64 protein-coding genes and 1 other RNA gene (2 of these 65 only partly in view) are annotated in these 57671 nt (G+C 42.6%); 6 read left to right on the top strand and 59 right to left on the bottom strand.

Features of this window, described 5'->3' with window-relative positions; all coding sequences use genetic code 11:
• From HUS26_RS06370 to HUS26_RS06315, 12 genes are all read right to left on the bottom strand, one after another.
• On the bottom strand, positions 1-539 hold the start of the coding sequence (locus tag HUS26_RS06370) for an SbcC/MukB-like Walker B domain-containing protein (protein WP_173916355.1). 2572 nt of this gene lie to the left of the window's left edge; 539 of the gene's 3111 nt are visible here — the first part of the coding sequence; its start codon is at positions 537-539; the stop codon falls past the left edge of the window.
• A gap of 4 nt (positions 540-543) precedes the next feature.
• Positions 544-1698 carry an exonuclease SbcCD subunit D gene (locus tag HUS26_RS06365; RefSeq protein ID WP_173918763.1) on the bottom strand — a complete coding sequence of 385 codons (1155 nt, stop codon included), beginning with the start codon at positions 1696-1698 and terminating at the stop codon, positions 544-546.
• Positions 1699-2057: 359 nt separating this feature from the next.
• On the bottom strand, positions 2058-2276 hold the full coding sequence (locus tag HUS26_RS06360) for a YozE family protein (RefSeq protein WP_173918762.1): 219 nt from the start codon (positions 2274-2276) through the stop codon (positions 2058-2060).
• Between the two features lie 14 nt (positions 2277-2290).
• Positions 2291-3055, bottom strand: coding sequence for a twin-arginine translocase subunit TatC (tatC, locus tag HUS26_RS06355; RefSeq protein WP_173916354.1), 765 nt, complete (start codon positions 3053-3055; stop codon positions 2291-2293).
• A gap of 71 nt (positions 3056-3126) precedes the next feature.
• The gene (locus tag HUS26_RS06350; protein WP_173916353.1) at positions 3127-3312 is read right to left on the bottom strand and encodes a twin-arginine translocase TatA/TatE family subunit; all 186 of its coding nucleotides are present in this window, start codon (positions 3310-3312) and stop codon (positions 3127-3129) included.
• A 24-nt stretch (positions 3313-3336) separates the two neighbouring features.
• Entirely contained in the window at positions 3337-3543 is a 207-nt protein-coding gene (locus HUS26_RS06345) for a twin-arginine translocase TatA/TatE family subunit (RefSeq protein WP_173916352.1), read from the bottom strand.
• Between the two features lie 134 nt (positions 3544-3677).
• Complete coding sequence (locus tag HUS26_RS06340) at positions 3678-4265, bottom strand: molybdenum cofactor guanylyltransferase (RefSeq protein WP_173916351.1); 588 nt, start codon at positions 4263-4265, stop codon at positions 3678-3680.
• Positions 4262-4759 (bottom strand): dihydrofolate reductase, encoded by a 498-nt coding sequence (locus HUS26_RS06335; RefSeq protein ID WP_173916350.1) that lies wholly within the window; start codon positions 4757-4759, stop codon positions 4262-4264. Before HUS26_RS06335 ends, HUS26_RS06340 begins: the two co-directional genes overlap by 4 nt.
• Before the next feature lie 104 nt (positions 4760-4863).
• Positions 4864-5820: a thymidylate synthase gene (locus HUS26_RS06330; RefSeq protein WP_173916349.1), complete on the bottom strand. Its 957-nt coding sequence runs from the start codon at positions 5818-5820 to the stop codon at positions 4864-4866.
• Complete coding sequence (locus tag HUS26_RS06325; protein ID WP_173916348.1) at positions 5810-6433, bottom strand: HD domain-containing protein; 624 nt, start codon at positions 6431-6433, stop codon at positions 5810-5812. Before HUS26_RS06325 ends, HUS26_RS06330 begins: the two co-directional genes overlap by 11 nt.
• Before the next feature lie 9 nt (positions 6434-6442).
• Positions 6443-7297 carry a DUF72 domain-containing protein gene (locus HUS26_RS06320; RefSeq protein ID WP_173916347.1) on the bottom strand — a complete coding sequence of 285 codons (855 nt, stop codon included), beginning with the start codon at positions 7295-7297 and terminating at the stop codon, positions 6443-6445.
• 55 nt (positions 7298-7352) lie between these two features.
• Positions 7353-9023 carry a formate--tetrahydrofolate ligase gene (locus HUS26_RS06315; RefSeq protein ID WP_173918761.1) on the bottom strand — a complete coding sequence of 557 codons (1671 nt, stop codon included), beginning with the start codon at positions 9021-9023 and terminating at the stop codon, positions 7353-7355.
• A 179-nt stretch (positions 9024-9202) separates the two neighbouring features.
• Here HUS26_RS06315 and HUS26_RS06310 point away from each other — a divergent pair, with 179 nt between their 5' ends.
• Positions 9203-9895 (top strand): queuosine precursor transporter, encoded by a 693-nt coding sequence (locus HUS26_RS06310; protein ID WP_173916346.1) that lies wholly within the window; start codon positions 9203-9205, stop codon positions 9893-9895.
• On the top strand, positions 9888-10286 hold the full coding sequence (locus HUS26_RS06305; protein WP_173916345.1) for a ribonuclease HI family protein: 399 nt from the start codon (positions 9888-9890) through the stop codon (positions 10284-10286). Before HUS26_RS06310 ends, HUS26_RS06305 begins: the two co-directional genes overlap by 8 nt.
• Before the next feature lie 16 nt (positions 10287-10302).
• On the opposite strand, the gene HUS26_RS06300 is transcribed toward HUS26_RS06305, so the two are convergent.
• The 11 genes from HUS26_RS06300 to cdd form a co-directional block, all read right to left on the bottom strand.
• Positions 10303-10584 carry a DUF6123 family protein gene (locus HUS26_RS06300; RefSeq protein WP_173916344.1) on the bottom strand — a complete coding sequence of 94 codons (282 nt, stop codon included), beginning with the start codon at positions 10582-10584 and terminating at the stop codon, positions 10303-10305.
• 91 nt (positions 10585-10675) lie between these two features.
• Positions 10676-10849 (bottom strand): hypothetical protein, encoded by a 174-nt coding sequence (locus tag HUS26_RS06295; RefSeq protein ID WP_173916343.1) that lies wholly within the window; start codon positions 10847-10849, stop codon positions 10676-10678.
• A gap of 79 nt (positions 10850-10928) precedes the next feature.
• A complete protein-coding gene (locus HUS26_RS06290) occupies positions 10929-11435 on the bottom strand; it encodes an isoprenylcysteine carboxyl methyltransferase family protein (protein ID WP_254434146.1) in 507 nt (168 codons plus the stop codon).
• Entirely contained in the window at positions 11426-12508 is a 1083-nt protein-coding gene (locus HUS26_RS06285; RefSeq protein WP_173916342.1) for a type III polyketide synthase, read from the bottom strand. The genes HUS26_RS06290 and HUS26_RS06285 overlap by 10 nt, the downstream gene beginning before the upstream one ends.
• Positions 12509-12565: 57 nt before the next feature.
• Entirely contained in the window at positions 12566-13333 is a 768-nt protein-coding gene (locus tag HUS26_RS06280) for an SDR family NAD(P)-dependent oxidoreductase (RefSeq protein ID WP_173916341.1), read from the bottom strand.
• Between the two features lie 267 nt (positions 13334-13600).
• Positions 13601-15094: a carboxypeptidase M32 gene (locus tag HUS26_RS06275; protein ID WP_173916340.1), complete on the bottom strand. Its 1494-nt coding sequence runs from the start codon at positions 15092-15094 to the stop codon at positions 13601-13603.
• A gap of 15 nt (positions 15095-15109) precedes the next feature.
• Positions 15110-16246, bottom strand: coding sequence for a class I SAM-dependent RNA methyltransferase (locus tag HUS26_RS06270; RefSeq protein WP_173916339.1), 1137 nt, complete (start codon positions 16244-16246; stop codon positions 15110-15112).
• Positions 16247-16344: 98 nt separating this feature from the next.
• Positions 16345-16725, bottom strand: an RNA gene (gene rnpB / locus HUS26_RS06265) — RNase P RNA component class B.
• 78 nt (positions 16726-16803) lie between these two features.
• On the bottom strand, positions 16804-17133 hold the full coding sequence (gene gpsB / locus HUS26_RS06260) for a cell division regulator GpsB (protein WP_173916338.1): 330 nt from the start codon (positions 17131-17133) through the stop codon (positions 16804-16806).
• Positions 17134-17178: 45 nt separating this feature from the next.
• Complete coding sequence (locus tag HUS26_RS06255) at positions 17179-17742, bottom strand: SLOG family protein (protein ID WP_173916337.1); 564 nt, start codon at positions 17740-17742, stop codon at positions 17179-17181.
• A gap of 81 nt (positions 17743-17823) precedes the next feature.
• Positions 17824-18228, bottom strand: a complete 405-nt coding sequence (cdd, locus tag HUS26_RS06250; RefSeq protein ID WP_173916336.1) for a cytidine deaminase — start codon at positions 18226-18228, stop codon at positions 17824-17826.
• Positions 18229-18392: 164 nt separating this feature from the next.
• On the opposite strand from cdd, the gene HUS26_RS06245 reads away from it, so the two are divergent.
• Positions 18393-21455, top strand: a complete 3063-nt coding sequence (locus HUS26_RS06245) for an efflux RND transporter permease subunit (protein ID WP_254434145.1) — start codon at positions 18393-18395, stop codon at positions 21453-21455.
• A gap of 206 nt (positions 21456-21661) precedes the next feature.
• On the opposite strand, the gene HUS26_RS06240 is transcribed toward HUS26_RS06245, so the two are convergent.
• Both HUS26_RS06240 and HUS26_RS06235 read right to left on the bottom strand, forming a co-directional pair.
• A complete protein-coding gene (locus HUS26_RS06240; protein WP_173916334.1) occupies positions 21662-22012 on the bottom strand; it encodes a DUF1798 family protein in 351 nt (116 codons plus the stop codon).
• 57 nt (positions 22013-22069) lie between these two features.
• Positions 22070-22327 (bottom strand): hypothetical protein, encoded by a 258-nt coding sequence (locus HUS26_RS06235; protein WP_173916333.1) that lies wholly within the window; start codon positions 22325-22327, stop codon positions 22070-22072.
• A 409-nt stretch (positions 22328-22736) separates the two neighbouring features.
• Here HUS26_RS06235 and recU point away from each other — a divergent pair, with 409 nt between their 5' ends.
• Together recU and HUS26_RS06225 are read left to right on the top strand one after the other, a co-directional pair.
• Positions 22737-23321, top strand: coding sequence for a Holliday junction resolvase RecU (gene recU, locus HUS26_RS06230; protein ID WP_173916332.1), 585 nt, complete (start codon positions 22737-22739; stop codon positions 23319-23321).
• A gap of 16 nt (positions 23322-23337) precedes the next feature.
• The gene (locus HUS26_RS06225) at positions 23338-26016 is read left to right on the top strand and encodes a PBP1A family penicillin-binding protein (protein WP_173916331.1); all 2679 of its coding nucleotides are present in this window, start codon (positions 23338-23340) and stop codon (positions 26014-26016) included.
• Between the two features lie 25 nt (positions 26017-26041).
• Here HUS26_RS06225 and nth read toward each other — a convergent pair whose 3' ends face one another.
• From nth to HUS26_RS06145, 16 genes are all read right to left on the bottom strand, one after another.
• Positions 26042-26713 (bottom strand): endonuclease III, encoded by a 672-nt coding sequence (gene nth / locus HUS26_RS06220; protein WP_173916330.1) that lies wholly within the window; start codon positions 26711-26713, stop codon positions 26042-26044.
• A 10-nt stretch (positions 26714-26723) separates the two neighbouring features.
• Positions 26724-27416, bottom strand: a complete 693-nt coding sequence (locus tag HUS26_RS06215; protein ID WP_173916329.1) for a DnaD domain-containing protein — start codon at positions 27414-27416, stop codon at positions 26724-26726.
• Between the two features lie 90 nt (positions 27417-27506).
• Positions 27507-28799 (bottom strand): asparagine--tRNA ligase, encoded by a 1293-nt coding sequence (gene asnS / locus HUS26_RS06210; protein WP_173916328.1) that lies wholly within the window; start codon positions 28797-28799, stop codon positions 27507-27509.
• Positions 28800-28822: 23 nt separating this feature from the next.
• Complete coding sequence (locus HUS26_RS06205) at positions 28823-30007, bottom strand: pyridoxal phosphate-dependent aminotransferase (protein ID WP_173916327.1); 1185 nt, start codon at positions 30005-30007, stop codon at positions 28823-28825.
• 23 nt (positions 30008-30030) lie between these two features.
• Positions 30031-30564: a DUF5590 domain-containing protein gene (locus tag HUS26_RS06200; RefSeq protein ID WP_173916326.1), complete on the bottom strand. Its 534-nt coding sequence runs from the start codon at positions 30562-30564 to the stop codon at positions 30031-30033.
• Positions 30518-30688, bottom strand: a complete 171-nt coding sequence (locus HUS26_RS06195) for a YpmA family protein (protein WP_173916325.1) — start codon at positions 30686-30688, stop codon at positions 30518-30520. Before HUS26_RS06195 ends, HUS26_RS06200 begins: the two co-directional genes overlap by 47 nt.
• A gap of 90 nt (positions 30689-30778) precedes the next feature.
• Positions 30779-33571, bottom strand: a complete 2793-nt coding sequence (dinG, locus tag HUS26_RS06190; RefSeq protein WP_173916324.1) for an ATP-dependent DNA helicase DinG — start codon at positions 33569-33571, stop codon at positions 30779-30781.
• 85 nt (positions 33572-33656) lie between these two features.
• A complete protein-coding gene (gene panD, locus HUS26_RS06185) occupies positions 33657-34046 on the bottom strand; it encodes an aspartate 1-decarboxylase (RefSeq protein WP_173916323.1) in 390 nt (129 codons plus the stop codon).
• 20 nt (positions 34047-34066) lie between these two features.
• On the bottom strand, positions 34067-34927 hold the full coding sequence (gene panC, locus HUS26_RS06180; protein ID WP_173916322.1) for a pantoate--beta-alanine ligase: 861 nt from the start codon (positions 34925-34927) through the stop codon (positions 34067-34069).
• A gap of 12 nt (positions 34928-34939) precedes the next feature.
• Positions 34940-35761 (bottom strand): 3-methyl-2-oxobutanoate hydroxymethyltransferase, encoded by an 822-nt coding sequence (gene panB / locus HUS26_RS06175; protein WP_173916321.1) that lies wholly within the window; start codon positions 35759-35761, stop codon positions 34940-34942.
• On the bottom strand, positions 35754-36746 hold the full coding sequence (locus tag HUS26_RS06170) for a biotin--[acetyl-CoA-carboxylase] ligase (RefSeq protein WP_173916320.1): 993 nt from the start codon (positions 36744-36746) through the stop codon (positions 35754-35756). The genes panB and HUS26_RS06170 overlap by 8 nt, the downstream gene beginning before the upstream one ends.
• The gene (locus HUS26_RS06165; RefSeq protein WP_173916319.1) at positions 36722-37912 is read right to left on the bottom strand and encodes a CCA tRNA nucleotidyltransferase; all 1191 of its coding nucleotides are present in this window, start codon (positions 37910-37912) and stop codon (positions 36722-36724) included. The genes HUS26_RS06170 and HUS26_RS06165 overlap by 25 nt, the downstream gene beginning before the upstream one ends.
• Positions 37905-39029: an N-acetyl-alpha-D-glucosaminyl L-malate synthase BshA gene (gene bshA / locus HUS26_RS06160; RefSeq protein ID WP_173916318.1), complete on the bottom strand. Its 1125-nt coding sequence runs from the start codon at positions 39027-39029 to the stop codon at positions 37905-37907. The genes HUS26_RS06165 and bshA overlap by 8 nt, the downstream gene beginning before the upstream one ends.
• Positions 39030-39038: 9 nt before the next feature.
• A complete protein-coding gene (gene mgsA / locus HUS26_RS06155) occupies positions 39039-39446 on the bottom strand; it encodes a methylglyoxal synthase (RefSeq protein ID WP_173916317.1) in 408 nt (135 codons plus the stop codon).
• A gap of 12 nt (positions 39447-39458) precedes the next feature.
• Positions 39459-40259, bottom strand: a complete 801-nt coding sequence (gene dapB, locus HUS26_RS06150; RefSeq protein ID WP_173916316.1) for a 4-hydroxy-tetrahydrodipicolinate reductase — start codon at positions 40257-40259, stop codon at positions 39459-39461.
• Positions 40252-40593 (bottom strand): nucleotide pyrophosphohydrolase, encoded by a 342-nt coding sequence (locus HUS26_RS06145; RefSeq protein ID WP_173916315.1) that lies wholly within the window; start codon positions 40591-40593, stop codon positions 40252-40254. The genes dapB and HUS26_RS06145 overlap by 8 nt, the downstream gene beginning before the upstream one ends.
• A gap of 145 nt (positions 40594-40738) precedes the next feature.
• On the opposite strand from HUS26_RS06145, the gene HUS26_RS06140 reads away from it, so the two are divergent.
• Positions 40739-41614 (top strand): YitT family protein, encoded by an 876-nt coding sequence (locus HUS26_RS06140; protein ID WP_173916314.1) that lies wholly within the window; start codon positions 40739-40741, stop codon positions 41612-41614.
• 237 nt (positions 41615-41851) lie between these two features.
• On the opposite strand, the gene HUS26_RS06135 is transcribed toward HUS26_RS06140, so the two are convergent.
• The 18 genes from HUS26_RS06135 to hepT form a co-directional block, all read right to left on the bottom strand.
• A complete protein-coding gene (locus tag HUS26_RS06135) occupies positions 41852-42526 on the bottom strand; it encodes a zinc metallopeptidase (RefSeq protein ID WP_173916313.1) in 675 nt (224 codons plus the stop codon).
• Between the two features lie 66 nt (positions 42527-42592).
• Entirely contained in the window at positions 42593-43297 is a 705-nt protein-coding gene (locus tag HUS26_RS06130; RefSeq protein ID WP_173916312.1) for a sporulation protein YpjB, read from the bottom strand.
• 56 nt (positions 43298-43353) lie between these two features.
• Positions 43354-43938 (bottom strand): DUF1405 domain-containing protein, encoded by a 585-nt coding sequence (locus HUS26_RS06125; protein ID WP_254434144.1) that lies wholly within the window; start codon positions 43936-43938, stop codon positions 43354-43356.
• 65 nt (positions 43939-44003) lie between these two features.
• Positions 44004-44831, bottom strand: a complete 828-nt coding sequence (locus HUS26_RS06120) for a menaquinol-cytochrome c reductase cytochrome b/c subunit (protein ID WP_173916310.1) — start codon at positions 44829-44831, stop codon at positions 44004-44006.
• A 28-nt stretch (positions 44832-44859) separates the two neighbouring features.
• The gene (gene qcrB, locus HUS26_RS06115) at positions 44860-45534 is read right to left on the bottom strand and encodes a menaquinol-cytochrome c reductase cytochrome b subunit (RefSeq protein WP_173916309.1); all 675 of its coding nucleotides are present in this window, start codon (positions 45532-45534) and stop codon (positions 44860-44862) included.
• Between the two features lie 12 nt (positions 45535-45546).
• On the bottom strand, positions 45547-46044 hold the full coding sequence (locus tag HUS26_RS06110) for a ubiquinol-cytochrome c reductase iron-sulfur subunit (RefSeq protein WP_173916308.1): 498 nt from the start codon (positions 46042-46044) through the stop codon (positions 45547-45549).
• Between the two features lie 132 nt (positions 46045-46176).
• The gene (locus HUS26_RS06105; RefSeq protein ID WP_173916307.1) at positions 46177-46632 is read right to left on the bottom strand and encodes a DUF2487 family protein; all 456 of its coding nucleotides are present in this window, start codon (positions 46630-46632) and stop codon (positions 46177-46179) included.
• Between the two features lie 83 nt (positions 46633-46715).
• On the bottom strand, positions 46716-47282 hold the full coding sequence (locus HUS26_RS06100) for a ReoY family proteolytic degradation factor (RefSeq protein ID WP_173916306.1): 567 nt from the start codon (positions 47280-47282) through the stop codon (positions 46716-46718).
• A 27-nt stretch (positions 47283-47309) separates the two neighbouring features.
• Entirely contained in the window at positions 47310-48560 is a 1251-nt protein-coding gene (locus tag HUS26_RS06095) for a tetratricopeptide repeat protein (protein ID WP_173916305.1), read from the bottom strand.
• Between the two features lie 18 nt (positions 48561-48578).
• Positions 48579-49331, bottom strand: coding sequence for a hypothetical protein (locus tag HUS26_RS06090; protein ID WP_173916304.1), 753 nt, complete (start codon positions 49329-49331; stop codon positions 48579-48581).
• Positions 49332-49499: 168 nt separating this feature from the next.
• On the bottom strand, positions 49500-50798 hold the full coding sequence (gene aroA, locus HUS26_RS06085; RefSeq protein ID WP_173916303.1) for a 3-phosphoshikimate 1-carboxyvinyltransferase: 1299 nt from the start codon (positions 50796-50798) through the stop codon (positions 49500-49502).
• An 11-nt stretch (positions 50799-50809) separates the two neighbouring features.
• Positions 50810-51907: a prephenate dehydrogenase gene (locus HUS26_RS06080; RefSeq protein WP_371809559.1), complete on the bottom strand. Its 1098-nt coding sequence runs from the start codon at positions 51905-51907 to the stop codon at positions 50810-50812.
• Positions 51907-53001 carry a histidinol-phosphate transaminase gene (gene hisC, locus HUS26_RS06075; protein WP_173916301.1) on the bottom strand — a complete coding sequence of 365 codons (1095 nt, stop codon included), beginning with the start codon at positions 52999-53001 and terminating at the stop codon, positions 51907-51909. The genes HUS26_RS06080 and hisC overlap by 1 nt, the downstream gene beginning before the upstream one ends.
• Positions 53002-53017: 16 nt before the next feature.
• Positions 53018-53380 (bottom strand): chorismate mutase, encoded by a 363-nt coding sequence (gene aroH / locus HUS26_RS06070; protein WP_173916300.1) that lies wholly within the window; start codon positions 53378-53380, stop codon positions 53018-53020.
• On the bottom strand, positions 53364-54452 hold the full coding sequence (aroB, locus tag HUS26_RS06065; protein WP_173916299.1) for a 3-dehydroquinate synthase: 1089 nt from the start codon (positions 54450-54452) through the stop codon (positions 53364-53366). The genes aroH and aroB overlap by 17 nt, the downstream gene beginning before the upstream one ends.
• Positions 54453-55619: a chorismate synthase gene (gene aroC / locus HUS26_RS06060; protein ID WP_173916298.1), complete on the bottom strand. Its 1167-nt coding sequence runs from the start codon at positions 55617-55619 to the stop codon at positions 54453-54455.
• 561 nt (positions 55620-56180) lie between these two features.
• Entirely contained in the window at positions 56181-56627 is a 447-nt protein-coding gene (gene ndk, locus HUS26_RS06055; protein WP_173916297.1) for a nucleoside-diphosphate kinase, read from the bottom strand.
• A gap of 98 nt (positions 56628-56725) precedes the next feature.
• Positions 56726-57671 carry the 3' portion of a heptaprenyl diphosphate synthase component II gene (gene hepT, locus HUS26_RS06050; RefSeq protein ID WP_173916296.1) on the bottom strand. 26 nt of this gene lie beyond the right edge of the window, so the window shows 946 of its 972 coding nt (coding positions 27-972); its start codon lies off the right edge, out of view; it ends in the stop codon at positions 56726-56728.

Raw genomic sequence — 57671 nt, 5'->3', positions numbered from 1 at the left:
AAGATCTTTTGTAAAATCTCTTCCCGCTCTTTACTATTTTCAGAGATTAATCTTCTAAACTCTCCCTGGGGAATCATAATCATTTTTCTGAACTGCTCATAGTCAAGCCGTAATAATTCCTCAACCATCTCATTGACTTCCTTAATCTTAGAAGCCATCAGGCGTTTTTCCCCGTTTTGAAGTATATAGAAATCAGCCCGGGTCGGCTCTTCCTTAAAACCTTCTCCGCGCTCCTTTTTCTTCATCTGCTTCGGATGGCGCACGATACGATAATGCTTGCCTCGAAGCATAAATTCAAATTCCACGTACGTCGTTTCTTCGGGAGTGGCAAAGTGGCTCTTTAAGGTATCCTGATCGCGGTCCGTTCCGCTAGCTCTACCATATAACGCAAAACACATCGCATCAAAAATGGAAGTTTTTCCTGCTCCCGTCGGTCCCGTAATTAAAAAAATCGACTCTTCTCCAAGCTCTGTAAAGTCTACGTGCTGTTTATGTTTAAAAGGACCAAACGCATTCATAGTCAGTCGCAGTGCTCTCATATCGCTACCTCTCCCTGTCTTCTTTTCTCAGGCTTTCAATCGCTGTCTGAATAAGCTCCCGCCGATGTTCGGGGAGTTCTTCCCCTTTGATATCCTTATAAAATGAAGTAAAAAGGTCGACAGGCTCCATTTTCTGCCGCTGCTTTAGTTCCTCTCGGTTGCCTGCGTTTTTGTCCGGCGATAAACGGGCCCTCTCTAAATGAAGAATATTTGGATATACTTTCCTGAGCTTGCCCATCGGATCGAGAATCTGCCCGTCATCAAGAAGCCGGATATACAAATAATTCTCAGGGTTGGCCGCTTTATCCCCTTCAAGCAGCTCTGAAAAGTACCCTTCTACGATTTCAAAATCTCTTTTAGGGTAAAGCGGAAGTTTTTCAAGATGGTTAACGCCCTCTTCACCTAGATGAACCATCGTCACTGATTTTTTGTGATGAACCTCAGAAAACGAATACTTGAGAATCGAACCGGAATATCTGACTGCTTCTCTTTTTATTTTCTGTGCCTGGTGCAGGTGTCCTAGGGCTACATAAGAAAATTCGTCGAATAAGCCGGCATCTACATACGGTGACCCGCCTACCATTGATAATCGTTCTTCAGATTCTGATTCCATCCCCCCTGCGATGAAGGCGTGGCCAACCCACAAGTGTCGTTCGCTCATGTCATAGTGGGTGCTGATGTAATCAATGATTCTTTCTGTCGCTTGATGGTGGCTTTTAATCGCCGAATCTTCAAGCCAGTGCGCTACTTCTGCCGGTTCTACATAAGGGATTAAGTGAAAGTGAACAGGGCCGTGCTCATCTTCTAACGTGACAGGGTGATAAGGTTGAGACAATTTTGTATCCAAATAAAGACCCTGGGATCGAAAAATCTGGGCGCCAAATTCAAGACGGTCTGCACTGTCATGGTTACCTGATATCGCCAGAACAGGAATGTTAAACTCCTGGATAAGCTTCGTTAACGTCCGGTTAAGCAGATCCACTGCTTCTTTTGGAGGGATCGACCGATCGTATAAATCACCGGCGATAATAACCGCATCCGGCTGATAAGCACGCACAATTTCCATCAGCTTATGTAAAATATCTTCCTGGTCTACTGTCATATATACATTGTTTACAATTTTCCCTAAATGCCAATCCGCTGTATGCAATATTTTCATCACAAACCAACTTTCCTCGTTATGCTAGTTACATTATACTAGAAATACTTAATCAGAAAAAAACAAAGATACTTGGAAACAGATACCTTTGAGGTCTGTTGAAAAAGCATCAATAGTGCTCCTTTATCAAATTACCCATTAATAAAGATGAGAACAAAAGATAGTCACCAGAATAAGACTTCAACGGCTATTTATGCTATTGGAGTGGGAGGAGAATACCGTAAGACTCCTGCGGGAAAAAAAGCGGAGGCCCCTCAAGCTTTAGTTTTTCGCAGGAAGGCTACATGAAATAGTATTCTTCCCCACCGTTTTTTTCTACAATCTTAAAAAGGTACCTGTGCACAGGTACCTTTTGTCTGTTAATCTTCTTCTAATTGATAGGCTTCAAACAAGCGGTCAAATACAGACAAAGCATTTGTAAAAGGAATATTCCATTCCAGATAACGGCTGATTTCATCATAAGTAGTTGCCTGCTTTGGGAAATCATGATCCTCAAACATCCAATCAGCCAGCTGTTTCTCTTCATCTGCCTGCTGATTTCCCCGGTAACGCATCATATAGTGATAAAACGATCGGATATTAATCTCCCCCTTTACGACAAGTCATCTTTTTCCATAAACTCGCGGTGAGCTTTAAGTTTCTTTCTATACACGATCCGTGACAGCATAATACTGATTTCATACAAAAGAATAAGCGGGATCGCCACGACGATTTGCAGGATAAAATCAGGTGGTGTAATCATCGCACCGGTTATTATCAAAACGAAATATGCATATTTACGAATCCTAACCAGCAGTTCAGGATTAATGATGCCTAAGCTCGTCAAAAACATAACGATTATAGGAATTTCAAACAATATAGCAAACGGGATCGTAACCCTGAACACGAATCGAAAATAGCGTTCTACCGTAAACAGTTCATTAAACATACCGTCGTTTAACGATAGAAGAAACGGCAGTATCAGCTGAACGAAAATAATATAGCCAAAAGCCAGACCGCCTACAAACAGTAAAAAAATCGCCGGTATATATGCTAAAGAAGCCTTTCTTTCTTTAGATGTAAGGGCCGGTTTAATAAAGAGCCACAGCTGAAGGCATAAGAATGGCAATGAGCCGATAATCGCCACCAAACTGGCAATCGTAAAATAAATCCATACGATTTCTCCAGGACTTGTTACATTAAGTTTAATAGGGATATCGGTTTCCAGAAAGGAGTAGATATCCTGGATAAAGACAAACCCCAGAATGAAAAAGATTATAAATGCGGTAAGCGACCAGATGATCCGCCTGCGCAGCTCACTCAAGTGATCAGTTATATTCATTTCTATATCTTGAGTTGTATGATTTTGTTCTGACATCGGTATACCTCCAGGCAGGCAGATATATGCCTGACATAAAGAAGATGTAAGGGGTCTCCCTTACATCTTCTTTATTTATGTTTTTGATCTTCTTTGTTTTTATTATCGTCGGACATTAAATCTCCGGCTGCTTTTTTGAACTCCTTCAGCGAACTTCCGAAAGCCTTCCCGATTTCCGGCAGCTTTGCCGGGCCAAAGATAACTAATGCAATGACTAAAATAAGGATCAGACCGGGCACGCCAATATTGGATAGCATGCAGCAACACTCCTGATTAATAGTTTATTTTTGTGGGTTAGATTCTTTCGTATCTACCGTATTTTTTGCTTCAGAATCGTTATCTCCCGTTAAGTCACGAGCAGATTTTTTAAATTCTCTAAGCGTTTCTCCTGTAGCTTTCCCTATTTCAGGAAGTTTCTTAGGACCGAAAATGACTAGAGCAATGACTAGAATTAAGATCAGACCAGGGATGCCTATGTTTGTCAGCATGAATCTCACCGTCCTTTTAGGTTATGCCTAACTCTGATTATACTACCTGAAGATAGAGTTCGTAAACGTTTTATCAAAAATTCCATGACACTTCGTCATTTCCACTGTTAATCGATGGACTTACAGTACTCGATTTAACTTATATAAGAAAGTGCTCTTTCGTAATCTTCTTTTGTATTCATATTGAAGAAATGCCAGTAAACAGCATCCTTATTAAGACCTTTAAAATTATCTGCATATTTGACGTTTGCCTGCTCAAGCAGGCTCTGCATTTTTCTCTGGCCATCTCTTAACAGCTCTTCAGCCTTAAGGGCAAGGGTTTTATGATAAATTCCCAAAAGCGGCTGGTTTCGTCCTCCATATACAGGAATAACTGCTTCCGTATGATTATCAATTTCTGATATGAGCCGCTGGATTACTTGTGGTTCGACAAAAGGCGTATCACAGGCTGCAAGGACAACATACTTCGAATTGGTCTGCTGTAAAACCGCATGAAGGCCTCCTAAAGGACCGCAGTCCTTATAGCTATCTTGAATATAGACAGCATCAATGCCATAAATAGTCTCTGCGCGGTTAACTACAACATGCCCGACAGCTTCCTTCATTCTCTTGTACACTTGCTGGATGACTATTTGATTTCCAAGGGGCAGAAGCGCTTTATCTTCCCCCATGCGTCTTGACTGGCCGCCTGCTAGTACCGCTCCGCTGACAGTATCATTCATTTCGGTCTCACTCGGTCATAAATTCGGAAATAATAGTCATACGGATTTTTCTCATCCTTAATGCCTTTCGTCTCCTCGATCAAATGCCAGTCCGCTTCTTCATATTCAGGAAAATAGGTGTCCCCTTCAAAGGCATGGTCAATGTAAGTCATATACATCCGGTCAGCGTAAGGCATCATTTTTTCAAAGAGGACGCTTCCGCCAATGACAAACCATTCCTTATCCGGATAGGATTCATTTAATCGGATAATTTCATCAATGGAATGAATGACTTCACAGCCTTCCACTTCGTAATCCTTATTGGAAGTCAAAATGATGTGATCGCGATTTGGAAGCGGCTTTCCAAACGATTCAAAAGTCTTCCGGCCCATAATAATCGTCTTCCCCCAGGTGACATCTTTGAAGAATTTAAAGTCTCTAGGAATATGCCACGGTAAATCGTTATCTTTTCCTATTAATTGATTACGGTCCATTGCAAAAACAAACGATATCATCGCTACACCTCTTCTATTTTATTGGACTGCTAAGATGTCATTGTTAATTTCAATGGCAGGAATACGCTAAAGCGTTGCAGATTTCCTCCCAGCCATCAACTTTATTAAACAGCAACAGGGGCTTTAATTCCAGGGTGAGGGTCATAATCCATCACCTGAATATCTTCCATGTCAAAATCGAATACACTCGTTTTCTCTGAATTCAGCCACAGCTTTGGCGGCTCCTTCGATGTTCTCGACAGCTGTTTTTTCACCTGCTCGATATGGTTTTGATAAATATGGGCATCGCCTAAAGTATGAACGAACTCCCCAGGCTCTAACCCGCACTCATGGGCAATTAAGTGCGTCAGCAGCGCATAACTTGCGATGTTAAAAGGTACTCCGAGGAAAATGTCTCCGCTTCGCTGGTACAGCTGGCAGGAGAGCTTCCCATCCGCTACATAAAATTGAAACATCATATGACAAGGCGGCAGCGCCATGTTGGATGGAACATCTTCTGGGTTCCAGGCCGTTACAATATGGCGTCTGGAATCAGGGTTCTGCTTAATATTTTCAATTACATCTTTTAATTGATCAATTGTTTCTCCGCGGGTCGTCTCCCAGGCTCTCCACTGTTTACCATAGACAGATCCTAAATCACCAAACCGATCGCTGAATGCATCATCGCTGAGGATTTTCTCTTTAAATTTCTCCATTTCCTTTTGATACAAATCCTTGAATTCTTCATCCTGCTGGCTGCGAATGCCGAAATTCGTCATGTCGGGCCCATCGTATTCTTCGCTTTTCACATAAGATTCAAACGCCCATTCATTCCATATATTGTTATTGTGCTGCAGGAGGTATCTTATATTCGTATCTCCGTTCATAAACCATAGCAGCTCACTGACGATTAACTTAAATGGTACCCGCTTCGTCGTAAGCAGAGGAAAACTTTCCTGTAAATCAAATCTCATCTGATGACCGAAAATAGAGTATGTACCTGTGCCTGTACGGTCTTTTTTTTCATTTCCTGCATTTAATACATGTTCACAAAGGTCCAAGTACTGCTGTTCATTTTTCATTGGACACATCCGTCCCTTCTGTGTTGTCAATATTCCATTCCCTGAAGAATTGCTCCAAATAGTTTAACATAAACTGATGCCGCTTATCTGCCTCTTTCTTTGCAGTATTTGTATGCATGCCTGAAGCTAGGCGAAGGAGTTTATCGTAGAAATGCTGAATCGATGTCGGTCCTTCTCCATACAGCAGCTGCCCCTTCGCCCCGCCAAAAGCAAAGGTGCGTGCCATCCCAATCGCTCCAATTGCATCGAGCCGGTCCGCATCCTGCACGATTTTCCCTTCCAGCGTCTGAGGAACGTCACCTTTTGAAAAAGATACATCCTTTACAGCAAGCCTGATGTTTTCGATCGTCTCAGACTCGATCGGTAATGATTCCAGGAAGCTATACATACTTTCAAGAGCCTCTTTAGGGTTTTCAAAAAGTTTCTTATCCCCGATATCATGAAGCCACCCAGCCGCTTCCGCTGTAAAAACGTCAGCACCTTCAGCTGCTGCCAGCTGATGCGACCATCGGGCTACACGCTTCATATGCTCATAGTCATGACCTGTAGTATCATCCGTAAAAAAGGGCTGCACATATAATTGGATCTCTTCTATTACTCTCTCTTTTTCCATCATTCACCTCTAAAAATTAAAAAAGTCCATTTGTCTCGGATTCAGGTCTTTATACTCGATCCCAAGCAGCTCCTGCATCTGCTTCGCATTATCAGCGGCATCTCCACCTGAATTATTGTTAAAAAGCAGAGTGATTTCCGGTGTCTGCTTTTTCAGCCTCTCAACCCGCTCTTTCCACTCCTGCAGTTCCTCTTCGTTATAACGGTATAAAAAGCGGACCTTTCTCCAGTCTTTCCTGCCGTTTTTGTTCCATCCATGTACATTTCGACCATGAAATCTGACTAAGGTCTGAGTCGGATGGGTAGGTTCTTCCACGATCGGCACAGAGCTCTCTCCCGCCTGAGGCTCATCGCAGATCGTATGGATCCATTCGTGTTCTTTCATAAACTGCAGTGTCTGGTCCTTATATTCGTCTGTGAACCAGGAACGGTTCCTAAATTCTAAAGCAAGTGGATATTCTTCAAGCCACTCTTTTATCAGCCTCAGCTTTTTAATATTCTCCTTTTTTACATTAAACCATGGCGGAAACTGAAAAAGGATATTTTGAAGCTTGCCGGCTTCAATGACAGGCTGAATGGACTCTTCATACTGTTTGACTAAATCCTTTGCCTCCTGGACTGACTTTGAAGTGCGGTCATGTCCGGTCATCTGCTGAAATGCTTTAATGACAAACCTGAACGATTCAGGTGTTTGATTTACCCACTTTTCGTAGCGGGAGACAGACTGAATGGCATAAAAGGCTGTATCCACCTCTACAACAGGAAAATGAGACCCATAGACCTCCAGCTTCTCATCAGATTTTGTCTGATCAGGATAGATTGAAGCATGGTCCCCCCAGCCTGTCACTCCAATTCGAATGCTCATTATTTCACCCTCCTAATTACGCCGATTATTTTATCAGAATTTCTGCAAATGAGTGTTAAAAAAGACCTTTTATCTCCCCGCTGTTTGTAATATCCATCTTTAAAGCAGCAGGATTCTTCGGCAGCCCCGGCATTGTCATGACATTCCCGGTTAGAGCGACAATAAAACCGGCACCGGCCGATACTTTCAACTCTCGAACCGTTACAGTAAAACCTTCGGGACGCCCTAATAATGTTGGGTCATCTGATAAGGAATACTGCGTCTTCGCCATACATACCGGCAAGTTATCGTACCCCATGGATTTTAGACGTTTCAGCTGTTTATTAGCCGTACCTGTAAAAGAGACGCTGCCTCCACCATAGATACGTGAAGCTATTTTAAGGATTTTTTCCTCGATGGGATCATTTATTTCATAAGTGTGGGAAATCCCCTTCTTTTTAGTTGCAGCAGAAGAAATGACTTTATTTGCAAGGTCTTCCGCTCCAGCTCCGCCTTTATTATAAACGTCAATTACAGATACCTCTGCCCCCTGGTTCTCACACCATTTCACTAAATAATCAATCTCATGAGCCGTATCTGAAGGAAAACGATTCACCGCCACTACATAAGGGAGGTCAAACTGTTCAATCGTTTCTATATGCTTCTGTAGATTTACGATCCCTTTTCTTAAGGCTTCTACATTTTCCTCCTGCAGCTGATTCTTATCCACACCGCCGTGCAGCTTAAGAGCCCGGATGGTGGCTACAATAACGACGGAGTCCGGTTCTATTCCGCCTGCCCTCGCTTTGATATTTATAAATTTTTCTGCCCCTAAATCTGCTCCAAAGCCTGCTTCTGTAACGACAAAGTCGCCGAGTTTAGAAGCTAATTTAGTTGCAATTAAGCTGTTGCAGCCGTGGGCAATATTAGCGAACGGTCCTCCATGTATAATCGCCGGAGTATTTTCAATAGTTTGAACCAAGTTAGGCTTCATCGCCTGATTAAGAAGAAGAGTTAACGCTCCTTCAACCCCAAGGTCTTTGACCGTTACAGGGGATTTCTCATATGTATAGGCAACGACCATTTTGGAAAGCCTTCTTTTTAAATCTTCAAGGCTGTCTGCGAGACAGAGAACTGCCATAATTTCAGAAGCAACCGTAATCATAAATTGGTCTTCTCTCGGAACGCCTTTTGCCGGACCTCCCAGGCCGACAATTACTTCTCTCAGGGCACGGTCATTGATATCCATGACCCTTTTCCATTCTATTCGTCTCGGATCAATGTTTAATTCATTTCCCTGATGCATATGGTTATCGATGAATGCAGATAAAGCATTGTTCGCTGAAGTTATCGCATGCAGATCGCCGGTAAAGTGGAGATTAATATCTTCCATTGGAACGACCTGTGAATAACCTCCTCCTGCTGCTCCTCCTTTTACTCCCATGACAGGACCGAGCGATGGTTCTCGCAGAGCTACAATCGTCTTATGTTTCATTCGGTTTAGTGCCTGAGCCAGCCCTACGGTAACGGTTGATTTTCCTTCCCCGGCTGATGTCGGATTTATAGAAGTGGTTAGAATAATCTTACCTGATTCTTTATATTGGAGTTTATCTAATAACGTATGTGACAATTTCGCTTTGTAATGCCCGTATGGCTCCCAGTCGGATTCTTCAAGCTGTAAGGCTTCAGCGATTTTCTTAATCGGAAGCATATCAGCGGTTCGAGCGATTTCAATATCTGTTTTCATAAACACTTAAATCCCCCTAACATCTTTGTCTTTATTGTAATATAAATCAGCCCTCGATGTGTAAGATCGTGGAAAAAGGAATTTAAGGTTTGAATGTTACATGGCCAATCCGTATAATTAGAGGCTGTGTAACAGCGGTTCGTAAACTCCCGCTTCATCAAAACTAAGGAGGAACTTCCATGAGCAATGAATGGTTATGGATAATTTTTGCTATTATAAACTTCAGCTTATTATTAGGAGTCTATCGTCTGTTTGGAAAAACTGGATTATTCGTATGGATAGGAATGGCCACAGTCATCGCCAATGTCCAAGTTGTAAAAACGATTGAGCTGTTTGGCATTACGGCCACCCTCGGTAATATTCTGTATGGAACTGCCTTTTTGGCTACTGATATTCTTAACGAAAAATATGGAAAAAAAGATGCCAAAAAAGCCGTCTGGCTTGGATTTTCGACATTGCTTGTGATGACATTTGTGATGCAGGGAGCCCTGTTATTCACACCAGCCGAGGGAGATATCGCACAAAGCTCGATTGAAACAATTTTTGGCATAGGGCCTCAAATCGCTTTAGGCAGTTTAACCGCCTATATCGTCAGCCAGTATTTTGACGTATGGATTTATACGAAAATACGCAAGGTCTTCCACAGTAACAGGACGCTTTGGCTCCGCAATAACGCCAGTACAATGATCAGCCAGCTTCTCGACAGTGCTATTTTCTGCGCAATCGCCTTTTATGGAACGTATCCACTCGATATATGGCTTGAAATCTTCTTAACAACGTACATTATTAAATTTATAGTCGCCGCGCTCGATACACCGTTTATGTACTGGGCTAAGTCGATGAGTCGTAAGGAGGAGGCATTTAATGATTGAAGTTTACACTGATGCTGCAGCCGCTGGAAATCCGGGTCCCTGTGCGGCAGGAATAATCATTAAAAACGGCAGATCATCCGAAGAGCATGCGGTATTTCTAGGAGAAATGACGAACCATGAAGCTGAATTTCTGGCTGTCCTTCATGCCTTGAAAATTTGTAAAGACATATACCCTGGAGAAATTTTATCGATTCGCTCAGATTCCCAGGCAGCTGTTCATGCGTTAGACAAACAGTACAGCAAAAACCCGGCTTTTGCCCCGATTCTCAATCAAATCATTGAAATGCAGGCGTCTTTCGCCATGGTCTTCTATAAATGGATTCCGGATAAAACAAATAAAAATGCCGACCGTGTCGCCCGTGCGGAATTAAAAAGAAATCAGCAGCCTTAAAGCTGCTGATTTCTTTTTATGCGCGATTTGAAATACCCTGTTTTTCTAAAGAAAGGTAAGCTTCTTTCTTTGTTGAAATTTCCTTTGAAGAAATATGTTCGAGGACACTGATGTAAAAACTGGGGTCAAACGCCTGCTGAAGCTTCAGTGTTAAACGAAGAGCCAATATCGCTTTCCACTCTTCTACATTGGCTGAATATTTCCCAAAGTAAATAAAATGGACATCCTCGTCTGACAGCTTAAAGCCTTTCGTCCATAAATCCTCTAAGTAATAAGCTAACGTATCTGTCTGCTTCATGGAACGCTCCTTACTCCTCTAGTATCCTGCGACGACAAAATTCGCTATTTTTCTCTCCCCAGTATACCAAAAATAAACGGCGAGGTGGAGGTCACCTCGCCGAAATTGATTGTTCATATGCTTTCTGCCGGTCATCTCCCTGCTTTTTGAAAGGTAGAATCATAGAGCGTTGAACGGACTGAGCAGGTGTTGAGCCGAGTTTCCCTAGAATCCATATTGCTAATGCCGCATAAATAGCCACGATAAATAAAATTACAAACAGCATCCTATCACCCACCTTAATTGATAACGATTTTCATTACTAATTAGATTTTAGCAGACGTCTCTCCATCACGCAATCATAATTAGAATTTTCCGCTTAAAGCTCTTTCTTCTGCTGGAATGCGGATTTTTAAAACGAGGTAGTGCAAAACCGGGAAAATAAGGGCTGTAACATAGGCTTCAAATAAAAGCGGGATAATCAGCAGCTCAAAAAACACGATTAAGTAATTAGGATGCTTCACAAATCGGTACGGGCCTTTTGCCACTAAAGGAACTTCCGGGAGAACGAGTATTTTTGTATTCCATTTTCTTCCTAAAGAGGCGATGCACCATATTCTAAAAAATTGCAGAAGAAGAAAGACCGCAAGCAGAACAGGCGAAAAATTGAATTCCCCTCCTTTTAACAAAAAGGACTCTACGATGATCGACAGAAAAAACCCCGTGTGCAGGACAATAAATAAATAATAGTGTGAGCTCTCAACTTCAACGGCACCATGCTTGATCATCCATTTTTTATTGGACTGAGCGATCGCTAATTCCGCCAGGCGCTGTAAAATTAAAAATAATAACAGCCACATGGTTACATCCACTCCAGATGGACAACCTCAGATGTAAAACCCGGCCCAAGTGATGTCATTAAAGAACGGGTGCCCGGCGGCTGGTTTTCATGAAGCACTTTTTCCAAAACAAAATGAACTGTTGAGGAAGACATATTTCCATGTTCTTTTAAAACATTTCTTGAATGTTCAAGCACCGCAGGATTTAAATCCAGACATTCAAGGTAGGATTCAAGCACCTTTTTCCCGCCAGGATGGGCAATCACAAAAGGAATATCTTCAATCTTCCAGCCGCTCCTCGTTAAACAGTAATCGACGTGTTCCTTCCAAAAAGTGCGAACGAGTTTGGGGATGCTTTTCTTAAATATTACTTCAAAGCCGGTATTTACAACTTTCCACCCCATCACCGACTGACTGTGAGGTTTTGTTTTCGTGCTGGCTTCCACGACGCGTGGGAGCGAAACGGATGCTTTTCTAAGCAGCGGTGAATTTTCTCCCGCAAGCAAAACGGCTGAGGCTCCATCTCCAAATAAAGCAGCACCGACAAAATTACTTACACTTCTATCGTTATGTTGAAACGTTAAGCTGCATAACTCTACAGCTATCACTAACACATTGCTTGCAGGATTTCCTTTTAACCATTCGAACGCTTTGGCTACACCGCTCGTTCCTCCCGCACACCCAAGACCAAAGATAGGAGTGCGTTTTACGTATTCATTCATACCAAGCCGATCTATTAAGTAGGCGTCTATCGTAGGAGTCGAAATTCCTGTTGAAGAAACAAAAATAACATGCTCAATTTCTGCTGCTTCAATCCTCTCTTTAAGCAGATTACTCGTTAAACAGTTCTGTACGGCTTCTTCCGAATATTTCAGGGAAGTTTCTTGATAGAGTTCATTCACTTCCTGCAGGTCATGGGCGTGTTTAAACCAGTCTAAAGGACAAGCAAACTGCCTAAAATCAATCGCTGCATTTTCAAAAATTGGCATCAGTCTTTTCTTTTCCAAAAAACTCATGGGAAAGACTTTTTCCACAAAGTGCTGAACTTCTTGCTGGCTGTATGAATGATTCGCTTCTTTTATCCCACAGGAAATAATATAGGCCATCCAACCATTCCTTTCTCGAACAGTCTTAGGATGACCTGGCGTCTTATAAGTTATGCTTTAAAATCCGTAAATCGTCATACCGCCATCTACAAAAAGCGTCTGTCCCGTCATGTAACTGCCCGCTTCCGAAGCTAATAGCAGAGCACTCCCTGTCAGTTCCTTTAATTCACCGATTCTCTTTAACGGAGTCCGCGCTAATATAGCATCAACGTATTCCTCATTCTGCAGCAGTTCTTCTGTTAAGGACGTTTTAAAATACCACGGACCGATCGCATTGACGTTAATCTGGTATTTCCCCCACTCCATGGCGAGGTTTTTTGTCATTTGGATAAGAGCACTTTTCGTCATCGCGTACACGACACCTGTGCGCAGCGCGGTATGTCCGCCGACAGAGGATATGTTAATAATTTTTCCCTTCTCCCTTTTTTTCATAATCGTAGCGGCGAATTGAGAGAGAAAAAAGGCGCTCTTCATATTCGTCGAAACAATTTGATTCCATTCCGCTTCTGTCACATTCTCAGCTTCACTGCGGATATTCATTCCAGCATTGTTTACCCAGACATCAATAAACCGCCCTTCTCTGACTTCCTCTACTTGATCGGTGATTTTCTCATAATCAGCGACGTCAGCCTGAATTAGGAGGGCTTTTCGACCGAGAGTTTCAATTTCTTTCTTTGTATGTAACAATGCTTCTTTATTTCTGGCAATCAAAATAATATCAGACCCCGATTCCGCAAATGCTAGTGCTATCGCCCGGCCAATTCCTTTCGTTCCTCCGGTTACAACGGACAGCTGCCCGTCTAATCGAAAATTAGGTAAATACATAATCTCCCACCTTTATATAAGATATTTTTTATTATAGCATTGCTGAATTCCCTTTTATAAAAGTTCACAATATACAGAATGCGGTGGAAGCGCCAAGCCCTCCTCGTTCCTCCCTCACTGCGAGGTCTCGGCAGGTCCGTTTGTTTTGCAGGAGTCTCGCTACCTTACCCCTTGAATTACTTCATGCAGCCAAAAGAAGTTACGAGTTCTAATCCTTTTATACAGGAACCGGCAAGGAATACAAAAAAACCCCGGAAGGACGGGGTTTTAGAATTGGTATATATGTTTATATTTTTTCGTTAAGTATTCAATCAGATAGCTCGGATTTAATCCTTCTCCAGTGACGTCCTGAAGAATCTCCAGAGGCTTTTTGCGTTTCCCATAACGATGAATGTTCTGTGTGAGCCACTGCTGAATCTGGGCAAAATCTCCTTTTTCCATAGCTGTATCCACATCTAAACTTTCGCGCATGACATGGTTGAGCTGCGCAGCGTACATATAACCTAACGCATAGGAAGGAAAATAGCCAAAGTCACCGCCGGCCCAATGAATGTCCTGCAAGACGCCTTCTGAATTCGTAGGAGGTACAACCCCGAGATAATCCTTCATTTTCTGATTCCACCGCTCAGGCAGGTCGGCTGCTTCAAGATCACCGTTGATCAGACCTTTTTCTAATTCGTAACGGATCATAATATGAAGCGAATACGTCAGTTCATCCGCTTCGATTCGAATAAGAGATGGCTTCACTTCATTGATTGCCCGGTAAAAATCTTCAAACGAGATTTGCTTGAAGCGTTCAGGTGCGTGATCCTGAAATAATTGATAATGGTTCAGCCAGAACGAACGGCTTCGGGCTACGAAATTCTCCCAAAACAGCGACTGGGATTCATGAATACCCATCGAAGTTCCTGTAGCAAGTGGAGTAAAAGCTAGCTGAGGATCAATATTCTGTTCGTAAAGCGCATGTCCTCCTTCGTGAATGGTTCCAAAAACCGCTGTTCGAAAATCAGTTTCATCATATTTAGTAGTAACACGAACGTCTCCTATATTCAGCCCGATCGCAAATGGGTGCACGGTTTCATCAAGTCGCCCCGCCTCAAAGTCGTAATTCATTCTTTTTAAAACTTCTTCACTAAAGGCCTCCTGCATCATTTTGGGAAAATGTCCGTGTAATACCGAAGGATCAGGCTGTCTTGGCGCCTGCTGGATTTGAGTGAGAAGAGATGTTAAAGCTTCACGCAGCGGCGGAAAAACTTCATCCAGCTTTTTGACGGTCATTCCCGGCTCATACTGATGAAGCAAGGCATCGTATGGATGATCTTCATATCCCCAGCAGGAGGCAAACTGACGATTAAAATTCACCAGTTCTTCAAGGTAAGGACGGAAGCTTTCAAAATCATTCTTTTCTTTTGCTTCTATCCAGACCGATTCTGCTTTTGTTTGGACAGTCACAAACTTTTTATATAAGTCTGCCGGTATCTTAGTCGTCATATTGTAGGTTTCCTCTGCTTCTAATACAGCATCCCTGAGAATCCCCGGTTCTGCAGGTGATTTGAGATCAACAATATACTCTTTCATCTCGTTAGAAGTCTTGAGTGCATGAACCTTTTGAGAAAGCATTCCGATGACTTCACTACGGTGATCCATCCCTTTTTTAGGTGCTTTTGTCCTCATATCCCAGGCCATCAGCCCGATCGCTTCCTCAAGAGAAGATTGTTCCTTTAAAAGATCCCAAAATTTCTGCTCCGTCGATTTCCCCATATAGTTCGTCCCCCTCTACTTAACATGCTTACCGAAATACTGATAGTAATCGGTTTTTATAAACCCATTAAACAGCTTACGCTTTTTCGTCGCATTCTTGCCATATAATTTTTCAAATTTTTCATTAGAGGTCAGGATATAGACACTCCAGGAAGGATAATCACGCATGATTCCTCCAAGGTCACGATACATCTCCTCGACTTCTTCCCGCTCTCCCATTCGCTCCCCATATGGCGGATTGGATACGAGATAGCCGTTATTCTGGCGGGGATGAAGGTCTTTCACCTGCATTTGTTTCCACTGCACGAGATCTCCCAGACCTGCTTCCATAGCATTCTGTCTTGAGATTTCAATCATTTCATGGCTGATGTCAGATCCAACAATATTTAGCGGCTGATCGTAGTTGGCAAGGTCTTCCGCCTCCTCAAACGCTCGATCCCAGTGAGACTGAGAAATCAACTCCCAGTCCTCTGAAGCAAACTCACGGTTGAATCCAGGGGCAATGTTCTGTCCGATCAAAGCAGCTTCAATTGCGATCGTTCCTGAACCACAGAACGGATCAACAAACGGAAGGTCAGGCTGCCAGTTAGTTATCTGAACGAGAGCCGCTGCGAGCGTTTCTTTAAGCGGAGCTTCCCCCTGTCCAACTCGGTATCCTCTTTTATGAAGGCCGCTTCCGGACGTATCGATCGTTAACCGGACTTCATCCTTATGAATAGCAACTTCTACCCTATAGAAGGCACCTGTTTCTTTTAGAAATGAGGCAATTCCATACTTCTGCTTTAACCTTTCAACAATGGCTTTTTTTACGATTGACTGGCAATCCGGGACACTATAGAGCTTGGATTTCACGGATTTACCTACAACAGGAAACTCGCCATCTTCTGTAATGAACTGTTCCCATGGCAGAGCTTTTGTCTGCTCAAACAGCTCATCAAAACTATATGCCTTAAATTTGCCGGCCAGTATTTTCACCCGGTCAGCTGTACGCAGCCACAGATTGACACGAGGAATTGCTGACACAGGTGCTTCAAACACGACGCGTCCGTTCTCCACCTGAACATCTTCATATCCTAATGCTTTAACTTCCCGTGCTACGATGGATTCAAGCCCCATTGCAGCTGTTGCAATTAAAGTTACTGTCTGTTTCATGATTAACCTCCTATGTAGCTTTATAAAACAAAAACCCTCCTAAAAAGCATCGGCTTTTTTAGAAGGGTTTACCTTGTTGTTAGAATGACCTTTGAATACTCTGTAAGCCATGTTCTGTTCCATCGTACTGCAAGCGGTGGTCAACCTCGTACTCCGGTGGTAACCATCTATCTATCGCATGGTGCGATCTTTCTTCAGGTTCAAGTTCCCTGATCGAAAGTGCCCCTACCTAAATTTGGGTTGCTCGCTCGCGGGGTTTACCTCGTTCCACCTGAAATATTTCTATTTCAGCTCCGTCACTGTGGCACTTTCAAGGGTGTGATCCCATATTCTAAAAGAACTTAGGGACCTTCCCTGCCGTTAGCTAAAAAGCTACCTTGACTTATGGTTTCGTCAAGCACGAACACTACAAGCATCTCAGCTTGTGCGAGCATGGACTTTCCTCTGTATGGACAGCCATACAGCGATTACCCGAGTATTCAAATGTGTCGTACGCTATAAGCACGTCTATTTATCTTATCAAAGAAAGATTTAAATGTCACTAGTAATAACTGGAATTATTCCTCGGCGTATTTCTTTCCAAATACGGCTTTCTCTAAGTTCGATACTCTCTTTAAAATATCATAATTAACTTGATGATTTTGGGTTGTACTGCCGATTGGACGCATACGCTGTGTCGGCTGATCATCCTTATCTCTTACCGGCTGCTTTTTCAATCTCTGATTCTCCTGCTGAAGCTGTTCGATTTCTTTATGAAAAGTTTCATAATCCTGAATGATCAAATCCAGAAATTCATCTACTTCTTCTTGATTGTAGCCCCGCATTGAAGTTTTAAAATCTTTCTCCAAAATCGTCTTACCGTCTAATTTGTACTTTTGCTGACTCATACATAATCACCTCTGTTTGGCACATTTAATAAAAACGCTGCTCATTTACTGCTCCCAATATTTTGGATCAGCTAACCTTACTTCCTCCGCCGTATCTTCTAGGTCCAGCGGAGTAATGTAACACACTGAGTACTCATGATGCTCTTTATACTGATTGACAAGTTTTAGAAAGTATTTCGGGGAGCCGGGTGTATCTTCATCATACAGCAGCAGGCACCCATCTGAATGCTCTACTAAGAACTGATCCCTGGCCCTGAACTGAAAGGGTCCTTCGTACTCTTTCTCATAGACAGGTTTAAAAAAGTCAGCCTGCTCACATATCATTTCATAAGTAGACTGCAAGTTCTCAGGCCATCTTTGCTGCTGATTTTGAAAAGGGGGGATAATCCCTAAAAATATATCATACTCGCTTTTCAAATCTAACACAACCTCTGCTGTCCACAGCTCTACACCCATCTGGCCTGAAAGAATCACCCATTCGCCGCCTTCATCTATAAATGATAGGATTCTTTTTTTTATTGCTTCTTTAATTATATCAACTTTAGGATCATCGTGCTTGAATATTCCAATTTCCGTTGGTTTATATCCTGTTACGACCATTGTCTTCATAAGTACCACACTCCATCTCCATTGTAAGCCAGATCAGGAGCATGTCTACCCCTTAATTTGTAAAAAATTGTGGAGTATTTTTTATTCTTTATCGATTAAATCCTCCTGTGAAAAAGAAAATGGTAATAATTCAGCCATTGTTACCGTTTTAATCGTCCCGCTTAAATCAGTTAAATGAATTTCAAGTTCTGGCTCAAAGAATTCACTCATCACCTGACGGCAGGAACCGCAAGGAGGTACCGGACGCTGAGTGTCAGCTACGACAGCGATGGATTGAAACTCGTAATGACCTTCTGAGATCGCTTTAAAAATCGCCACTCTCTCCGCACAGCAAGTCACCGGGTAGGCAGCATTTTCAATATTGCACCCGGTAAAAAGCTGTCCGTCCTTAGTAAGTAAAGCCGCTCCTACTTTAAATTTGGAATACGGTGTATATGCTTTTTCGCGTATGTTTTTAGCTTCTTCAATAAGTTGGTCTGTATTCATCTCTAAACTCTCCTTCTTTATTGGGAGTATTAGTTATAAACTTCCCAAATTCATTTTAAAACGATTTCAAAATATATCATAGCACATTGAAGAGCATTATTTTTGACACAAGTGTCAGAAAAAAGTTTATACTGTACATGTAATGATGGATCATGGAGGTGGAAGTGCACTTGAGAAAATTGATTGAGTATAAAAAGATGGTTTGGGTATTAATTGTAATTCTCCTGTTTACGGGAGTATTTACATATTTACAATTACCTAAACGAGAAATTCCAGAAATTAATGTAAACGTAGCTTCGATTACAACCGCCTATCCTGGGGCAAGTCCAGAGGAAGTTGAAAATACTATCGTAAATCCGATGGAGGAAGAGCTTCTGACTGTGGATGGTATTGATGAACTCACATCGTCATCAACTGCAGGGTTTGCCAGTATTACAGCCGTTTTAAGTGATGATGTTGATACTACAACAGTTAACGGCAAAATCAGGCAGGCAGTTGCCGATACTTCTAGTTCCTTCCCGGATGAAGCACAGGATCCGGTCGTTAATACGGATACAAAGGCGTCTGCGGTAGCTTCCTATCATCTGCTTGCAGATGATCAAGAGACGATTTACGGCCTTAGGGATACACTCGACAAATGGGAAGAACAAATAACCTCTATTACAGGTGTAGAATCCCTGAAGGTTAAAGGACTTCCTAATGAAGAAATCACCATAGAATTAGACAATCAGGCTTTAGAGGATAACCAGCTTTCAGCACCCCAAGTGTTAGGGGCGATTCAGCAGGAACTTTCCCCTTCTGCTATTGGAACCGAGCAGTCAGATAATACAATTTATCAGCTCTCCTTAGAAAAAGCTTCCAGCCTCGAGGAACTTGAATCATTATCCATTCAGGCTCCTAACAGCGATGAACCATTAACTCTGAACGATTTAGGGTCTGTAGAAAAAACAAATAGAGATCCCGAAGACTTAATCACTTATGATGATCAGCAGGCATTATCCTTAACCATTCTTGCAGAAGAAGGTGTCAACATTTCAAGCCTTCAAAAATCTTTAACTGATGAGGTAAACAGCTTAAAGGAAGGGCTCCCTGCTGGAGTGGAAGTCGATCAGTTTTATACACAAAGCACAGTCATTGACGAAGTATTTACCAGCTTATTAACTTCTTTTGCTATTTCTTTTTTAGCGGTTATCATCATTATGGTTTTAGGGCTCCCTCTTTCTTCAGCCTTGTTAGTTGCGATGGCCATTCCGATTTCCATCGTAATTGGCTTAATTCCTCTTCCTTATATAGGAGTGGATCTTAACCAGATTTCCATTATCGGAATGATTATAGCGATCGGAATCTTAGTCGATGATGCCATTGTAGTAAATGATAATATTCAAAGAAGATTTCAGCTCGGTGACTCTCCTGTAGAAGGAACGGTCAATGGCATTTGGGAAGTAAGGAAATCCATCATTACTTCTACTTTAATGATTATTTTCAGCTTCTTTCCTTTGACTTTTATATCGGGAGCCAACGGTGATTTTATCCGGGCACTGCCGAGCGTGCTTATTTTCACAGTTATCGCTTCTACTTTTATTGCATTGACATTTATTCCAACCGTTCAATATGCAAGACAGAAACGAAAGCCTGGCCGTTCCCCGAAAAGTGTAGGAATTCTAGGGAAAGGTTTTAACAAGCTGGAGAAATTCTATGCAGACGGAATACTGCCTAAAGTGACCAGAAAGCCGATTAGAACAGGTGTTATCGGAATCCTGCTCTGCGCAGCACTGTCACTGTTAGCAATAAAGATTCCGTTTGAATTCTTTCCTGCCGCTGACCGTTCAGAGGTAACGATTTCTGTTGAGTTGCCACAAGGAACCACGATTGAAGACTCTCAGTCTCAAATCGAAAAAATGGCTGAATTCATCACTTCTAAAGAAGAACATGTAAGAGAAACGGCGGTTTATGCAGGCGGCGGTCTGCCTAACCTGTTTAATGACACATTAACTCAATCTGGTGAAAACACCGGCCAGTTATTAGTCCGCGTAGACCGGGAGGCAACGAGCGCCTCTTCCTTTATTTCGGAATGGACCGAGCCGCTTCGCGATGAATTCCCTAATGCGGAAATTTTCTTAAACACGATAGTTTCCGGTCCTCCCCCTTCACCGCCGATTGAGCTGAAGCTGCAGGGACCCGAAATCGATGTCCTTGTTGATGAAGCTAATGAATTGAAGGAAGAACTAGAACTAATCCCGGAAACTGAAATAGTTACCCTTGATACGGGAACGAATCAGCCAGTGATCCATTACGTGCCCGACCGGAACTTCCTGATAGAAAATGGAATCGATATTGAAACAGTAACTTCTCAAATTCAATTTGCCAATACAGGGGTCCCTCTTGGAACGTTCAGCGATGGTACAAAACGGCTTCCTGTTGAGCTGATTGTTGATGACGGCGAAGAAGAGGGTGTCAATTTAGAAGAATTAACTATCCCATCAACATCTGGTGAAGGGCCGCCTGAACTATTTTCACTCGATGAAGTGATTACTCAGGAAGAAACGGAACAAACCGGGAGCATCCCTCATTTAAACGGTGAGCGGACCATTACGATAGAAGCTTACCCTAAAATGGGAGAAGAAGATCAGTATACTTCGGATGCCAATCAGGTCATGGATTCAATAACGAGCCAGCTGCCTGAAGGATATTCAGTATTGGAAACAGGACAATCTGATGATACTTCTGAATTCTTTATTGAGGTATCCAAATTGTTTGTTATCGTTTTATTCCTGATCTACGTAACGATTGCGCTGCAGTTTAACTCTTTAACAATGCCGCTTCTCATTACAAGCTCAGTATTTATTGCAATTACAGGAGCCATTATCGGCTTGTTCATTTCCGGAGAGCCTTTAAGCTTCCTAGCGGTACTGGGAATCGTGTCCCTTTCAGGAGTTGTGGTGCGAAACTCGATTATACTTATTGAGTTTATCGAGCAAAACAAAAACCACTATACTTCCGCAGTTGAATCTGTAATAGAAGCTGGACGGGCGAGAATACGCCCGATCATTCTTACTTCCCTTACATCGATCGCTGCCTTAGTCCCAATTATTTTCTCAGGGGATGTGTTATTTAGACCGCTTGCTGTATCTATAGTTTTCGGCCTGTTGTTCTCTTCCCTGATAACATTGGTGCTTGTCCCTGTCTTTTATTTAATCCTCGATAGGCTTAGAAGTAAATGGAGTTAAAGATAAACAGAAGCACACCCTCTTTGGGTGTGCTTTTTAATGTTGATTTTTAAACAAGGGGCCTGCTCGGTTTCCGCGGACGATCGGTCGAGCTCTTCGCTCGTGACCTTGCTGCGTTTTCTTGGCTGCCCGTTTTTTAAGCATGAGTCTCTTAGAGCTCCTTGCTTATTTTCTAGATAATCACCAATTTCATTTAACAGCACTATTTATTTAATATCAGCGAGGATCATATCTAATACGTAATGGGAGGATTGATGAAGCTCTTTAAACCTCTTTCTCTCCACGTCTAAGTAATAACTATGGAGGATCAGCATTTCCACATTTTCGTGAGTAGACTTTACCTGATTAGGATGCACGCGGACATCACGTTTTTTTACAAACTCTTCTGCCGCCATAAGCCAATCTTCCGCCAGTTCAAACATTGGTTTTGTTTCTTCTTTGACTCGGTTAAAAAACTCGTAGTCTTTTTTATCTATAGGACCTTCTGTATTTATAAATTTTTCATGGCGGTCATCAATTAATTTTTTTAATTCATTTGTCAGCTCTAAAACACTCATGTTTTCACACCTTTCCCCTTCACTTTACCATGTGGGGAAATAGGATAGCAAAAACGTTTAGCCTGCTGATATCTTTCTAGGAGGGACAGGCAACGGGCGGTGTTGTCCAGTTCTCTTCAATTCTTTCACTTGTTCCCGCAAATAAATGACTTCGTCTTTTAATTGATCAATTTCTTTCCGGTGGGAAACAGCCATAGTAAAAACGATTTCGTCTGCTTTTAACGATAAGCGTTTCTCCAGCAGAGAAAATTTGTCTTTTAACTGAACCAATTGCTTCTCATAAGTCGCAGCGGGAACAAATTGATTATTCTTCATTAAAGAATTCCTCCTTAAAATTAGCTCCTTGATAGATAAATTCTCTCTGAGTGGAATAACTCCTTCATCCTTGACAAAACTAGAAGTAAAGCAACAAAGAAAGACAGTTTCATAAAAGCTGTCCCTTTTTGCCTATATTTTCAATTGGTCACAGAAAAGACATATTCAATATATTTTTCCTTCATTTTCTCTTATAACACCCTAAAAAAAAGAGTCTTGCTTCGAATTTATCTTTGGTAGGTTTTTGGCATATTGATATTATTTGTCGTTAATTAGCACGCATCGTATAATAGAGTGAAACCTCTCAGGGAGTCTGCCCGTTATAATACTAAGATTGGAGGTTGAACATTTTAATTACACAGTGACGGATTTTTTGGTATGATACCCTCATGATATGAGGAGGGAAAACATGAATTATCCAAACGGGAAAAAGGCAAAGGTATACTCCTCTAATAAAATGAAGCAACCAAACTTCAGTAACCGGGGGATGACTTTAGAGGAAGACATTGCAGCAGCAAATGAATATTATCGGATGGCTGATATTGCGGTTATTCATAAGAAACCGACACCCATACAAATTGTTCAAGTCGATTATCCAAAAAGAAGTGCAGCTGTGATTAAGGAAGCTTATTTTAAACAGGCTTCTACTACAGATTTTAACGGTGTTTATCGAGGACGTTATATCGATTTTGAAGCTAAGGAAACGAGAAACAAAACTTCATTTCCATTAAGTAACGTCCATCAGCATCAAATTGATCATATGAAAAGTTGTTACGAGCATGGAGGCATTGTATTTTTAATTATTAAATTTTCCGTCCAGGACGAAACCTATCTATTCCCTGCCGAACACTTATTCCCTTATTGGGAAGATCAATTGAATGGCGGTAGAAAGTCGATACCTTACGATATGATAAAAAGTAAAGGAGAACATCTTCCCTTTCACTATCAGGCACGAGTAGACTACGCCAAAGCTATAGATAAGCTCTATTTTTGAATGGAGGAATGACGACATGGCAAATGATAGTCAGTCGAGATCAGCAAGACGAAAGAGTTTAAAGCCCAGTAAAAAAACTAACGGGAAACGAAGAGTCCCTTTTAAAACCATCTTTATGACCCTCTTAACGATTGGAATCGTTCTTATGTTGGGAGTCGGAGGCCTGTTTGCCTATTATATCTCGCAGGCCCCTGAATTAGATGAAGCGCAATTATCTGATCCTTTTTCTTCAAGGATTTATGACATGAATGACGAACTGATCACAGACGTCGCCGGTGATGAGAGAAGAACCCGGGTCAATTATGATGATTTACCACCTGAATTAGTGGATGCTGTACTGGCAACTGAAGATGTACGCTTCTTCAGCCACTTAGGGATTGATCCTAGGCGGATCGGAGCAGCCGTTATCTCCAACATAACCAACGGGTTTGGATCTGAAGGTGCCAGTACGATTACACAGCAAGTCGTTAAACGTTCATACTTAACGAGTAATAAGACGCTCGAGCGAAAAGTACAGGAACAGTACCTTGCGATTAAATTAGATCAAGAATATTCCAAAGAAACCATTTTAGAAATGTACCTTAACAAAATTTATTACGGCCAAGGCGCTTATGGAATCATTGAAGCTTCAGAAACTTATTTCGGAAAGAGCGAACTGAAAGAATTAACTCTGCCTGAAATGGCTCTGCTAGCCGGCCTGCCGCAGCGCCCGTCAGGATATGATCCATATGAAAATCCTGACCTCGCTCAGAAGAGAATGAGCACGGTATTAAATCTAATGGTACAGCATGATAAGATTTCAGAAGAAGACGCAGAAAAAGCTAAAGAGACGAACGTCGAAGATCTTTTAACCGAGCAGAAAGATAAAGAAAGACCTTATAAAGCGTTCATTGATCAAGTGGCAAAAGAAGTAAGTAAAAAAATGGATGGAGCCGATATTTATAAAGACGGCCTTGAAATTCACACAACGATAGACCCGAATGCCCAGGAAACAGTTGAACAGGCTCTGAGCGGTGAAGGCCCTATTGCCTGGCCGAATGAAAAGCTACAGTCTGGTATTGCTGTCACTGATACTAAAACAGGTGCTATCCGTGCAATTGGAGGAGGACGCGACTATACAACTGGAGGCTACAATTACGCCTCTGATATTAACAGGCAGCCTGGTTCTACCTTTAAACCAATTGCAGCCTATGGACCAGCTATTGAAAACGAAAAGCTGTCTACTTATCATCAAATAAATGATGAAGAAATTACAATTGGCAGTGGTGAAGATGCCTGGTCTCCCGGCAACTATGACGATCGATTCAGAGGCTGGGTAAGTATGAGAGATGCCCTAAAGGATTCTCTTAACATCCCTGCTATTAAAACATTGCAGGAGGTCGGACCTGAAAAGGCTCAGCCATTCGTTGAAGGATTAGGTTTTTCATTCGAGAATTCCGAAATGTATCTCAGTGATGCTATCGGTGGCGGAGTTCTGACAAACCCGGTGCAGATGAGCGGAGCCTACGCAGCCTTTGGTAATGGCGGTAAATATAACGAACCGTTTACTGTTAGAAAGGGAGAAACTCCTGAGGGAGAATCTGTTGACATGACGCCTGAATCCAAATCAGCTATGAGTGACTATACGGCTTATATGATCACTTCTATGCTTGGAACTGTAATGGAAGAAGGGACGGGAAGAGCAGCTAATATTCCAGGTCTGCCGGTTGCCGGGAAAACGGGGACAACCAACCGGAACCTCGAAGACGGAACCTCGATTGTTCCTGATGTATGGTTCAGCGGCTATACTACGAACTATAGTGTATCCATCTGGACGGGTTACAGTGAAAATAATGAGAACCTTTCCGACAGCTCACAGCAAATCCCAAGACAGCTGTTTAAGTATGTTATGCAGGATATATCTGCTGGAAAAGAGACAAGTGACTTCACAAAGCCGGATTCTGTACAATGGGTTGATGTCGAAGAAGGCTCCCGCCCGGCAGAACTGCCTAGTGACTATACTCCAGAAAGTCAAATTGTTACAGAGTTGTTCCACGTAGATAATCAGCCTACAGAAACATCCGAGCAGTTTGATAAATTGGATCCTGTAAGCGGCTTGTCTGCTAATTATAATGAAGAATCACAAGCAATTGATCTTGAGTGGGATCATAGCGAAGACAATGTTACCTTTGAAGTATCCGTAGCTATTGACGGCGGCGATTCCAGAGAGCTGACGACAACCGACAGCCGAAGTATGGAAGTATCGCAAATCCAGCCGGGCTCTACCTATGAGTTTACAGTGGTAGCGATCAGCAAAGATGGAGATGCGGAAAGAAGTGATCCATCTTCCGCTTCTGCCACAGTTCCTGGCGGTGAAGAAGATGCTGAACAGCCAGAAGAGAATAAAGAAGAACAAAACAATTCAGGTGAAGAACAAGGTGATGAAGGATCGAACGAAAACCCTGAAGAAGATCAAAACGAAAACGGAAACGGCGGCAACAGTAACGGAGAAGGCAATGGTAATGAAAACCAAGGAAATGGCAGTGGGAATAACGGCCAAAACGGAAATGGTAATGAAGAAGATGCTGAGGAAACTCCGCCGGCTGAAGAAGGCGAAGAATCAGGAGAAGAACAAAACCAAGAAGGTGAATCCGAACCTGGTACTGAAGAAGAGCCTGCTTCTGACGGTGAAGGAGAACAAGAAGAAGAACAGTAAAAATAAATAATTAAAGCTCCAAGCCTTAAGGCTTGGAGCTTTTTAATTTCTCTTCTTTACGTTTTCGTTTCTGCCCTTCCCGGCAAAGAAATAACAGCGGACATTCAAAACAATTGGGCCGCTTGGCTTTACAATGATATCTTCCAAAGAAGATCATTCGGTGATGAGTGTCGCTCCATTCCTCTCGAGGAATTTTTTTCATTAACGTCTTCTCCACTTCTAACACGGAATCTTTATAGCGGCAGAAGCCTAGACGTTTGGACACTCGATCCACATGCGTATCTACTGCAATCGCCGGCTCGCCAAAAGCTACAGAAGCGACGACATTTGCGGTTTTTCGTCCTACTCCTGCTAGGCTTTCCAGCTGCTTTTGTGTCGGAGGCACTTCTCCATTAAACTTATCGATTATTGTTCGGCACAGCTTTTGAATGTTTTTTGCTTTGCTTCGATACAGACCGATTGATTTAATATCCTGTTCCAATTCTTCTAACGGAACGCTGAGGTAATCTTCAGGGGTCTGATATTTCTTAAAAAGGTTTGGTGTCACTTTGTTGACGAGTGCATCCGTTGCTTGGGCGGATAAAACGACAGCTATTAACAGTTCAAAAGGATTATCGTGAGTTAGTTCGCACTCGGCTTCTGGAAACATTTCCTCAAATGTATCGAGGCAATAGCGAATCTGCTTCTTCGTTAACATCAAGTCCCCCCTATTCCTCTTCCAGCCAGTTATAATACAGAGATACATCACGCTTAGGAGCAGTTTTCTTTGCTGGATGTTCTTTTGCTTGTCCCTGCCTGAATTGTTTACCATGCTGCCTTGCCTGTTCGACAGAGTGTATCCCTTTTTTCTTCCATTCTCTTAAAATACGATCAATGTATTTAAAGTTTAATTTGCCCATTAATACAGCTTCCCGCAGAGCCGCTTTAATAAGAGCAGGTTCCTGCTCTTCCTGGTCAAGCCAGATATTTATATTTTCTATTTCAAAAGGAGATAACGGCCGGCCGAACTCCTGCTCAAATAAAGAAAAAAGATTTTCTGTCGATTGAACAGGTGTCGGGCCATTGGCAGAACAAGTGAATAACTTCTCCCAAAGAGGCTCTAGTGAATAACATTCATTTCCAATGTTTCGTGCCGTCCTGTCCTTTTGTTCGATGGTTATAATCTGCTTTTGAATAAGGATTCGCAGCACCTGGGTGCATTCCTCTGGTGTAAACGATGTTAATTCAGCGATCTCATCAGGGGTAGGAAAAGAGTTTCCTGCTATATGAAATTGATGGATCTGTAAAAGGACTACCAGCTCTTTTTCTCCAATACCCAAACTTCTGTAATCTGTTATTAATGCTTTCGGAATTGAAATCTGGCTGTCCATAATTTCTTGAAATTTTCGGTATTTAGCCATTCCCATCACCTCGTTTCTTGGTGTTCAACACAATGAAAACACCGATTTAGGAGCTTCCTTTATCGGTGTTTACCATTATCTCTTAATTTTTTATGGATACAAGCGGTTAAGCAAGCGTGGAAATGGAATAGTTTCTCTGACGTGTTCTACTCCAGAAAGCCAGGCGACTGTTCGCTCAAGACCCAGTCCAAAGCCGGAATGGGGGACACTGCCGTATTGACGGAGATGTAAATACCACTGGTAGGCATCTCCTGTCAATTCGTGTTCTTCATAACGCTTTTTCATGAGTTCTAAATCATCGATACGCTGGGATCCGCCAATAATCTCTCCGTACCCTTCTGGAGCGATTAAATCGGCACAGAGCACAACTTCCGGACGATTAGGGTCAGGTTTCATATAGAAAGCTTTAATGTCAGCCGGATAATTCGTAATAAATACCGGTTTCTCAAAGCTTTCAGCAATAGCCGTTTCATGCGGTGCCCCGAAGTCTTCTCCCCACTCAATATCTTTAAAGCCTTTTTCTTTTAACAGATCGATCGCTTCATCGTAACTAATGCGCGGGAAAGGCGCCATAATCTTCTCTAATACAGAAGTATCTCTCTCTAAGGCTTCTAGATCCAACTTACAGTTTTTAAGGACGGACTGAACCACATGCGAGACATACTGCTCCTGAACTTGTAAGCTGTCTTCATGGTCCATAAAGGCCATTTCCGGCTCGATCATCCAAAATTCGATCAAGTGGCGGCGTGTCTTTGACTTCTCCGCACGGAACGTTGGGCCGAAGCTGAAGACCTTTCCGAAAGCCATGGCTGCTGCTTCCATGTACAACTGTCCGCTTTGAGAAAGAAAAGCATCTTCATCAAAGTACTTCGTATGGAAAAGTTCCGTCGTTCCTTCTGCAGAAGAGCCCGTTAAGATAGGGGGATCTATTTTTACATAGCCGTTCTCGTTAAAAAATTCATATGTGGCGCGGATGATTTCATTACGAACTTTCATTACAGCATGCTGCTTTCTTGAGCGAAGCCATAAGTGACGGTGGTCCATTAAAAATTCTGTACCGTGTTCTTTTGGCGTTATCGGATAATCCTCTGCTGCATGAATGACTTCAAAATCACTTACCTGCATCTCATAGCCAAAAGAAGAGCGAGAATCTTCAACGATAGTACCAGTAACATATAGAGATGTTTCCTGTGTCAATGCTTTAGCTTCCTGAAATTTCTCTTCTCCTAATTCAGCCTTTACAATAACTCCCTGCATGAACCCAGTTCCATCACGCATCTGTAAAAATGCGATTTTTCCGCTTGAACGTTTATTGCGGAGCCATGCTCCGATCGTAACTTCCTGTCCCACATATTTTGAGACTTCTGTTATTGTTGTCTTCACACTAAATACCTCCAAGCTAACCTTTAAGATTGATGTTTTTCAACAAATTTCTTGATACGTGCAGCCGCTTCTTCCAGCTGTTCTAATGAAGTAGCATAGCTTAATCGGACATTTTCCGGTGAGCCGAACCCTGAACCGGGAACGAGTGCCACTTTCTCTTCATCCAATAAAGCTGTTACCCAGTCATCAACACTGTTAAAACCACAGTTATCGGCTGCTTCTTTTACATTAGGGAATAAGTAAAAGGCTCCTTCAGGCTTTTCACAATGAACACCTGGAATGTCGACGAGCCATTGGTGGAGCTTCTCCAAGCGTTCACTAAACGCATCCTTCATCTCTTCCACCTTTTCATCTGATCCCGTGTAGGCCGCAAGTGCAGCATACTGAGCTACCGATGTCGGGTTAGAAGTAGAATGAGAAGCTAAATTAGACATTGCCTTTATAATCTCAGCATTCCCTAAAGCATATCCGATTCTCCATCCTGTCATAGAGTGGGACTTGGAAACGCCGTTAATAATAACCGTCTGCTTATACAGATCCTCAGAAAGCTGAGCCATTGAAACATGAGGTGTTTTCGTGTAAATCAGTTTCTCGTAAATCTCATCAGAAACGATAAGTATGTTATTTTTCAGACACACTTCTCCCAGTGCCTTTAGTTCTTCTTCAGTGTACATCATGCCTGTTGGATTACTCGGAGAATTAATAATAACGGCTTTCGTTTTTTCCGTAATAGATTCTTCAAGCTGCTCCGGAGTCAGTTTAAACTGCTGCTTTTCTGATGTTTCTATAACTACAGGGACGCCTTCCGCGAGTTTTATTTGTTCAGGATAGCTTACCCAGTAAGGAGCAGGAACAATTACTTCATCACCTTTATTAAGCAGAACTTGAAATAAAGTGAACAAAGCATGTTTGGCCCCTGTCGTTACGATGACTTGAGACTGGGCATACGTCAGGTCCTGATCTTTTTTCATTTTTTGAATAATGGCATCCTTTAACGGAGGAATTCCGCCAGCTGGTGTATATTTTGTATGCCCCTCATCCATTGAACGCTTTGCCGCTTCAAGAATATGGGATGGAGTGTTAAAATCCGGTTCTCCCGCCCCTAAGCCGATAACATCATGACCTTCTGCTTTTAAAGCTTTAGCTTTTGCTGTAATTGCAAGTGTGCTTGATGGTGTAAGTGCTTGTACTCTTTGTGCTAATTCCAAATTCGTTCACTCCTTCATTATGATTAAGGCTGCCTAAAGGCAAACCTTTGGACCTGTTCTCCATTTTCCACGTCAATGTATTCAAATACATAGCGGTTACTATCATCTTTGTAAGTAAGTTCCCAGACAGGCCGGTTTTCTTCAAAGGCCAGCTGTGTATCTACCCATTCACAGCTGCTGCATCCGGCTTCTATTTCGCTTCTTAATGCTTCCCCGCTGATCATTTGTTCAGAGGAAAGAGTAGATAAAACTTCCATTTCCTCAACATTAATGAATGCATACATGTCCTCTCCATCTTTCGTCGTGCCGTTAACTATATGAATGACGGTTTGGCCATTGTAGCGCGTCACATTATCCACCTGATTAAAGCCGGCTTCTTCTTTGGCAAAGGTTTTCGCTTTGTCATAATTCTGTGTTTTACTGTCGTTGATATGAAGATACATCCATGTACACAGGGTAAAAATGATAACAAATAAAATCCCTGTGATGAGAAGAGCCCACTTCACCCAGCTAGGTGCGGTAAATTGTGAAGACGGCTGTGTCCCGATCATCTTCATCAAGCGCCATTCCAAACATAAGGTTTTCTTCTTTTAATGTACGGTTCAGGGTATCAACCAGTTTGTATAAATCATCGGTTTTCTGAATCCTTACAGTAGAAAGTGTTTCTATCTTATTGCTCATCTATGCTTCCCCTGCCTTTTTTTCTCGTTATCGGTAAATACTTTGTTAATTATAACAGGAATTAGTCGAAATGAAATCATCCGCTTAAAATTATAGCCATTCTTCCATATCCTTGATTAATTTAGACGTTGATTCATAGGACATCGGAACCTTCGGAATCGAATTTATAAAATACTTTCCATATCTCGCTTCCATAATACGCTGATCACATACAAAAACAATGCCTCTGTCGGTACTCGTCCGTATTAATCGGCCAAATCCCTGCCTAAATCGAAGAATCGCCTGAGGAAGGGAATATTCCATAAAAGGATTTCTTCCGGCTTCTTTTAATTCCATTTCCCTTCTCTTCTGTACCGGCTGGTCAGGCGGGTGGAACGGAAGCCTTACGATCACCAGGCAGGACAAATCATCGCCAGGAATGTCGACACCTTCCCAGAATGAGCTGGTTCCAAGCAAAATCGACTGGTCAAAAGCCTGAAAGTTTTTCTTCAAACGGTCACGGCTGCCGCTTGAGACCCCCTGCCCGAAAATCATATATTCCTCGGGCAGAATTAACTCTTTCAACAGCTCATATGTTTTGCGCAGCATTTCATAGGAAGTAAATAATACGAGCATTCTTCCTTTCGTTACGTGAGCCATTGAGTAGATTGCTTCTCCAACGGCTAACACATATTCGTCAGGGTCATCCTTTATATTAGGAAAGTCATTTGGGATCATTAGCCGGACATTTTCATCAAATCGGTAGGGAGAAGGAATGCTGGCTTCAATGAGGTTCTCATCATCGTATAGACCGATACTTTTCTTAATATAGGAAAATGACTTGTTAGCTGTAAGTGTCGCACTCGTTAAGACGACACTTTCCTTTTTGCTAAATAGTTCGTCATGAAGCAGTTCCTCTAGATGAACCGGTTCGCTGAATAAGAAGGTCGAATGATTGGGACCTTCTCCATCAATCTCAATCCATTTTGTTTCTTCTTCATTCAAATCCGTAAAGTAACAGCCGAGATGTTCTTTCATCTGCTGACAAATGCCTAGCGAGTGCTTAAGCCGGCTTATGATAATATCCTCAACGGTATCACTCATTAACTGATCGGTAACAACGAGCTGATCAATGACCGACTGAATTCCCCGTCCAGTCTCACTCATGCGCCCTAAAAACCTCTGAACCATTTCATGAGCAGTGATAAGGATAGATGGATCTTTTACTTCGTTAAGCGATAATTGAATTCTCCCAATATCATTTTTGGAAAGATCCGATTTTTTTCTCTTTCTTCTTAAACGGCTGTATAGAAATTTAGAAAGCTGGGCCAATTCTTCTTTTGCTTCATCAATAGCTGATCGGCAAATTTCCACCTTAGGCTTCAATTGAGGAACACCTGCTGTCACCGATTTATCAGTCAGACTGTCATTCATCTGAGAAAGCTGTTTTTGAAGTTCTTTTACATTCAGCTTGATCCCAAAATACCTGCTGGCTACCGTTTCGAGCTGATGGGCTTCATCGATAACCACTTTGTCATAGTAAGGCAGATAAGGTTTGGAACTGATTAAATCAAGGCAGAGGATGGAATGATTCGAAATGACGATGTCTGCTTCTTCTGCTCTCTTTTCCGCCCACATGAAATACGTACCCGCCGCTTCTGCCTTCGTTGTTTTTCCTGCCTGCTCAGCAGAAATTTTATGCCAAAACTGCTCCCCGTTGGAAGGAAGCTGTACTTCATCAATATCTCCAGTCGTTGTTTCTGTCAGCCAGACTAGGATCATGGCTTTCGCAAGAGCTGTATCGTAGTTATCATCTTGAGAGTGATCAAGCTCGTACCGGAAATGCAGAAGGCTGATATAATGGCTTCTTCCCTTATAAAGCACCGTGTTCACAGGACGGTTGGTAAGCTTAGCGAGCTTAGGTATTTCTTCATATAACAATTGATTCTGCAGGGCGGTCGTATGTGTAGAGACGACAATTTTCTGGTTGTATTTTAATGCATAATAAAGAGACGGCAATAAATAGCCGATCGATTTCCCTGTACCTGCCCCTGCTTCAATCATAGCGTGCTGATTATCAACAAATGACTGATACACTTTCTCTGCCATTTCCTGCTGCCCTTTACGGTACTCATATCCTTTAATATGATTTTTCAATCCACTTTCCCCTTGAAAAACCTGATTCGTCCATTCAGAGAATTCCTCTGAAGGAGGCGCTGAGGAGCTTGAAACCTCAGGAATCTTTTTCACAGCGATACCGTGCCATATGTGATGGTCTTCACTATCCTGCACTTGATACCTTTCATACTCGATCGCCGACTCGATGAATGGCCGAAGTTCACTTTTTAAATGGTCAGAAACCTTTAGCAGGTGAGTAAGTGTCCGCTCTGGCAGCTTCTTTAAAACGTCCAGCAGATAAATGAGAAGATCACTCGTGACCTGGGCATCTGAAAGTGCACGGTGCGGCTGGTCATGGCCGAGGCTGAGCTTCTCAGCCAGCCGTCCTAATTTAAAACTTGCGGATGTCGGAAGCAGTATTCTAGCAAGCTCTACTGTATCCAAAATAGGGTTGTTTAAAGAAGGGTAACCGCAAAGATTGAATTCAGCGTTTAAAAAACGCATGTCAAATTCAATGTTGTGAGCTACTATGTAAGCTCCCTGACAGAGCTTATAAACTTCTTCCACAATTTCCGAAAACAGCGGGGCATGGGAGACATCTTCTTCTGAAATGCCTGTTAATGACGTAATAAAAGGAGGGATATTCCGCTCAGGATATACTAAACTTGAGAATTCCTCTATGACTTTCCCGTCTTTTAAAACAACGATTCCTATCTCAATGATCCGGTCTTTTTGAGTGGATGAATTGCCTGTTGTTTCTAAATCTACAATTGCAAAAGCTGCCAACAAAATCCCCTCCTTTTCCTGCCGGCATAAAATAAGGATCTTGCCTGTATAACCCGGCCAAGATCCTTACTTCGTGACTTAATATTTATAAAGTAACTGCGGTAAGCGGCGGTTCTTCTTCTATGACCTCAACCACATCGTTATTCTCGTCCATAAGCGCGATTTTCGGTTTGAATTCTGCAAGCTCTTCTTCACTAAGTATAGCGTAAGACACAATAATAACAACATCCTCAGGCTGTACAAGACGGGCTGCAGCACCGTTTAAGCAGACTACCCCGCTGCCTCTTTCGCCGGGAATGACGTAGGTTTCTAGACGTGCACCATTATTATTATTGACGACTTGAACTTTTTCGTGGGGAAGTATTCCTACCACATCTAATATATCCTGATCTATCGTTATGCTTCCCACGTAATTTAAATTGGCTTCTGTTACGCGGGCACGGTGAATTTTTGCTTTCATCATTGTTCGAAACACGATGTTTCCTCCTTGATCACTTAACCTGCTGTGCCGTCTGCCTCAAAGACGATGTTATCAATCAGCCTCGCCTTGCTGTAATGAACAGCCGCTGCCAAGATAACTTGTCCTTTCACAGTATCAACAGCCTCTAGTGCAGGGTAAGATAATAACTCAATATAGTCTATTCTACCATGAGTTTTATTTTCAAGAAACTGTCTAATTTGCGCTCTGATCTCGACAGGATTTTTTTCCCCATTTTCAACGAGTGATCGTCCGAGCATTAGCGCCTCCAAAATAGCCGGGGCTTCTGCTCTTTCTTCTGCACTTAAGTTTACATTACGGCTGCTTTTCGCCAGCCCGTCCTCTTCTCGTACAGTAGACACAGCGACAAGCTCAACTGGAAAATTGAAATCCTCAATAAGAGCGTCGACGACTGCGACCTGCTGGGCATCTTTCATTCCAAAATATACTCTGTCCGGCTGACAAATATTAAACAGCTTAGTAAGTACCGTTACAACCCCTTCGAAATGGCCCGGCCGGCTGCGTCCGCATAAAACGTCCGTTCGTTTATTAACAGAAATGGCCAGAGACATCGGTCGAGGGTACATGATAGATTCCGTTGGATAAAAGACGACGTCGACCCCATGCTCTTCTGCAGTCTTTAAGTCATGTTCACGGTCTCTTGGATAAGCATCCAGGTCTTCATTTTGCCCAAATTGGAGCGGATTTATAAAAATACTAAGAATCACAATATCATTTTCTTTCTTAGCTCTCTTAATGAGCTCGATATGTCCCTCATGCAAATAGCCCATCGTTGGTACATAGCCGACGCTATTCCCGACTGCTTTAAAAGCTTGGCTGCTTTGCTGAACCGCTTGGATACTTTCTAACACTTGCATACTCTAAAACTCCTATCTTTTCGGCAATAATGAAGGATCCATTGTAAAGGTGTGCTCTTCTGCCGGAAAATCCCCTGCTTTTACATCATGTACATAAGACTGAACGGCGCTTGTCACCGTTTCATTGCTGTCCATGTAGGATTGAACGAACTTAGGAAGACGGTCGACTCCGTATTTTAAAATGTCATGATAAACGAGTACCTGCCCGTCCACTGAAGCTCCAGCTCCGATTCCAATTGTTGGGATCGACAATTCTTTAGAAATCATTTCTGCTAGTTCTTTAGGCACGCATTCAAGTACAAGCATAATAGCACCAGCTTCTTCTACTGCCTTGGCGTCCTGCAGCAGCTGTTCGGCAGCCTCGGCATCCTTCCCTTGTACTTTATATCCTCCTAACACATTAACAGACTGGGGAGTCAACCCTAAGTGGCCGACAACAGGAATTCCTCCCTGAGTTAGGCGTTCAATCGTAGAAAGCACCTCACCGGCTCCCTCTACTTTCAGCGCCTGTGCCCGGGTTTCCTGAAAAAGCTTGGCTGCATTCTTCATTGTTTCTTCCATCGAAATGTGATAGGACATAAACGGCATATCAACTACTACAAAAGTATTAGGCGCACCCCTTCTTACTGCCTTGCCGTGGTGGCACATGTCTTCCACGGTTACAGGAATGGTGGAATCGTATCCTAAGACCACCATCCCTAAACTGTCACCGACCAGAATCATATCCATCCCTGCTTTTTCGGCAATTTTAGCTGACGGATAGTCATAAGCTGTAATCATCGTGATCTTGTCTTCTTCAGCTTTCATTTTTTGAAACTTTGTTTTGTTAAGCATGATAACCTCCCTCTCCCCAATGTATTTCCGCTGAGTAGAGTTTTTCTTCTTTCCCATCTTGATCTTTCGCCCGCAGTGCACCGTCTGGTTCTATGCCGAGAAGTGTGGCTTTCCAACTTTTGCGTAAAGTTGAAATTTCAACTTCTTCGCCTATTTTATAGCCATAATTTTCCCAAGTCTGTTTAATGTGCTGAAAACCTTCTTCAATAAAGCGGTCGTATGTCTTTTCAAATTGAGTAAGAATCGCCTGGATCATTTCCTGGATGCCCCACTCCTCATCTGTTTCCACCAGTAACGAGGTTGCTTTGTGACGCAATGCTTCCGGAATGTCCTCCAGCTTCTGATTCACGTTTAACCCCATTCCAAGCACTACATATTGAATCTGATCCTGTTCCGCCTGCATTTCTGTTAGAATGCCGGCCATTTTTTTATGCTCCAGCAGAATATCATTCGGCCACTTGATTTGCGGCTTTAGTCCTGTCTGCTGTTCGATTACCTCTGCGAGCACTGTAGCTGCAAGAAGTGTCAGCTGAGGCGCCTGAATCGGGAGCAATTTTGGCCGAAGCAGAACGCTCATCCAGATACCTTTTCCTTTTGGAGAATCCCATGGCCGTTCCATTCTTCCCTTGCCTTTTAGCTGCTGATCAGCGATAACGACTGTACCGTGGGGCTTACCCTGTTTAGCCAGCTGGTGAGCTACATCCTGTGTAGAAGTCACTTCTTCAAAATGATGCATTTGTTTGGCCATCCACTCGGTTTTCAGTCCCCATTGCAGCGTATTTTCGCTGATTTTATCCGGAGATGACACGATACGATACCCTTTTCGCTGAACGGCTTCAATCTGGTAGCCGTCCTTCTCCAATTCTTTCATATGCTTCCAAACAGCTGTTCTTGAAATGCTAAGCTTCTCGGAAAGGTCCTGTCCGGATTGATAGCCTTCATTCTCATTAAGTAAATGTATTAATCGGTTTCGGGTAGATTCCATTCTATAATCCATTCCTTTATAGATTGATAATGGTTAGGCAGCTGATTAGTAACCACCGCGTACTCGATTGATTCGAGAAGCTTCCCTATCCAGGGTCCCTTTGGTTGATCCTTATATACTTGCAGAAGGTCTTCGGCTTGAAAAGCCAAATCCTTCCTGTCTTTAATCGCAAGCTTTCTGTGCTCATCCGTCAGCTCTTCCCCGTTTATTTCGTACCCAAGAGCAAATCCTACCTCTATGAGACGGCTGATTAAAGGATCCGGAAGCTTGTACACAATCCACGCCTGTTTTTCGCCTTTTTTGAATTGCTCAATGGCAGAAGACAATTGAACAGCTTCTCTCTTTACCTGATTGGAGAGCTTCCACTGCTTAACCCAGTCGTTCACACTGAAAATAGAAGAATATTCACAGTAAAAAGTAATAACATCGGCAAAATTTTTCAAGGCTGCTTTTGGGACGTGATGGATCAATTCAGGCTGCTCCTTAAAGACAGGCAGGTAACGGTAGAGACCGACATCTTTGCATATCTCAATGGCTTTCTTATACCCTTTGCCTGCCATAAGCTTCTCATATTCTAGAGCAATTCGTTCGATGGAAATATGCTCGAGTAAATGAGTTAGACGAGTAATCGCCTGAAAGGTAGACTCTTCTAACGTAAATTTAAGCTGGCTGCAGAAACGGAGGGCTCTCATCATCCTAAGCGGGTCTTCTTTGAACCTGACTTCTGCATCACCTACAGCTCTGATCACCCTGTTTTGTAAATCCTGCTTACCGTAAAAAGGATCGATAACTTCTTTTGTATGATCCATCGCCATGGCATTAATAGTAAAGTCTCTGCGCGCTAAATCTTCTTCAATTGATCTTATAAAAGCGACTTTATCAGGATGGCGGTAATCCTCATATCCTTCTTCTTTCCGGTAAGTGGTCACTTCAAAAGACTCCGAACGGTAGCGGACGAGGACAGTCCCATGCTCAATCCCAACAGGAATAACCTTTTCAAACAGATCTATTATCTGCATAGGTTCAAGCGATGTCGCAATATCAACATCCCCGATTTCCCGGTTCAGCAGTGCATCTCTTAACGCACCGCCGACAACATGTGCCGTCCCGCCTGCCGCATTAATCTTTTCAATGATTTCAAACGCCTTTTCCATTTGATTATTCATTATTTAACACCTGGGCATACAACTCTTCATATTGTTGAACGACAAAAGAAGAAGAAAATTTTTCCTTCACTGCTCTTTCCGCACGGTCGGAAAATGCCGCGAGTTTCTCCTCGTCTTTAAGAAGTTCAATCGCATATTGGCTTAGTTGTTTAATGTTACCGAGTTCTCCAATAAAACCGGTCACCTCATGATCAATAACTTCAGGGATACCGCCAATATTTGTCCCAATACAAGGAACCCCGCAGGCCATCGCTTCAAGAAGAACGAGGCCAAAACTCTCTTTTTCAGAAAGCAGCAGCTTTAAATCTGACATAGACAGCAGATCGCTGACGTTATCCTGTTTCCCTAGAAATAATACATGCTCTTCAAGGTTAAGGCTCTTAACGAGCTGATAACATTCTGCATATTCCGGGCCGTCTCCTATGAGCAGAAGCTTAGAAGGTGTTTCTTTAGAGATTTCCTTAAAAACTTTAATAATATCCTGAACTCTTTTCACCTTACGAAAGTTGGAAATATGAATAATAACCTTCTCATCTTCTTCAATATTGAACTGAGCTTTTAAAGTAGATTTTTTTCGGTAATATTCTCTCTCATCAACGAAGTTATAGATGACATCCATCTGTTTGTTCGTCTCGAGCTGCTCGACCGTCTGCCTAACCAGGCTGTTAGACACAGCTGTCACCCTGTCCGATTGTTCGATGCCAAATCTAATCATCCGCTTTAAGCTTGAATCAATCCCAAGCACAGTAATGTCTGTCCCATGGAGAGTTGTTATTATTTTTACATCTCGTTCACACATCTGCTTTGCAAGAATAGCTAATACCGCATGCGGCATGGCATAGTGAACGTGTAAAATATCAAGCTCCTCCCGATCGATTACTTCCGCCATCTTATTCGCGAGCGACAAGTCGTAAGGAGGGTGCTGAAAGACTGGATAATTACTCACTTCTACTTCGTGATAAAAAATATTTGGATAAACCCTGTTCAATCTAAAAGGGACCTGTGATGCTATGAAATGAATCTCATGTCCTTTTTCGGCTAATAATTTTCCTAGTTCTGTTGCAATGACACCTGAACCTCCTACAGTGGGATAACAGGTGATGCCAATTTTCGTCATAACTTACACCTAGTCTTTCTTTTCTTTCACTATATTTCGCCAGTCCATGTCTCCACGGTCCAAGGCACGAATAACAATTTCTGCACCGGCCAGATTTGTTACAACAGGGATCTGATGAACATCGCATAAACGAAGCAGTGCTGTAATATCAGGCTCATGAGGCTGGGCCGTGAGCGGATCTCTCAAAAATATGATGATATCCATTTGCTCTTCAGCAATCTTTGCTCCGATTTGCTGGTCTCCGCCTAACGGTCCAGATTGAAATTTTACGATCGGCAGCTGGGTAGCATCTTCGATTTTCGTTCCGGTTGTTCCCGTAGCAAAAAGCATATGCTTCTTCAAAATATCTTTGTAAGCCACTGTAAATTGAATCATTTCCTGTTTCTTCTCATCATGCGCAATCAGAGCAATATTCATAAGCAGCCTCCTTTAGTCAAGCAAATGTTCTAAACCGTAAACGAGTCCGGTAAAATTCATAACCTGTTCAGCCGAAAGCTTAACACCTGACATAAATGATTCTCTGGTATAAGAATCATGCTTAATGGTTAATGTCTGTCCCAGGCCTCCAAATACGACCTCCTGATGGGCGACAAGACCCGGCAGGCGAAGACTGTGAATGCGCATTCCATCCATTTCCGCACCTCGCGCTCCTGAGATGGTTTCTTTTTCATCAGGGTGTCCCTGCTTATGAGACTCTCTTTCCTCCTGGATCAGCTGAGCTGTTTTAACAGCTGTACCTGAAGGAGCGTCTAACTTTTGGTCGTGGTGCTTTTCAATAATTTCCACATCATCAAAATGCTTCGCCGCCCATTTAGAAAACTGCATCATAAGAACAGCACCCACTGCAAAATTAGGGGCAATGACTGCTCCGAGCTGTTTCTCTTCTGCCAGCTCCTTTAATTCATCAAGCTGGTCTTCTGTAAAACCAGTCGTTCCTACAACCGGACGGACACCATTTTCTAAAGCGAGTTTTGTATGCTTATACCCATACTCGGGCGTCGTTAGGTCGATCAGGACATCTGCCTCTGTCTCTAGTAAACAAGCTTCTGCATCTGTATAAATAACACCATCAAGGTCAGGCAGCCCGGGGATGTTTTTGACAAGCTCTCCTTCATGCTTTCGGTCAATACATGCCGCAAGCTCAAGTGAATCTTCTTTTTCAATTAATCTTAGTGCTTCACTCCCCATTTTTCCTCTCGGGCCTGCCACAATACATTTAATTTTACTCATCGTTTGTCTCTCCTTCTTTTCTTGTCCATCGGTCACGGTCTCTGACTTCAATTTTACTCATGGACCGGTCAAAAGCATCCGATAGATCGATATTTAATGAATTTGCAAAACATGTGAGTACGAAAATCACGTCACCCAGTTCTTCTTCCAATGCTTTTTCTTTTTCGGTCGATTTTTTTGGTTTCTCTCCATACAGATGATTAATTTCTCTAGCCATTTCTCCAACTTCTTCTGTTAAACGGGCCTGCAGGCTTAACGGAGAAAAATAACCTTCCTTAAATTGTGATATGTACCGGTCTACTCTTTCCTGTATTTCCTTCGTGGAATAGTTCATCTAAAAACTCCTTTGCTTAAGCCTTATCTATTGTAATGTTAGCCAAAACGCGGAGTTTTGACAAATTTTTAGAACTAAAGATTGTAGGTTGAAGGGCAATTCACTATAATGGTTAGCGTGAGCGAAAAACGGGGGTGAACATTTAATGAAAATTTTCGGATTAAAAGTTAAAAATATCGTCTTTATTTTATTAGGTGCCGCTATTTTTTCTTTCGGACTTGTACACTTTAACATTCAAAATGAGTTAGGGGAAGGCGGTTTTACAGGAATCACTTTGCTTCTGCTTTATTTATTTAACTGGGACCCGGCATTAATGAATATTCTCCTCAATATTCCAGTTCTTATTATTGGGTGGCGTATTTTAGGGAGAACAACCTTCTTCTATTCTCTTATTGGAATCTTTTCTGTTTCTTTTTTTATCTGGCTTTCCCAAATATTTATGATTGAAATTAATCTGGCCTCTGACCTGACTCTCGCTGCCCTTTTCGCCGGCGTTTGTATTGGTGTCGGCTTAGGTATCATCTTCCGCTATGGCGGAACAACGGGCGGTGTAGACATTATCGCCCGTCTGCTGAATAAATACTTAGGATGGAGCATGGGCCGTGCTATGTTTGTATTTGATGCTGTTGTTATTTTCACTTCCATTGTTACTTACTTAGATCATATTAAAGGTATGTACACACTCGTCGCCGTATTTGTAGGAGCACGTGTGATTGATTTCATTCAGGAGGGAGCTTATTCCGCCCGCGGTACGACCATTATTTCGGACAGAAGCCAGCAGATTTCTGAAAAGATCTTAGAAGAGATGGATCGCGGTGTCACTGTCCTTCAGGGAAGAGGTTCATTTACGGGAGCACGAAGAGATGTCCTCTACTGTGTGATAGGGAAAAATGAAATTGTCCGATTAAAAACCCTTATTGACCGGATCGACCCTCATGCGTTTGTAACGGTCAGCCATGTAAGTGATGTAGCCGGCGAAGGCTTTACACTTGATGAAAATAAAAGGCCAATCAATGATTAGCCTTTGTTTCACTCAACTATTTATTTTAGCGGAAGGACTCAAGCGGTGGTATAAGTTTGCAATTAACTCGAACTGACTAATTTCTTATCTCTTAGAATGCACGCTCGACGCCGGGAGCGAATACCACTTCTTTCCCGACAGCTTTCATGTAATTAGAGAGTACACGTCTACAGCGATAAATCAATATAATTGCTAACAACTATAAAACCCCTTCTCATGGTTGAGAAGGGGTTTTATTTATTCCTGGTTCATGCCTACAAACATGAAAACAAATCGAAGTAATTCAGCTAATGCTACTAAAGCACCTGCTACATAAGTTAACGCTGCAGCATTGAGTACTTTTTTCGTCTGGCGTTCTTCGTCGTTACGGATAACGCCAGTTGAAACCAACTGGCCCATGGCCCGGTTTGATGCATCAAACTCAACCGGCAGAGTGACAAATTGGAACAACACCGCTAAAGCAAAGAACACAATACCGGCTAACAATAATCCTGACCAACTGAGCAGAATACCACCGATGATCAAGAAGATTGAGCTGTTAGACCCAAAGCTCGCTAGCGGCGCAAGTGAACTTCTAAACTTCAGAAAAGCGTATCCCTGGTCATCCTGAATCGCGTGACCAACTTCGTGAGCTGCAACAGCTGAAGCGGCCATCGAGCGGCCGTGATAGATGTCTCTCGATAAACGGATAACTTTATTCCTTGGATCATAATGATCTGAAAGCATACCGCGGGTTTCTTCAATCGTTACATCAAAGATTCCATTATCATTTAAGATTTTACGAGCTACTTCTGCTCCCGTCATAGACGAAGAGGTCGGCACTTTTGAATATTTTTTATACGTGCTTTTCACCCTTGATGATGCCCAAATCGGCACGATCAAGATTATAGCAAAATAAATGAGAAATTCCATTTACATTCCCCCAACTAAGATGTGTACTGCTATATAGGTCAATTTTAGTCAAATAACTAAGAAAAATCAACTATTTAGCTTCTGTTTTGAGCGGGATTTTTTCTGGGATTTTTCTGCCTGGAACTTGCGAAAGCTCACATATCCAAGCGTAAGTAAAATCGTCGTCCCAATAATGATAACTGTCCAGATCACAGCATCATACTGGGTGTCTTTCTCGGCTTCTACTGCAAGAACCTCGAGGCTGTCAATCAGAGGCTGAACAGAGTCCGGTGATCCATTCATTACATAGCCGCTCATTATCTGAGAAACAGCTTCTATTTGATCAGTTGGAAAATATATTCCCATCACAGGCAGCAGCTGTTCCCATTGCTCTGCAGCCGCTTGAGGGCTGATTTCTGCTTCTTTTACTTGAACTTGAAGCGCGGAAGTTTTTAGCGCCAGAAGCTGTTTTGGCTCTGGGTTCGCACTGACTTCCAGAAAAGATAAAAATCGAGCTGCTTTTTCCGGTGCTTCCACGGCTTCTGACTTAAGCTTCTCAAACGTCTGTTCCTGCTGTATAGGCTGTCCTTCATAATAGGTTTCCATTTCTGACAGTCGATTATTCAGCATTTTTTCTGCAAGCTCTGTTTTGCCATCGGCTAGAAGGTAGTGATATTGAGTAACAAATGAGTCCCATTTACCATGATCGGGGCTTGTAGTGGCTGTAGCTTGTACACATAAAAGGATTGATACCAACATCATTAGTAAAACTGCGGCAATAGCTCGTCCCATTCCTGCCTCTCCCCTTTTGAACGATCTTACAACAGTCTATGAGGAGAGAGCAGCAATTAGACCGGTCGAACACGGGATTGAGTCATATAATAACAGATCGCTATGCAGGCTATACTGAGCCAGAATGTAAAGTAGCCAATTTCCTGCAAATGATCCATGATCGAAGAGTAAATAGGCATTTGTTCAAACACATAATCGATGACGTCATTGTGCAGCGTCCAAATAGCCGCCAAAATAATATGCTTAATTCTAATTTTATAATAGGGAGCATATAATAAACCTTGTATGGCCATAGCCCCGTGAGACATAATCAGCATATAGCCTGTCCAGGGAAGCTCTCCATTTTCCATCAGGGTAAGGCCGTTCATAACCACCGCCCAGACTCCATACTTTAAAAGGGTAATCATAGCCAGCGCTTCAATATAAGGAACATTTTTACGGAAGATATAAAAAGTAAGAAATATGGAAAAAAACAAGCTGGCTGTCGGACTATCCGGAACGAAAATATAAAAGATAGGGTCTGTTATAGCAAGCTGATACCCATACCATACATATCCGTAAATCGTTCCTGCTATGTTTATAAGTAACAGTAAAATCAAAAAGGTACGATGATTTAATATGTAGTTCGTAAATTCTCTCACGCTTACTCCTCCGCTCATAAATAAGCCGTGCTCTGAAGGAAGAGCACGGCTTATACCAGATTATGTTATTCTTCGGACCCTTCTTCTCCGCCTTCGCCCTCTCCTTCACCTTCTCCGCCTTCTTCACCGGTCGGATTGGCTACAAAAGCAGCTAGAGCGTTAAGTTCTTCTTCAGACCCTTCAAAAATCCCCTCAGGCATCTCACCGATACCATTTTGAGCGATATCTTTAATGTTTTCTTCAGGAAGTTGTGTATCCAGTAATGCAGGGTAGTTTCCTTGACCTTCTAAGTTACCTCCGTGACAGCTCGCGCAGTTATTTTGATAGATCTCATAACCGGCAGCTTCAGTATCGATTTCAGTTTCTTCAGCTTCAACATCAACCGCATACTGTTCACTGCGCTCTGCGTAATCCACGTGAGAGACAGATTCGTAAGTTAACCAGAAAGTCGCAATAAAGCCGAGCATCATAAGCCCTACAGCAATCGGACGCTTTAATGGACGACGTTCAGGACCTCTGTCCAAGAACGGAGCAAGTAATAATGCTCCAAAAGCCAGACCCGGCATGACAATCGCACCTAAAACAATAAAGTCTCCACCTGCGTACTGATATTTAAGAAACTGGTACAAAAACAGGAAGTACCAGTCTGGCAGTGGAATATAACCTGCATTGGTTGGATCTGCCTGTTGCTCAAGCGGTGACGGGTGAGCAGCCGTTAAAATTAGAAAGCCAATGAGGAAGACTGAACCGGCCAACCATTCTTTTAGAAGGAAGTTCGGCCAAAATGCTTCCGTACGACCAGGGTATTCTGAATAATCTTTAGGTAAATTCGCTCGTTGTTCGGCGGTTACTCGGGAGTCACCGACGAACTTCATCCCTTTTCCCCTATGCACAGCTTTCCCTCCTTTTCGTCATTCGATTTTATAGTGGACCGGAGATTCCTTGTTTACGGATTAATACAAAGTGTGCTCCCATTAATCCAAATAATGCTGCTGGAAGGAAGAACACGTGAATCGCAAAAAATCGAGTAAGTGTCTGCGCTCCTACGATGTTCGGATCCCCGGCTAGCAAAGTAAGAAGCATATCACCGATAAAAGGTGTAGCCGCAGCAATTTCAAGACCAACTACTGTTGCAAAATAAGCTTTGTTATCCCATGGAAGCAGGTAGCCTGTGAACCCAAGACCAAGCATAACAAAGAATAATAATACCCCTACCATCCAGTTAAGCTCACGCGGTTTCTTGTAAGCTCCCTGGAAAAACACCCGTAAAGTATGTAGAAATAACATTACGATAACTAGACTAGCGCCCCAGTGGTGCATACCACGAACGATCTGACCATATGCTACTTCTCTTTGTAGGTAATAAACAGATTGCCAGGCATTTTCGATATCAGGAACATAATACATTGTTAAAAACATTCCTGAAAGAATTTGAATAACAGTGACAAAGAATGTCAAACCACCAAAACAGTAAACAAATGCTGAGAAATGGTGGGCCGGATTGACATGTTCTGGCACTTCGTGGTCGGCGATATCACGCCATAATGGTGTGATGTCAATACGCTCATCGACCCAGTCATAAATTTTTTGCAGCATGAATTTCGCCCCCTATCTTTCTTGTGCTAGACCAAGGTAAAGCATTCCTTCTTCAACTTTGTGTTCGTAGACTGGCAGCGGTGCCGTCGGCGGTGTCCCTGGTACGTTTACACCATCTTTAGTGTAGCGGCCCGCGTGGCATGGACAATAAAACTGATCCGGGTACTCTTCATTCGAACCCCAATCGACTGTACAACCCAAGTGTGTACAAATTGGTGAAAGAGCAACAATCTCGTCATTTTCCGTACGATAAACCCAAGCCGTTTTCTGCACTTCAGATTCATACCATGCATCCACTTGGTCAACCATCCACTCGAATCTTTGCGGTTCGTTTGTAATTTCATCAACTGATGCCACGGATTGAAATTCACCAGCAGCGGATGGCTTTAACACAGGGTCAATGGCAAACCTTACCATTGGCGCAAGCATTCCTGCAGCCATAAAACCACCAACACCAGTTAGCGTGTAGTTTAAAAATTGACGACGGGATACTCTTTGTTTTTCGCTCATTTTTTTCCCCCCTCTATGCTGTAATCCATGCGACATGGATCGGTTACATACAGTTTACTAGGACATTACTATGATAGCGTAATCTTAAAGCCCGGTCAATAAAATATCCGAGCTATATGAAAGTTTTAACAGTTACCAGTAGGCTTGTATTAAATCGCTTACTTGGCCTGCCTGTTCTTTAATAAACGATTTGGTTTCTGTAGACTGAAGATCCCCACTTCCCAGTCCCGGAATCCAGAGAAGCTGTCCTTCCAGCTGACGTTCATATTTTTTCCATTTCGGATCCAGTGTAAACAAAAACACATGCTCAAACGGCTGTTTTTTATAGGAGTCCACCCAGTGATTGAGTCTATCTACTTCCTTTTCCTGCTCTCCTGTCAAATAGTGATAGGAAGGAGACAGGAGAATCCGGCCCTTAAACTCTTTTTCGAGTAAATGAGCGAAAACCTGGTTGATCTCGTTTTGAAAGGCCTCTTTCTCCATATTTTTATCTGAAGCCGGATCAAAAGGAACCAATGGAATAAAGACGGTGTCTACGTATTCCTTTTCAGCGAGATAAATTTTTAAATCATTTTTTGTCCATAGCATTTCATCCTTCTCCCTTCATGCCTTCTTTTATTCTACTAAAAATAAACAAAAAAAAAAGCCAACAGGCAAAATTCCTGCTGACTTTACTTTACAGCATATTTTTTCAAGGATTCTTTTACTTCACTCAAAGATTGAGCGAGCTTCTTAAAAGAGGCCTGGTCTCCCTTCTCAAGAGACTGATCAATTTGCTTTTCGAGCACACTTTTTTTGTATAGAAGCAGGCTTGAAGAGAGCAGCTGTTCTGCTTCCTCCCTGTCATTTTCATTGAGGTAGTGATCTTTAGGCAGGTAAGGGTTATCCTCTAACACTAGAGCATACATAGAGCACTGGTGTGCGTTTTCAAAATTCATCTGGATATATATCGGTTCATCCTGATTCATTCTTAAATCGTGAAACGACTTCTCAGCATCATTGGTCATTACTTGGCCCTTATAGAATCTAAATGGAGGGTCCTTCACTCCCTGTGCTGTTATTTCCATTCCACGAGGACAGAGCTTGACGTCTTCCACAAAACACACATTCGTGAGCAATGATTCATGATTCATTAAGTAGTTTAGAATCCAAACACTTTCACGCTTTTTCAATTGATAATGATTTAAGAACCAACGGACAAATTCTTTCTTCTCATTAACGGATATTGGTGTTTGCATAATGCGCCCCTCCTGCGCTTTATAAAATTAATCACGTAGTCGATGAACAAATTCTATAATTTCTGTATCTGATGGATCAATGGCCAGGTATTCTTCTAATACTTTACGTCCTTCTGTCATCCTTCCTTCTTCAATCAGGAAATATCCATAAGATTTTAAGAAGGCATCGTCTTCTTTCAAGGAAGGATAGGCTGTTTGATAATGAACGAGTGCCTGTTCGTATTCTTCTTCTTCCTCATAAGCTTTAGCAAGTTCAAAATAAAGGTTAGGGTCCTCTTCTCCTAAGGAAAGCAGCTGGTTAATTAATTCTATGATGGCTTCGTAGTCTCCATCACTCTTATAATTTTCAATTAGGAAAAGGACAGCTTTCTTATATCCTGGATCAAGAGCTACAGCTTCCCTCATGTATTTATAACCGGTTTCCTTATCTCCTGCTTTATGTGAAAGAGAGCCTGCCAGATGATACAGTTCTTTGTTATATTCATCTTTCGACAGTCCCTTTTTCGCCATTTCCAGAGCTTCTTTCGGCATGCCCTCAGCGTCATATGCCGCTGATAGAAGGGGATAAACCGACTGATAATAAGGATCCTCATCTATTAGCTTTTCCCAAATTTTAATGGCTATATCATTTCTTTGAGCCTGATAAGCTACAAAACCGTAACGGAACATCACTTCAGGGTTATCTTCCTGTACCTGCTGGAAATATTCGAGAGCCTGTTCGAATTCTCCATTGGCTGCATATGCTTCAGCAAGCCTTGTCGCTACTTCAATATCTGCGATTACCGGCTGATGATGCATAGCGTTCTCATAGAAGGGAATACACTTGTTATATTCCCCGTTAGAAAAGGCAAGTTCACCGAGAGCGAAATCAATAATGGCTTCATTGGGCTCAAGCTGCTTTGCAGTCAGAAGTTTTTGTTCGGCTACTTCAAAAAGGCCTTGAGATTGATAAAGATCCGCCAGCTGGAGCAGGGCCTCTAGATATCCTTCATCTTCTGGAGTAAAGTCATTTAAAATACCAATAGCTTCTTCATCTTCATTTAAATCGATATGAATTTCCGCCATCATGACTTTCAGCTCCGTTTCTTTTGGATATCGCTGCATAAGCTCCTGCAGAATCATCTTGGCTTCTTCCAGCATTCCCCACTGGATATAAAGCTCAGTAATCGTAAAGCGTTCCTCTTCGTCAGCCTGCGGCAGGTAGTTTTGTAAAATATCTATTGCTTCTTCTGTTTTTTGTGCTTCCATTGCCTGGATCGCTTTATGAATTTCCTCCATACTTACTTCCTTTCACGTTTAAACAAAGTGTTGATAGATCGAACTCGTCATGTGTCTGCCTGATGTATTAGTTTCAATTATTTGATCAGTCTGCAATAACTCCCCTCTCATCACAGTCACACTGGGGACAGCCTCATGATATAAGAAATACCCATCTTCATCAACTAACTCCTCTTGATTACGTCTATAAAGATTATAGTCTGCATATGCTTGAGAGGATAGAGCTCCTTTATATGGATAAATCCCACTGTCTTTTAAATTCTTAAGTGTGAGTGCACCATCTTCTATCGTGTCTGTTAACCTAATAATACCATAGTTATCACATAAGTTTACCCATAACCTTTCGCAATTCGTCTCGGTATTTCTACGATTTTTGACATTGAATGTTAAGGGAATTCGTTTGTAGCACTGAGCTTGGGAAATCCAGCCCCAGGCCACATCTTCCAGTGCATCCATATCTTCAGTTTCAACGATAATAAACGGGCATTTCTCGCGGGCAAAATACCTTACCATCCCGGCATGCAGAACCTGTGAATCGACACTGGGAACCACCATAAAATCAACTGGGAGGCCTTTTAGCTTTTCTAGTAGACATTCATATTCCTGACGGTAGTAATTATTGCTGCAGACAGGAGGCTGAACTAACAGAAGCGTACAGCCTCTCCTGATATAATCTGCACATAAATCTTCAGGAGAAGGAGAGCGGCTTACCGGCTCAGCCTTGTCTAACAAAACATAACCTGGCGTAACGACAAATTGATCGACATTCATATTAACCCTTGGCTTTCTGATGATTGACCTGGCACTAAACTTGTCCTTTAACTATCAGCTCTCCATAAGACGGCTCTTCCTCTATCAACAATGTCCCATGAAACCAATAAGCTCTCAAACGAAAAACCTCCACCAGGTTTTATATATCGTATGAGAGCTTACGGTAAACTATGAAGTTTTCTTTTGAAGTTTATTAAAATGTTCAAAAAATTCTGGATATGAAATGTTGATGCATTGTTTATCCAGGACTTCTACGGAAGCCTCAGAGACATATGATGCAATAGCACCCATCATTCCAATTCGGTGATCTCCGAAAGAATTCACGGTTCCGCCGCTCAATTGGACGGGGCCGTGGATCACCATGCCGTCTTCAGTGGATTCGATGTCTGCCCCTAAGTTTCGCAAGTTGGTAACAACCGAATCTATTCGATTTGTTTCTTTCACCTTTAACTCGTGGGCATCTTTGATGACCGTCTGTCCTTTAGCCTGCGTAGCCGCCAATGCAATAATTGGAATCTCATCAATAAGATTAGGAATCAGGTCACCTTTAAGCGTGATGGCTGAGAGGCTGCTGCTTTCCACATGAATATTTCCAACCGGTTCATGTCCTACGCTGTCCGTCTGTTCTACCGTAATATCAGCACCCATTTGCTCAAGAGCCGTAATAATACCGTTTCGGGTAGGATTTAAACCGACCCCCTCAATTGCAATACTGCTGTTAGGCGTAATCGCCGCAGCCACCATGAAAAAGGCAGCAGAGGATATATCTCCCGGGACTCTTAAATCAGAGGCTTGAGGCTGCTGATTTCCTTGGATTGTTAATCTCTGCCCCACTTTCGTAAGATCAATGCCATATTCTGACATAAGCATCTCCGTATGGTTTCGCGTGATCCCTTTCTCAAAAACCGTTGTTTCTCCATCTGCCAGCATTCCTGCGAGTAATAATGCAGATTTAACTTGGGCGCTTTTCACGTTCATTTCTATAGTAGTTCCTGTCAGCTTGCAGCCTTCAAAAGCGAGTGGGAGCAGACGCGCCTGATCGCGACCTGTGATTTGCGCCCCCATTTTTTCTAAAGGAAGGACGACACGGTCCATAGGGCGTTTAGACAGCGACTCATCCCCATAAGCCACGCTGAAATGAGGAAGAGCAGCAAGTACACCGCTTAAGAGACGAGCAGTAGTCCCTGAATTCCCAAAATTAATCGGCTGAGTTGGTGTCTTTAATGCGTTTATTCCCTTGCCGTGGATGGTTACATCTTTGTCCTCGCGCTCAATGGCAACCCCGAATTCTCTAAATGCCTGCACAGTTCGCAGGCAGTCTTCTCCTGTTAAGAAATTCGTTATATGGGACGTCCCTTCAGCCAAAGAAGAAAATATAACGGCACGATGGGAAATGGATTTATCACCAGGAACAGAAAGTCTCCCTGCTAATCCCTGCTTTGCAGGATGTAACTCAATGTTAGACATACACTTCCTCCTTACTGCTCGATCATAACTTCGTATCCGCTGTTTGTTAACAGCTCATAGCTTTTCTGCTGTTCTTTATCGGATGGGAAGCTGATTCGAAGCACCCCTGTAATTCCTTCACGAACTTCCAGGATTTCAATGTTTTTAATGCTGATTTCTTTCCCAGCCAGCAGTTTAATCACTTTATGAATAGCTCCGGGCTGGTCATGAATATCCACATATATATCATAAAAGGATGGGATCGCCCCTTTTTCTTTCATAGGAAGTCCATCCCGATAGTTCTTCGCTTCTACTAAATATTGATAAGTGGACTCTTTTTCGCGCTGTTTTAAAAGCTGTTGGACTTCAGCCATCTCTTCCATCCAGTCATCCAGCATTTGAATAAGCAGCGTCCGATTCTGGAAAAAAATATCCTGCCACAATTCAGGATTGCTTGAGGCAATACGTGTAATGTCACGAAAGCCTCCCGCTGCCAGGTGCTCCAGGTAAGGGTGTTTCTTCTGCCATTCCCGTGCCTGATGAACAAGAGAAGATGCAATCAGGTGGGGGAAATGAGAAATTACAGCAGTCATTTCGTCATGTTCTTCCGTGTTAAATGTTAAAAAACGGGCGCCTGTCTCAGAAAATAGATCTTTAAGGACTTCCGCGTCTTCAGTAGCGCTGCCCGCAGCAGGGGTAAGAACATATATCGCGTTTTCAAACAGGTGCGGCTTTGCCGCTGAATATCCCTGCTTATGAGAACCTGCCATAGGATGGCCTCCTACAAACTTCACACGGGGATTCGTCAGCTGCTCTGCAGCATACAGCACTTGGTTTTTAACAGATGAAACATCTGTTACGAGCAGCGTATGGTCGAGATCCATCTTCTCTAAAGCTGATAAATACTCAACAGTAAGTGAAATAGGTGTAGCAAGAACAAGGATGTCAGACTTCCTGCACCCTTGCTCAAAATCCGTTACTACTTCTTCAATAACACCTTGTATTAATGCCATTTCAATCGTTTTTTCATCCGAATCCATGCCGATGACCCGGTATCCTTCCTTCTTAGCTGTGTTCATAGCTAAAGAGCCGCCAATTAAACCGAGTCCGACAAAAAATACAGTTTTCATCATGAAGTGACACTCTGGAGTTTTTCTTTTATTTCCGCCTGAATTACCTGCATGTCTTCTTCTTTACCGATCGTTAATCGAATAGAATTAGGCAGACCCAGTGCTTCTCCTGACCGTACAATAAATCCTTTGCTCAATAAGTGTTCAAACATTTCGTCTCCGCTGATTGGAAGGTGAACGAGCACAAAATTAGCTTGGGAAGGATAGTATCCGATACCATGATCATCGAGAAACTTAAAGAGCTCCTGTTTCGACTTTCTATTGCTGGCAGTGGATTCTGTAATAAAGGATTGATCGTCAAGGGCAAGAATGGCGGCAGCCTGGGCAATCGTCGATGTATTAAACGGCTCGCGAGCCGGTTCCAGTGTCTGGATAATCTCTTGAGAAGCGACTCCGTAGCCGATCCGTAAGCCGGCTAAACCGTAAGCTTTAGAAAACGTCCGCAGAATAATTAAATTCTCGTACTCGTTTAATACCTCAAGAGACTCAAAACGATCTTCTGCGTCCATGTACTCATAGTAAGCTTCATCAATTACCACAAGTACGTGCGGAGGTACACTTGATAAAACGTGACGGACTTCACTTGCCGTCATATGAACGCCTGTTGGGTTGTTAGGTGTACATAACCAGAGTACACGGGTACGTTCATCAATTTGTTCAAGCATAGCTTCTACATGGTGATGGCCATCCTGTAAGGAAACTTCACGCACTTCTGCCCCTTCGATCAGTGCGTTATGACGATATTGCGGGAAAGTTGGCGTCGCCATAACCGTATTTGCCCCAGCTTCAAGAAACGTGCGGCAGATAATCTGAACGACTTCGTCGGATCCATTACCGAAGATCAGCTGTTCTTCCTTCACGTTTAAGATACCGGCCAGCTTTTTTCTAAGAGCAGCAGAATATCCATCAGGATATTTTTCTAATTGATTGATCAGTGCAGGAAGCTGTTCTTTTACTTGACTGGAAAAACCGAATGGATTTTCATTAGACGCAAGCTTTACGATGCGGTCCAGCCCGTATTCTTCTTTTACTTCTTCAATCTGTTTGCCTGGCTTATATGGTTTCATATTTTTTAGAATTTCTTTAGCTTGCATGACTGATGAACTCCTCTCAACTTTTTAAGTCTGGTCTAAGAGCCTTAGCTTTATGGTGATAAATATGCTCAACTTTATCCTGCTCAAGAGACGTATTTACCGTCATCATGACTCGAATGCACATACCTAAACTATCAGGAACAGGTATTTCTGTCATACACATAACAGGGACGTACGTCCAGCCTTCCAGTTTCCTAAGGGATTTAGCAGGAAAGGCTGCATTTATATCTTCCGTTACAGTAAAAAATACGGAAACGACATCTTCAGGTTTCACATCGTTTTGATGAACCATATCACGTACGAGCTCATAAGACCGAGTAACGATTTGTTCTGCATCATTCACTTCTACCGTAGTCGCCCCTCTAATTCCTCTGTTCAATATGGTTCACCTCTTCTAAAAATTTCTCCAAATATTCCGTTAACTCTTCATCGTTTACTCTCTCCACAACCGGAGAGCCGACTTCTTTTAACAGGACAAAGTGAATTTCTTCTCTTACCGTTTTCTTATCCCATTTCATTCGATGAACGAGCTGTTTTGGATTTGCAGACTTAAGTGTATGGAGCGGGTAATCGTTTAGCTGAAGCCACTCCAAGTAAGAAAGGATCGGCAAATCACTTTTCAGCTTATGCTCAGAGACCCTCATGGCAAAGGCAATGCCTAAAGCTACAGCTTCACCATGGGTAATTGCTCCATATCCGAGCTCTGCTTCAAGAGCATGAGCCAGCGTATGCCCTAAATTCAAGTACTTTCTGACTCCGTGTTCTTTTTCGTCTTCTTCTACGATTCCGGCTTTCACCTTGATCCCGGCCATTAGATGGTCTTCAAGGTCTTCAGTCGTAACATTTTTGAGCAATTGAGTTTTCAACTCATCGTACCAGGAGGCATCACTTAACAGCGCATGCTTAATTACTTCACCATAACCTGAACGAATTTCCGCAGCAGGAAGGCTTTGTAATGTCTCCGTATCGTAGACGACCTGAATCGGGTTGTAGAAGGAGCCGATTAAATTTTTCCCTTGAGGGTGGTTAATCGCCACTTTGCCCCCTACACTGCTGTCATGAGCCAAAATCGATGTCGGCATTTGCAGAAAATCAATCCCGCGCAAGTACGTGGAAGCAACAAACCCTGTTAGGTCGCCAATCATCCCCCCGCCCAAACCGACGATGAGAGACTGACGGTCGAGCTGTTCTTGAATGCACTTATCCAGCAGGCGGCCGTACTGTTCGAGACTCTTAGAGCCTTCACCAGCCGGAACAATCGCATCAGAAACTTTCGCATTTGAAAAAGCAGCTTTCACATCTTCTAAATAAAGATCTGCGACAACCGAATCCGAAACGATCAGCACTTTGGAGTATTCTTTCTTTACCATATCCTTTAGCTGATGACGTAAAGAAGATCCAATTAGAACATCATAATCATGGGTTGAAGAATGAATCGTCAGGTTTCTCATTTAAAATTCCCGCACTTCTTTTCTGTATTTATCAACCGCTTCTTTTAAACGCGGGAAGTAATCCGATGGGAACTCTTCTGTAATAGCTTTAGCCAGTTCAAATGCTACGATATGTTCCATCACGACTGATGCTGCAGGAACGGCGCAGGAGTCGGAGCGTTCAATGCTTGCCTGGAACGGCTCTTTCGTTTCAATGTCGACACTCTGCAGCGGCTTATAAAGGGTAGGAATAGGTTTCATGACCCCTTTTACAACAATAGGCATTCCGGAAGTCATGCCGCCTTCGAATCCGCCGAGATTATTTGTGCGGCGGTAATATCCACGTTCTTCGCTCCATAAAATTTCATCATGAACCTGGCTGCCGTTTCGTCTGGCTGCTTCAAAGCCGATGCCAAACTCAACCCCTTTAAAAGCGTTGATGCTCATCACAGCACCGGCAATCTTCGCATCAAGCTTTCGGTCATACTGGACATAAGATCCAATTCCCGGAGGCATGCCTTCTACGTATACTTCACATACTCCGCCGATGGAATCTCCTTCTTTTTTCGCTGTATCAATGGCTTCCATCATTTTCTTGGCGGCCGTTTCATCAAACGTGCGAACCGGCGACTCTTCAGAAATGCGGGCACGCTCTTCGATGCTCATCGTCTCGTCAACTTCACTCACGATTCCTGCGATTTCCCTCACATAACCGGCGACTTCGATGCCAAGTTCACGGAGAAGTACTTTCGCAACAGCTCCTGCGCCGACGCGGGCTGCTGTTTCACGTGCTGAGGAACGTTCAAGAACGTTTCTCATATCACGATGGCCGTATTTCATGCCACCGTTTAAATCAGCATGTCCAGGACGCGGTCTTGAGATGGTCCGTTTGACTTCCGTTCCTTCCGGCAGCGGATCTTCACCCATGATATTAACCCAGTGTTTGAAATCATCGTTATGAACGACCAGTGAAATCGGAGAACCCAGCGTATAACCGTGGCGCACCCCGCTTGTAATATCTACCAGATCTTTCTCTATTTGCATTCTGCGGCCACGGCCGTAGCCTCCCTGGCGTCGGATGGTTGATTCATTGATTTGCTGAGGAGTAAGAGGTAAATGAGATGGTACCCCTTCAATAATTGTAGTTAATTGTTTACCGTGTGATTCTCCTGCAGTCAGATAGCGCATATAAGACTTCCTCCTCGGTTCTAAATTTTATGTACTACTATATCATAAGGATTGAACATTGTGTTCTTTAAAAATTCAATCTTTTATAAAAAAATAAAAAAACCTATTAAAATTAACGATTTTTTAGAAATACGCTTCTAATACTCCCAGCTTATTAGATCGTAGGGATAAAAATTGCTATGTACTGCCGACAAAGATAATCCCGCTTTTTCTAATTGACAGGAAATGAACTTTCATTCCAATACTTCCCACCGTCTGCGGTTTCGGTAAAAGCCAGAGAAATTAGTCTTCATTCTCTCCATTAGTTCCTTTAATACTTTCCCGTCGTTTTAACGGCCCTAAAATAGACGGAGAAGGTGGTAAATAGTCATTTTCCATTGCTGCAGGGCTCCTTATCAGCATCTCTTTTACAGGTTAAAGCATTAAATCGAAACTGTAAATGGTTTAATAAAAAATAGGCTCTATCGTTTCAGAATCGAAAAATAAAAAAGAGAGCTGTTTTATGAAAAACCAATGGTCGCAAAGGCTTTTCAAACAGCTCTCTTTTAGGAAATCCGGTTATTAATACACCCAGGTTAAACTGTCTTTGTTGTAGTTGATAAGTTCCTGCTCATTAAAGAAAAGACTGATTTCGCGTTTTGCACTTTCTGGTGAGTCAGAGCCATGAATAACATTTTTGCCAACGTTTACTCCATAATCTCCTCGGACAGTGCCAGGTGCAGATTCTTTCGGGTTGGTAGCCCCCATCATCAGACGGGCTGTAGAAATAACGTTTTCCCCTTCCCATACCATCGCGAATACTGGACCGGATGTAATAAAATCGACCAGTTCTTCAAAGAAAGGCTTGCCTTTATGTTCACCGTAGTGCTCTTCAGCCAGAGAACGGTCAATCTGCATTAATTTAGCGCCCGCAAGCTTAAACCCTTTCTTCTCAAACTTCGCGGTAATATCACCAATTAAACTGCGCTGTACTCCATCCGGCTTAATCATTAAAAATGTCTTTTCCATGGATAAACACCTCAACTTATGTAATGTTTGTTTGTGAAAGCGCTTTTAAATAGCACCATAAAAGATTTTACCAAAATACATAGATAGTGGCAAACCTTTTATGCCCTTCTTTTTCCAATATATTTCGCAATCCCTTTTAAAGTCTGTTTTGCGCGGTTCTGCGGCAGGGTTTCAAGCGCCTTGTAAGCCTTATCTAAATAGCGGTCGCTCATCTGCAGAGCTTTCTCGATAGAACCATTTGATTTAATCGTCTCTATTACCCCCGCCATATGATAAGGTTCCAGGTTTTCTTTCATAAACAATTCTGTTAAGTCGTCTTTAAACTCACTGTCTTTATACAGAGTAATAAGGACAGGCAGGGTAATATTCCCCTGAAGCAGGTCACTTCCAGCCGGCTTTCCTAACTGTTCTTCAGACTCAGTAAAGTCCAGCACATCATCAATAATCTGATAAGACATTCCGACGTAATAGCCATAACGGTACAGTGCCATTTCTTCTTCTTCTTTAACTCCTGCGGCAATAGCTCCCAATCGGCAGCTTGAGGCAATAAGTATTGCTGTTTTACGCTTTATTCTCCGCAAATACTGCCGTAAGTTCTGATGGACATCGTATTTATCTTTAATTTGTTCAATCTCGCCAAGACAAAGCTCCACCATCGTCTTAGCAAGAATTTGATGTGCTTTCGGATCGTTAAGTGCCGATAAATTTTCTAAAGAACGAGCAAATATGTAATCACCTGTATACATCGCAATCCGGTTGTCCCATTTGGACTTAATCGTCGGTTCACCGCGTCTTACTTCAGCCTCATCGATAACATCGTCATGAACTAATGAGGCTGTATGAATCAGTTCCAGTGAAACAGCTACGGCTTTCATACGGTCGATCTGATAATCTCCGAATTTCCCTGCCAGAAGGACAAAAACAGGACGAATTCGTTTGCCGCCGGCATTAAGAAGCTGACTGGAAGCTTCACGCAGTACGATATTGTCGGATTGAATGGTTTCATTAACCGCTTCTTCAATTATGGCTAAATCTTGTTTTAAA

Origin of the sequence: Halobacillus sp. Marseille-Q1614 (assembly GCF_902809865.1) — a bacterium.
In the GTDB taxonomy this organism is placed as follows: Bacteria; Bacillota; Bacilli; order Bacillales; family Halobacillaceae; genus Halobacillus_A.
Note: the sequence above shows the minus strand (reverse complement) of the source record. Positions and strands in the feature narration are given on the sequence as shown.

Bases quoted from the DNA above. Each gene is read 5' to 3' on its own strand.
- HUS26_RS06365 (WP_173918763.1), bottom strand. From the start codon at position 1,698: ATGAAAATATTGCATACAGCGGATTGGCATTTAGGGAAAATTGTAAAC.
- tatC (WP_173916354.1), bottom strand. From the start codon at position 3,055: ATGTCAGAACAAAATCATACAACTCAAGATATAGAAATGAATATAACT.
- HUS26_RS06350 (WP_173916353.1), bottom strand. From the start codon at position 3,312: ATGCTATCCAATATTGGCGTGCCCGGTCTGATCCTTATTTTAGTCATT.
- HUS26_RS06345 (WP_173916352.1), bottom strand. From the start codon at position 3,543: ATGCTGACAAACATAGGCATCCCTGGTCTGATCTTAATTCTAGTCATT.
- HUS26_RS06340 (WP_173916351.1), bottom strand. From the start codon at position 4,265: ATGAATGATACTGTCAGCGGAGCGGTACTAGCAGGCGGCCAGTCAAGA.
- HUS26_RS06335 (WP_173916350.1), bottom strand. From the start codon at position 4,759: ATGATATCGTTTGTTTTTGCAATGGACCGTAATCAATTAATAGGAAAA.
- HUS26_RS06330 (WP_173916349.1), bottom strand. From the start codon at position 5,820: ATGAAAAATGAACAGCAGTACTTGGACCTTTGTGAACATGTATTAAAT.
- HUS26_RS06325 (WP_173916348.1), bottom strand. From the start codon at position 6,433: ATGGAAAAAGAGAGAGTAATAGAAGAGATCCAATTATATGTGCAGCCC.
- HUS26_RS06320 (WP_173916347.1), bottom strand. From the start codon at position 7,297: ATGAGCATTCGAATTGGAGTGACAGGCTGGGGGGACCATGCTTCAATC.
- HUS26_RS06315 (WP_173918761.1), bottom strand. From the start codon at position 9,023: ATGAAAACAGATATTGAAATCGCTCGAACCGCTGATATGCTTCCGATT.
- HUS26_RS06310 (WP_173916346.1), top strand. From the start codon at position 9,203: ATGAGCAATGAATGGTTATGGATAATTTTTGCTATTATAAACTTCAGC.
- HUS26_RS06305 (WP_173916345.1), top strand. From the start codon at position 9,888: ATGATTGAAGTTTACACTGATGCTGCAGCCGCTGGAAATCCGGGTCCC.
- HUS26_RS06300 (WP_173916344.1), bottom strand. From the start codon at position 10,584: ATGAAGCAGACAGATACGTTAGCTTATTACTTAGAGGATTTATGGACG.
- HUS26_RS06295 (WP_173916343.1), bottom strand. From the start codon at position 10,849: ATGCTGTTTGTAATTTTATTTATCGTGGCTATTTATGCGGCATTAGCA.
- HUS26_RS06285 (WP_173916342.1), bottom strand. From the start codon at position 12,508: ATGGCCTATATTATTTCCTGTGGGATAAAAGAAGCGAATCATTCATAC.
- HUS26_RS06280 (WP_173916341.1), bottom strand. From the start codon at position 13,333: ATGTATTTACCTAATTTTCGATTAGACGGGCAGCTGTCCGTTGTAACC.
- HUS26_RS06275 (WP_173916340.1), bottom strand. From the start codon at position 15,094: ATGGGGAAATCGACGGAGCAGAAATTTTGGGATCTTTTAAAGGAACAA.
- HUS26_RS06270 (WP_173916339.1), bottom strand. From the start codon at position 16,246: ATGAAACAGACAGTAACTTTAATTGCAACAGCTGCAATGGGGCTTGAA.
- gpsB (WP_173916338.1), bottom strand. From the start codon at position 17,133: ATGAGTCAGCAAAAGTACAAATTAGACGGTAAGACGATTTTGGAGAAA.
- HUS26_RS06255 (WP_173916337.1), bottom strand. From the start codon at position 17,742: ATGAAGACAATGGTCGTAACAGGATATAAACCAACGGAAATTGGAATA.
- cdd (WP_173916336.1), bottom strand. From the start codon at position 18,228: ATGAATACAGACCAACTTATTGAAGAAGCTAAAAACATACGCGAAAAA.
- HUS26_RS06240 (WP_173916334.1), bottom strand. From the start codon at position 22,012: ATGAGTGTTTTAGAGCTGACAAATGAATTAAAAAAATTAATTGATGAC.
- HUS26_RS06235 (WP_173916333.1), bottom strand. From the start codon at position 22,327: ATGAAGAATAATCAATTTGTTCCCGCTGCGACTTATGAGAAGCAATTG.
- recU (WP_173916332.1), top strand. From the start codon at position 22,737: ATGAATTATCCAAACGGGAAAAAGGCAAAGGTATACTCCTCTAATAAA.
- HUS26_RS06225 (WP_173916331.1), top strand. From the start codon at position 23,338: ATGGCAAATGATAGTCAGTCGAGATCAGCAAGACGAAAGAGTTTAAAG.
- nth (WP_173916330.1), bottom strand. From the start codon at position 26,713: ATGTTAACGAAGAAGCAGATTCGCTATTGCCTCGATACATTTGAGGAA.
- HUS26_RS06215 (WP_173916329.1), bottom strand. From the start codon at position 27,416: ATGGCTAAATACCGAAAATTTCAAGAAATTATGGACAGCCAGATTTCA.
- HUS26_RS06200 (WP_173916326.1), bottom strand. From the start codon at position 30,564: ATGAAGATGATCGGGACACAGCCGTCTTCACAATTTACCGCACCTAGC.
- HUS26_RS06195 (WP_173916325.1), bottom strand. From the start codon at position 30,688: ATGAGCAATAAGATAGAAACACTTTCTACTGTAAGGATTCAGAAAACC.
- panC (WP_173916322.1), bottom strand. From the start codon at position 34,927: ATGCAAGTGTTAGAAAGTATCCAAGCGGTTCAGCAAAGCAGCCAAGCT.
- panB (WP_173916321.1), bottom strand. From the start codon at position 35,761: ATGCTTAACAAAACAAAGTTTCAAAAAATGAAAGCTGAAGAAGACAAG.
- HUS26_RS06170 (WP_173916320.1), bottom strand. From the start codon at position 36,746: ATGGAATCTACCCGAAACCGATTAATACATTTACTTAATGAGAATGAA.
- HUS26_RS06165 (WP_173916319.1), bottom strand. From the start codon at position 37,912: ATGAATAATCAAATGGAAAAGGCGTTTGAAATCATTGAAAAGATTAAT.
- bshA (WP_173916318.1), bottom strand. From the start codon at position 39,029: ATGACGAAAATTGGCATCACCTGTTATCCCACTGTAGGAGGTTCAGGT.
- mgsA (WP_173916317.1), bottom strand. From the start codon at position 39,446: ATGAATATTGCTCTGATTGCGCATGATGAGAAGAAACAGGAAATGATT.
- dapB (WP_173916316.1), bottom strand. From the start codon at position 40,259: ATGAGTAAAATTAAATGTATTGTGGCAGGCCCGAGAGGAAAAATGGGG.
- HUS26_RS06145 (WP_173916315.1), bottom strand. From the start codon at position 40,593: ATGAACTATTCCACGAAGGAAATACAGGAAAGAGTAGACCGGTACATA.
- HUS26_RS06140 (WP_173916314.1), top strand. From the start codon at position 40,739: ATGAAAATTTTCGGATTAAAAGTTAAAAATATCGTCTTTATTTTATTA.
- HUS26_RS06135 (WP_173916313.1), bottom strand. From the start codon at position 42,526: ATGGAATTTCTCATTTATTTTGCTATAATCTTGATCGTGCCGATTTGG.
- HUS26_RS06130 (WP_173916312.1), bottom strand. From the start codon at position 43,297: ATGGGACGAGCTATTGCCGCAGTTTTACTAATGATGTTGGTATCAATC.
- qcrB (WP_173916309.1), bottom strand. From the start codon at position 45,534: ATGCTGCAAAAAATTTATGACTGGGTCGATGAGCGTATTGACATCACA.
- HUS26_RS06110 (WP_173916308.1), bottom strand. From the start codon at position 46,044: ATGAGCGAAAAACAAAGAGTATCCCGTCGTCAATTTTTAAACTACACG.
- HUS26_RS06105 (WP_173916307.1), bottom strand. From the start codon at position 46,632: ATGCTATGGACAAAAAATGATTTAAAAATTTATCTCGCTGAAAAGGAA.
- HUS26_RS06100 (WP_173916306.1), bottom strand. From the start codon at position 47,282: ATGCAAACACCAATATCCGTTAATGAGAAGAAAGAATTTGTCCGTTGG.
- HUS26_RS06095 (WP_173916305.1), bottom strand. From the start codon at position 48,560: ATGGAGGAAATTCATAAAGCGATCCAGGCAATGGAAGCACAAAAAACA.
- HUS26_RS06090 (WP_173916304.1), bottom strand. From the start codon at position 49,331: ATGAATGTCGATCAATTTGTCGTTACGCCAGGTTATGTTTTGTTAGAC.
- aroA (WP_173916303.1), bottom strand. From the start codon at position 50,798: ATGTCTAACATTGAGTTACATCCTGCAAAGCAGGGATTAGCAGGGAGA.
- HUS26_RS06080 (WP_371809559.1), bottom strand. From the start codon at position 51,907: ATGAAAACTGTATTTTTTGTCGGACTCGGTTTAATTGGCGGCTCTTTA.
- hisC (WP_173916301.1), bottom strand. From the start codon at position 53,001: ATGCAAGCTAAAGAAATTCTAAAAAATATGAAACCATATAAGCCAGGC.
- aroB (WP_173916299.1), bottom strand. From the start codon at position 54,452: ATGAGAAACCTGACGATTCATTCTTCAACCCATGATTATGATGTTCTA.
- aroC (WP_173916298.1), bottom strand. From the start codon at position 55,619: ATGCGCTATCTGACTGCAGGAGAATCACACGGTAAACAATTAACTACA.
- ndk (WP_173916297.1), bottom strand. From the start codon at position 56,627: ATGGAAAAGACATTTTTAATGATTAAGCCGGATGGAGTACAGCGCAGT.